Source organism: Amycolatopsis sp. NPDC049688, from assembly GCF_040674975.1.
Classification (GTDB): Bacteria; Actinomycetota; Actinomycetes; order Mycobacteriales; family Pseudonocardiaceae; genus Amycolatopsis.
The window spans coordinates 1-57,671 of the sequence record NZ_JBFANY010000014.1 but is presented as its reverse complement, the minus strand read 5'-3'; the positions used below and the strand labels follow the sequence as shown (position 1 = coordinate 57,671).

43 protein-coding genes, 2 tRNA genes and 2 pseudogenes (1 of these 47 running past the window's edge) are annotated in these 57,671 nt (G+C 70.8%); 26 read left to right on the top strand and 21 right to left on the bottom strand.

Features of this window, described 5'->3' with window-relative positions:
- Window positions 1–186, top strand: the 3' end of a protein-coding gene (locus AB0J55_RS33830; protein WP_364257871.1) for a trypsin-like peptidase domain-containing protein. Its footprint begins 834 nt before the window's first position; the window shows 186 of its 1,020 coding nt (coding positions 835–1,020); the start codon falls outside the window, past its left edge; the stop codon is at window positions 184–186.
- A gap of 113 nt (window positions 187–299) precedes the next feature.
- On the opposite strand, the gene AB0J55_RS33825 is transcribed toward AB0J55_RS33830, so the two are convergent.
- Together AB0J55_RS33825 and AB0J55_RS33820 are read right to left on the bottom strand one after the other, a co-directional pair.
- Window positions 300–677, bottom strand: a complete 378-nt coding sequence (locus tag AB0J55_RS33825; RefSeq protein WP_364257868.1) for a DUF3224 domain-containing protein — start codon at window positions 675–677, stop codon at window positions 300–302.
- A gap of 65 nt (window positions 678–742) precedes the next feature.
- A complete protein-coding gene (locus AB0J55_RS33820) occupies window positions 743–2,257 on the bottom strand; it encodes a helicase HerA-like domain-containing protein (protein ID WP_364257865.1) in 1,515 nt (504 codons plus the stop codon).
- 102 nt (window positions 2,258–2,359) lie between these two features.
- Between AB0J55_RS33820 and orn the strand changes: the two genes are divergently transcribed.
- From orn to proP, 3 genes are all read left to right on the top strand, one after another.
- A complete protein-coding gene (orn, locus tag AB0J55_RS33815; protein WP_003060996.1) occupies window positions 2,360–2,968 on the top strand; it encodes an oligoribonuclease in 609 nt (202 codons plus the stop codon).
- A gap of 77 nt (window positions 2,969–3,045) precedes the next feature.
- A tRNA-His gene (locus AB0J55_RS33810) sits at window positions 3,046–3,121 on the top strand.
- 108 nt (window positions 3,122–3,229) lie between these two features.
- A complete protein-coding gene (gene proP / locus AB0J55_RS33805) occupies window positions 3,230–4,657 on the top strand; it encodes a glycine betaine/L-proline transporter ProP (RefSeq protein WP_364258362.1) in 1,428 nt (475 codons plus the stop codon).
- Here proP and AB0J55_RS33800 read toward each other — a convergent pair.
- A pseudogene (locus AB0J55_RS33800) lies at window positions 4,654–5,850 on the bottom strand (Ig-like domain-containing protein). The gene proP and the pseudogene AB0J55_RS33800 overlap by 4 nt on opposite strands.
- 167 nt (window positions 5,851–6,017) lie before the next feature.
- On the opposite strand from AB0J55_RS33800, the gene AB0J55_RS33795 reads away from it, so the two are divergent.
- Both AB0J55_RS33795 and AB0J55_RS33790 read left to right on the top strand, forming a co-directional pair.
- Window positions 6,018–6,090, top strand: a tRNA-Lys gene (locus AB0J55_RS33795).
- A 139-nt stretch (window positions 6,091–6,229) separates the two neighbouring features.
- Window positions 6,230–7,294, top strand: coding sequence for a phosphotransferase (locus tag AB0J55_RS33790; protein WP_364257862.1), 1,065 nt, complete (start codon window positions 6,230–6,232; stop codon window positions 7,292–7,294).
- Here the strand turns inward: AB0J55_RS33790 and AB0J55_RS33785 are convergent.
- Genes AB0J55_RS33785 through AB0J55_RS33775 form a run of 3 tightly spaced genes read right to left on the bottom strand, consistent with a single transcriptional unit; the run spans window position 7,224 to window position 9,251 of the window.
- Entirely contained in the window at window positions 7,224–7,655 is a 432-nt protein-coding gene (locus tag AB0J55_RS33785; RefSeq protein ID WP_364257859.1) for a hypothetical protein, read from the bottom strand. The genes AB0J55_RS33790 and AB0J55_RS33785 overlap by 71 nt on opposite strands.
- A 7-nt stretch (window positions 7,656–7,662) precedes the next feature.
- Window positions 7,663–8,925 carry a putative T7SS-secreted protein gene (locus AB0J55_RS33780; RefSeq protein WP_364257856.1) on the bottom strand — a complete coding sequence of 421 codons (1,263 nt, stop codon included), beginning with the start codon at window positions 8,923–8,925 and terminating at the stop codon, window positions 7,663–7,665.
- Window positions 8,925–9,251, bottom strand: coding sequence for a hypothetical protein (locus tag AB0J55_RS33775; RefSeq protein ID WP_364257853.1), 327 nt, complete (start codon window positions 9,249–9,251; stop codon window positions 8,925–8,927). The genes AB0J55_RS33780 and AB0J55_RS33775 overlap by 1 nt, the downstream gene beginning before the upstream one ends.
- Window positions 9,252–9,390: 139 nt before the next feature.
- On the opposite strand from AB0J55_RS33775, the gene AB0J55_RS33770 reads away from it, so the two are divergent.
- The 4 genes from AB0J55_RS33770 (at window position 9,391) to AB0J55_RS33755 (ending at window position 13,418) form a co-directional block, all read left to right on the top strand.
- The gene (locus AB0J55_RS33770) at window positions 9,391–10,053 is read left to right on the top strand and encodes a helix-turn-helix transcriptional regulator (RefSeq protein ID WP_364257850.1); all 663 of its coding nucleotides are present in this window, start codon (window positions 9,391–9,393) and stop codon (window positions 10,051–10,053) included.
- A 7-nt stretch (window positions 10,054–10,060) separates the two neighbouring features.
- Window positions 10,061–10,675 carry a hypothetical protein gene (locus AB0J55_RS33765; RefSeq protein ID WP_364257847.1) on the top strand — a complete coding sequence of 205 codons (615 nt, stop codon included), beginning with the start codon at window positions 10,061–10,063 and terminating at the stop codon, window positions 10,673–10,675.
- Window positions 10,668–11,813, top strand: coding sequence for an MAB_1171c family putative transporter (locus AB0J55_RS33760; RefSeq protein ID WP_364257844.1), 1,146 nt, complete (start codon window positions 10,668–10,670; stop codon window positions 11,811–11,813). The genes AB0J55_RS33765 and AB0J55_RS33760 overlap by 8 nt, the downstream gene beginning before the upstream one ends.
- A gap of 417 nt (window positions 11,814–12,230) precedes the next feature.
- Window positions 12,231–13,418 (top strand): cytochrome P450, encoded by a 1,188-nt coding sequence (locus AB0J55_RS33755; protein ID WP_364258359.1) that lies wholly within the window; start codon window positions 12,231–12,233, stop codon window positions 13,416–13,418.
- A gap of 72 nt (window positions 13,419–13,490) precedes the next feature.
- On the opposite strand, the gene AB0J55_RS33750 is transcribed toward AB0J55_RS33755, so the two are convergent.
- Together AB0J55_RS33750 and AB0J55_RS33745 are read right to left on the bottom strand one after the other, a co-directional pair.
- Complete coding sequence (locus AB0J55_RS33750; protein WP_364257841.1) at window positions 13,491–14,624, bottom strand: epoxide hydrolase family protein; 1,134 nt, start codon at window positions 14,622–14,624, stop codon at window positions 13,491–13,493.
- A 16-nt stretch (window positions 14,625–14,640) separates the two neighbouring features.
- Window positions 14,641–15,204 (bottom strand): CGNR zinc finger domain-containing protein, encoded by a 564-nt coding sequence (locus tag AB0J55_RS33745; protein WP_364257838.1) that lies wholly within the window; start codon window positions 15,202–15,204, stop codon window positions 14,641–14,643.
- A gap of 75 nt (window positions 15,205–15,279) precedes the next feature.
- Here AB0J55_RS33745 and AB0J55_RS33740 point away from each other — a divergent pair, with 75 nt between their 5' ends.
- Window positions 15,280–16,401 carry an epoxide hydrolase family protein gene (locus tag AB0J55_RS33740; protein WP_364257835.1) on the top strand — a complete coding sequence of 374 codons (1,122 nt, stop codon included), beginning with the start codon at window positions 15,280–15,282 and terminating at the stop codon, window positions 16,399–16,401.
- Window positions 16,402–16,464: 63 nt separating this feature from the next.
- A complete protein-coding gene (locus AB0J55_RS33735; RefSeq protein ID WP_364258356.1) occupies window positions 16,465–17,286 on the top strand; it encodes a DUF72 domain-containing protein in 822 nt (273 codons plus the stop codon).
- A 156-nt stretch (window positions 17,287–17,442) separates the two neighbouring features.
- Here the strand turns inward: AB0J55_RS33735 and AB0J55_RS33730 are convergent, their stop codons facing one another.
- From AB0J55_RS33730 to AB0J55_RS33715, 4 genes are all read right to left on the bottom strand, one after another.
- Window positions 17,443–18,348: a hypothetical protein gene (locus AB0J55_RS33730; RefSeq protein ID WP_364257832.1), complete on the bottom strand. Its 906-nt coding sequence runs from the start codon at window positions 18,346–18,348 to the stop codon at window positions 17,443–17,445.
- A gap of 19 nt (window positions 18,349–18,367) precedes the next feature.
- A complete protein-coding gene (locus tag AB0J55_RS33725; RefSeq protein WP_364257829.1) occupies window positions 18,368–19,828 on the bottom strand; it encodes a glucosaminidase domain-containing protein in 1,461 nt (486 codons plus the stop codon).
- A 17-nt stretch (window positions 19,829–19,845) separates the two neighbouring features.
- Window positions 19,846–21,282, bottom strand: a complete 1,437-nt coding sequence (locus AB0J55_RS33720) for a hypothetical protein (RefSeq protein ID WP_364257826.1) — start codon at window positions 21,280–21,282, stop codon at window positions 19,846–19,848.
- A 129-nt stretch (window positions 21,283–21,411) separates the two neighbouring features.
- On the bottom strand, window positions 21,412–24,381 hold the full coding sequence (locus AB0J55_RS33715) for a BTAD domain-containing putative transcriptional regulator (protein WP_364257823.1): 2,970 nt from the start codon (window positions 24,379–24,381) through the stop codon (window positions 21,412–21,414).
- Between the two features lie 213 nt (window positions 24,382–24,594).
- Between AB0J55_RS33715 and AB0J55_RS33710 the strand changes: the two genes are divergently transcribed.
- The 6 genes and pseudogenes from AB0J55_RS33710 to AB0J55_RS33685 all read left to right on the top strand — a co-directional run bounded on the left by AB0J55_RS33710 (window position 24,595) and on the right by AB0J55_RS33685 (window position 31,282).
- Window positions 24,595–25,038 carry a helix-turn-helix domain-containing protein gene (locus AB0J55_RS33710; RefSeq protein ID WP_364257820.1) on the top strand — a complete coding sequence of 148 codons (444 nt, stop codon included), beginning with the start codon at window positions 24,595–24,597 and terminating at the stop codon, window positions 25,036–25,038.
- Window positions 25,031–25,549: a hypothetical protein gene (locus tag AB0J55_RS33705; RefSeq protein ID WP_364257817.1), complete on the top strand. Its 519-nt coding sequence runs from the start codon at window positions 25,031–25,033 to the stop codon at window positions 25,547–25,549. The genes AB0J55_RS33710 and AB0J55_RS33705 overlap by 8 nt, the downstream gene beginning before the upstream one ends.
- 1 nt (window position 25,550) lies before the next feature.
- Window positions 25,551–26,732: an MAB_1171c family putative transporter gene (locus AB0J55_RS33700; RefSeq protein ID WP_364257814.1), complete on the top strand. Its 1,182-nt coding sequence runs from the start codon at window positions 25,551–25,553 to the stop codon at window positions 26,730–26,732.
- Between the two features lie 271 nt (window positions 26,733–27,003).
- A pseudogene (locus AB0J55_RS33695) lies at window positions 27,004–27,373 on the top strand (hypothetical protein); the annotation flags it as partial.
- Window positions 27,374–27,478: 105 nt separating this feature from the next.
- Complete coding sequence (locus AB0J55_RS33690; protein ID WP_364257811.1) at window positions 27,479–28,432, top strand: hypothetical protein; 954 nt, start codon at window positions 27,479–27,481, stop codon at window positions 28,430–28,432.
- A gap of 63 nt (window positions 28,433–28,495) precedes the next feature.
- A complete protein-coding gene (locus AB0J55_RS33685; RefSeq protein ID WP_364257808.1) occupies window positions 28,496–31,282 on the top strand; it encodes a hypothetical protein in 2,787 nt (928 codons plus the stop codon).
- 7 nt (window positions 31,283–31,289) lie between these two features.
- On the opposite strand, the gene AB0J55_RS33680 is transcribed toward AB0J55_RS33685, so the two are convergent.
- The 9 genes from AB0J55_RS33680 to AB0J55_RS33640 all read right to left on the bottom strand — a co-directional run bounded on the left by AB0J55_RS33680 (window position 31,290) and on the right by AB0J55_RS33640 (window position 45,223).
- Window positions 31,290–33,509 carry a signal transduction protein gene (locus tag AB0J55_RS33680; protein WP_364257805.1) on the bottom strand — a complete coding sequence of 740 codons (2,220 nt, stop codon included), beginning with the start codon at window positions 33,507–33,509 and terminating at the stop codon, window positions 31,290–31,292.
- A 33-nt stretch (window positions 33,510–33,542) separates the two neighbouring features.
- Window positions 33,543–34,991: an arabinofuranosidase catalytic domain-containing protein gene (locus AB0J55_RS33675; protein ID WP_364257802.1), complete on the bottom strand. Its 1,449-nt coding sequence runs from the start codon at window positions 34,989–34,991 to the stop codon at window positions 33,543–33,545.
- A 25-nt stretch (window positions 34,992–35,016) separates the two neighbouring features.
- The gene (locus AB0J55_RS33670) at window positions 35,017–37,407 is read right to left on the bottom strand and encodes a ricin-type beta-trefoil lectin domain protein (protein ID WP_364257799.1); all 2,391 of its coding nucleotides are present in this window, start codon (window positions 37,405–37,407) and stop codon (window positions 35,017–35,019) included.
- A 36-nt stretch (window positions 37,408–37,443) separates the two neighbouring features.
- On the bottom strand, window positions 37,444–38,877 hold the full coding sequence (locus AB0J55_RS33665) for an arabinofuranosidase catalytic domain-containing protein (RefSeq protein WP_364258353.1): 1,434 nt from the start codon (window positions 38,875–38,877) through the stop codon (window positions 37,444–37,446).
- Window positions 38,878–38,920: 43 nt separating this feature from the next.
- Window positions 38,921–39,949 (bottom strand): LacI family DNA-binding transcriptional regulator, encoded by a 1,029-nt coding sequence (locus AB0J55_RS33660; RefSeq protein WP_364257796.1) that lies wholly within the window; start codon window positions 39,947–39,949, stop codon window positions 38,921–38,923.
- A 111-nt stretch (window positions 39,950–40,060) separates the two neighbouring features.
- A complete protein-coding gene (locus AB0J55_RS33655; RefSeq protein ID WP_364257793.1) occupies window positions 40,061–41,428 on the bottom strand; it encodes an RICIN domain-containing protein in 1,368 nt (455 codons plus the stop codon).
- A gap of 58 nt (window positions 41,429–41,486) precedes the next feature.
- A complete protein-coding gene (locus AB0J55_RS33650) occupies window positions 41,487–42,755 on the bottom strand; it encodes an RICIN domain-containing protein (protein WP_364257790.1) in 1,269 nt (422 codons plus the stop codon).
- Between the two features lie 29 nt (window positions 42,756–42,784).
- Window positions 42,785–44,128: a PHB depolymerase family esterase gene (locus AB0J55_RS33645; protein ID WP_364257787.1), complete on the bottom strand. Its 1,344-nt coding sequence runs from the start codon at window positions 44,126–44,128 to the stop codon at window positions 42,785–42,787.
- Window positions 44,129–44,479: 351 nt separating this feature from the next.
- A complete protein-coding gene (locus tag AB0J55_RS33640; protein ID WP_364257784.1) occupies window positions 44,480–45,223 on the bottom strand; it encodes an FCD domain-containing protein in 744 nt (247 codons plus the stop codon).
- A gap of 307 nt (window positions 45,224–45,530) precedes the next feature.
- Here AB0J55_RS33640 and AB0J55_RS33635 point away from each other — a divergent pair, with 307 nt between their 5' ends.
- The 8 genes from AB0J55_RS33635 to AB0J55_RS33600 are packed head-to-tail and all read left to right on the top strand — an operon-like array spanning window position 45,531 to window position 57,535.
- The gene (locus AB0J55_RS33635; protein WP_364257782.1) at window positions 45,531–46,856 is read left to right on the top strand and encodes an extracellular solute-binding protein; all 1,326 of its coding nucleotides are present in this window, start codon (window positions 45,531–45,533) and stop codon (window positions 46,854–46,856) included.
- Entirely contained in the window at window positions 46,853–47,725 is an 873-nt protein-coding gene (locus AB0J55_RS33630) for a sugar ABC transporter permease (protein WP_364257779.1), read from the top strand. Before AB0J55_RS33635 ends, AB0J55_RS33630 begins: the two co-directional genes overlap by 4 nt.
- The gene (locus AB0J55_RS33625) at window positions 47,715–48,635 is read left to right on the top strand and encodes a carbohydrate ABC transporter permease (RefSeq protein WP_364257776.1); all 921 of its coding nucleotides are present in this window, start codon (window positions 47,715–47,717) and stop codon (window positions 48,633–48,635) included. Before AB0J55_RS33630 ends, AB0J55_RS33625 begins: the two co-directional genes overlap by 11 nt.
- Window positions 48,636–48,663: 28 nt before the next feature.
- Window positions 48,664–50,577, top strand: coding sequence for a hypothetical protein (locus AB0J55_RS33620; RefSeq protein WP_364257773.1), 1,914 nt, complete (start codon window positions 48,664–48,666; stop codon window positions 50,575–50,577).
- A 23-nt stretch (window positions 50,578–50,600) separates the two neighbouring features.
- Window positions 50,601–52,970 carry an RICIN domain-containing protein gene (locus tag AB0J55_RS33615; protein ID WP_364257770.1) on the top strand — a complete coding sequence of 790 codons (2,370 nt, stop codon included), beginning with the start codon at window positions 50,601–50,603 and terminating at the stop codon, window positions 52,968–52,970.
- Between the two features lie 25 nt (window positions 52,971–52,995).
- Entirely contained in the window at window positions 52,996–54,453 is a 1,458-nt protein-coding gene (locus AB0J55_RS33610) for an arabinofuranosidase catalytic domain-containing protein (RefSeq protein ID WP_364257767.1), read from the top strand.
- 11 nt (window positions 54,454–54,464) lie between these two features.
- On the top strand, window positions 54,465–56,438 hold the full coding sequence (locus AB0J55_RS33605; RefSeq protein WP_364257764.1) for an alpha-L-fucosidase: 1,974 nt from the start codon (window positions 54,465–54,467) through the stop codon (window positions 56,436–56,438).
- Between the two features lie 11 nt (window positions 56,439–56,449).
- Window positions 56,450–57,535: a ricin-type beta-trefoil lectin domain protein gene (locus AB0J55_RS33600; protein ID WP_364257761.1), complete on the top strand. Its 1,086-nt coding sequence runs from the start codon at window positions 56,450–56,452 to the stop codon at window positions 57,533–57,535.
- The last annotated feature ends 136 nt before the right edge of the window (window positions 57,536–57,671 follow it).

Sequence of the window (57,671 nt, the reverse complement as noted above, 5' to 3'; positions counted from 1 at the left end):
GCGGCGATCAACCAGGGCAACTCCGGCGGCGCGCTGGTCGACGCCCAGGGCAACGTGATCGGCATCAACTCGGCGCTGTACAGCCCGAGCGCGTCGGCCAACGGCGCGGCGGGCAGCGTCGGGATCGGCTTCGCCATCCCGATCAACGACGCCAAGAAGATCGTCGACCAGATCGTGAACAACTAGGACGCGGACGGGCCGTGGTCGGGGCGGCCCGTCCCCCGCTTCGGGGAGCGGGAGAACACGCGAAGGCCGTTTCGAGAGTCGATCGGGGGCTCTCGAAACGGCCTTCGCGCTGCTCAGAGGCTGTAGGTCAGGGTCAAGCGGTGGTCTTCGCCGTCGATTTCGATGTCCGCCTTCCCGGCGATGCCGGTCAGCTCGCCGGTCCCGGAACCGGGGAGGATCGTCACCGTCATGCCGGACTCCTCGCCGGCGGTGTGGTGCAGGACGAAGCTGCCCTTCCGGCCGTCGACCGCGACCTCGAGCCGCTCGAAACCGACGTACGCGCGCGAAGTCGCGTTGTTCGCCGTCAGGAGTTCGACCTGGCTGGTCCCCTCGACCGCCCCGGTGAACGTCTTGGCGATCGCCACCCGGGCGAGCTCGGTGCCGGCGAACTCGTCGGTCGCCTGGGGCTCCCACTTGTCGACGGTGAACGACGCGGTGGCGGTGCTGGTCATGGTGTTCCCTTCCTCGGTGTGGACACAGCTTCCCAGCCATACCTGACAGGTTGCGTCAGGTTTTGTCAGCGCTTCCGGTTGCCGAACAGCCCGCGCGTGATCTCCCGGCCGAGCGCGCTCGCCGCGGACCGCATGAACGACTTCACCGCCGGGTTCTTCATGGCGGACTCGAGGAACCCCGGCTCGTCCTTCGCCGGGGGCGGCTCCGGAGCAGCCTCGGGCGCAGGAGCGGCCACCTTCGCCGCCAGCTTTTCGTAGGCCGACTCCCGGTCGATCGTCTGGCCGTACTTCGCGTGCAAATCGGACGACGCGACCGCGGCGGCGACGGCCTCGGCACCGATCGAACCCATCTTCGACCGCGGCGCGCGCAGCCGCGTCCACGCCACCGGCGTCGGCGCACCCCGTTCCGACAGCACCGTCACGACGGCCTCGCCGATGCCCAGCGACGTCAACGCGGTGTCGAGCTCGTAGAACTTCGTCTTCGGGTAGGTCTTCACCGTCTTGGCCAGCGCCGCCTGGTCGTCCGGGGTGAACGCGCGCAGGGCGTGCTGGATCCGCGCGCCGAGCTGCGAGAGCACGGCGTTCGGGATGTCGGTGGGCAGCTGCGTGCAGAAGAACACGCCCACACCCTTCGACCGGATCAGCTTCACGGTCTGCTCGATGCGCTCGAGGAACGCCTTCGACGCGTCGGCGAACAGCAGGTGGGCTTCGTCGAAGAAGAACACGAGCTTCGGCTGGTCGAGGTCGCCCTCCTCGGGGAGCTCCTCGAACAGCTCGGCCAGCAGCCACATCAGGAACGTCGAGAACAACGCGAGCTTCGCCTGGAGGTTGTCCAGTTCCAGCAGCGTGACGACGCCCTTGCCATCGCGAGCGCGCATCAGATCGTGCACGTCCAGCTCGGGTTCGCCGAAGAAGTCCTCGCCGCCGTGCGCCTCCAGGTTGGACAGAGCACGGAGGATCACGCCCGCCGTCGCCGCCGACACGCCGCCGATGCCCTTGAGGTCTTCCTTGCCCTCGTCGCCGGTCAGGTGCGTGATCACCGAGCGGAGGTCCTTGGTGTCCAGCAACGCGAGGCCGCGCTGGTCGGCCCAGTGGAAGATCAGCCCGAGCGTCGACTCCTGCGTCTCGTTCAGCCCCAGCACCTTGGACAGCAGGACGGGCCCGAAGCTGGTGATCGTCGCCCGGATCGGCGAGCCCTTCCCGCCGGTGCCCAGAGACAGGAACTGCACCGGGAACGCCGTGCCCGCCCAGTCGTCACCGAGCTCCTGCGCACGCTTCGTGACCTTGCCGGTCGCCTCCCCGGCCGCGGCCAGCCCGGACAGGTCGCCCTTCACGTCCGCGAGCACCACCGGCACCCCGGCCGCCGACAGCTGCTCCGAGATCAGCTGCAGCGTCTTCGTCTTGCCCGTCCCGGTCGCTCCCGCCACCAGCCCGTGCCGGTTCAGCGTCGCCAACGGCAGCCGCACGGCCGCCGCCGCGTCCACCTGTCCGTCGATCACCACCGCACCGAGCTCCAGCGCGGCACCCTCACTCGCATAACCAGCGGCGATCTCACTCGCCGGCGACGCCTGCTCGGTCACTCGCGGCTCCCCGATCGTGTGTCCTGGACCACATCGCGAGCGTAACGCGCCGTACGCGCAGGTAACGCCCTTCACATCCCCGTGTCGGGTTAGGGTCACCAGGTGACCGACCGCCTAGTCTGGATCGACTGCGAAATGACGGGGCTCGACCTCGGCAAGGAAGCGTTGATCGAAATCGCCGCCCTCGTCACCGACGCGGAACTGAACGTGCTCGGCGAAGGAGTCGACATCGTCATCCACGCCGACGAGGAAAAACTCGCCGGGATGCCCGAAGTCGTCCGCGAGATGCACGCCCACTCCGGCCTCACCGAAGAGGTCCGCCGCTCCACCGTGACCCTCGAAGAAGCCGAACGCCGCGTCCTCGACTACATCCGCGAGCACGTCCCCGAGTCGGGCACCGCCCCCCTCGCCGGCAACTCCATCGCCACCGACCGCGGCTTCATCGCCCGCGACATGCCGGCCCTCGACGCCCACCTGCACTACCGCATGGTCGACGTGTCCTCGGTCAAGGAACTCGTCCGGCGCTGGTACCCGCGCATCTACTACGCCAAGCCGGAGAAGGGCCTCGCCCACCGCGCGCTCGCCGACATCCGCGAGTCCATCGGCGAACTCGACTACTACCGGCGCGTCGCCTTCGTCCCCCAGCCCGGGCCGACCAGCGAGGAAGCCAAGGCCGCAGCCGCTGAAGTGCAGGAACACCACCAGAGGTGACCCCCTGAAAAGCGGTCGAGGACACCCGCTACGATTACTGGCAGCGAGGTGATCGCAAGCGGATCCCCTCGGCGATGGTGGGCGTAGCTCAGCTGGTAGAGCACCTGGTTGTGGTCCAGGAGGTCGCGGGTTCGAAACCCGTCGCTCACCCCATCACCCCGGTTTGGTCAGGCCGTTCGCGGCGGGACCCGGCCGGGGTTTTTGCGTTGTGCCGTTCGTGGTAACCCTCACGACCGGATGGCTCAGCGTGCGAGCCGCCGGATGCCGGTGCACGGTGTTCTGGTGGCACGTTCAGCACCGAAGATCCGGGGTCGTAAGAAGAAGCTGCGGTACGAGGACATCACCGTCGTCGACCGGTCGTTGCTCAAGCGCGCGGTGGGGGCCGCCGCGCTCGGCAATGCCATGGAGTGGTTCGACTTCGGGGTCTACGCCTACATCGCCGACACCATTGCCGAGGTGTTCTTCCCGGCCAGCGTGTCCCCCGGGGTGCGGCTGATCGGGACCTTCGGGGCCTTCACCGCCGCCTTCCTCATGCGTCCCCTCGGCGGGCTCGTCTTCGGGCCGCTGGGAGATCGGATCGGACGGCAGAAGGTCCTCGCCGTCACGATGATCATGATGGCCATCGGGACGCTGTGCATCGGGTTGATCCCGTCGTACAGCTCGATCGGGGTCTGGTCGCCCATCCTGCTCGTGCTCGCGCGGATGGTGCAGGGGTTCTCCACCGGCGGCGAGTACGGAGGCGCCACCACCTTCATCGCCGAGTACTCGCCCGACAAACGGCGGGGCTTCATGGGGTCCTGGCTCGAGTTCGGGACGCTGTCCGGGTACGTGCTCGGGGCCTCCGTCGTCACCGGGATGAAGGCCTGGGTGCCGCACGAGACGTTGCTCGACTGGGGCTGGCGGGTGCCGTTCCTGGTCGCCGGGCCGCTCGGCGTGATCGGGCTCTACATGCGACTCAAGCTGGAGGAGACGCCCGCGTTCCAGAAGCACGCCGAGGAGGCCGAGAAGCGGGGGCGGTCCGGGGAACCCTTCTGGAAGATGTTCACCGAGTACTGGCCCGCGCTGCTCATCTGCGTCGGCCTGGTGCTCGTCTTCAACGTCACCGACTACATGCTGCTGTCCTACATGCCGACGTACCTGTCCGAGCAGCTGCACCTCGACGCCACCCACGGGCTGCTGCTGATCATCGTCGTCATGGTCGTGATGATGCTCATCATCATGGTCGGCGGCCGCATCACCGACCACGTCGGGCGCAAGCCGGTGATGATGGCCGGCTGCCTGGGGTTCCTCGTGCTGTCGTGGCCGCTGATGCTGCTCGTGCACGACGGCGGGCTCGTGCTCACCTTCCTGGGCCTGATGGGGCTCGGGTTGCTGCTGCTCTGCTTCGAGGTTTCGATGCCGGCGGCGCTGCCCGCCCTCTTCCCGACCGCGATCCGGTACGGGGCACTGTCCATCGCGTTCAACATCTCGGTGTCGCTCTTCGGCGGCACCACGCCGCTGGTCATGCAGTCGCTGATCTCCGCCACCGGCCACGACTTCTGGCCGGCCTGGTACCTGATGGCCGCCGGGGCGATCGGGGCCGTCGCGGTGTTCTTCAGCCGGGAAACCGCGAACAAGCCGCTGTGGGGTTCGGGGCCCGCGGTGTCCACCGAGGCCGAAGCCCGGGAGCTGGTCCGCGACTCGGGCTAGTTCGGCGCCGTCCGCCACTCGTCCCAGGACAGCTGCCAGACGCTCCAGCCGTCGGTCGGCTCCAGCTTCGGGCCGCCGCTGTTGCGCACCGTGACCAGGTCGCCCTTCTTGGCCGTGTCCATCAGCCACTTCGTGTTCTAGGTGGACAGGTTCAGGCAGCCGTGACTGACGTTGCTGTGGCCCTGCTGCCGCACCGACCACGGCGCGGAGTGGAAGAAGATGCCGCTCCAGGACAGGCGGACGGCGTACTGGACGAAGGTGCTGTAGCCGCCGGGAGCGTCCTCGGGCACGCCGTAGGTCGCGGAGTTCATCGTGTAGCCGGTGTGCTCGCTCATCACGGTGTAGGTGCCCTGCGGCGTGTTGTGCCCCGGCTTGCCCATGGAGGTCGGCATGGTCCTGACCTCCTTGTCGTTGATGGTCACCGTCATCTGGTGGGTCTGGCCGTCCGCGACGGCGACGAGCTTGTCGCCGACGGTGCCGCTGACCCTCTTGTCCTCCCGGCCGTAGCTGCCGTTGCCCAGCGGCTTCCCGTAGACGGCGGCGTCGACCTCGATCTTGGTGCCGCTCTTCCAGTAGTCCTTCGGCCGCCAGGTCACCTGCTTGTCGCCGGACCACCGGAAGGCACCCTCGGTGGCCGGTTCGGCGGTGACCTTCAGCGCCTTCTCGGCGGCGGCCTTGTCGGCGACGTTGCCGGTGAAGGTGAAGATCAGCGGCATCCCGACCCCGACCGTCTCGCCGTCGACGAGGTTCACCGAGACACCGAGCTGGCGCGCGGGCTTGGCGGTGCTGAAGGTCGACTCCGAGCTGACCGGCTTGCCGTCGGAGCCGGTCGCGGTGGCGGTCAGCTTGTAGGTCTTGTGGTAGCCGAGCGGCTCGGCGGAGTCCCACCCGGAGCCGTCGGCCCGCGCCTTCCCGGCCACGGCCTTGCCATCGGCCCCGGTCAGGCTGACCGTCCCGAGCTTCCCGTCCGTGACGGTGACGCTGACCGGCTCACCGGGCGCAACGTCCTTGGCATCCTTGCCGGGCACGAAGGCGAGCACGGCGGGCTTCGGCGCGGGCTTGGCGACACTGCTGGAGGGAGCGGTTTCCCGGGGAGGTTCACCCGAAGGGCTACTACTGCAGCCGGCCACCGTGAGCCCGATCACCACAGCGGCCCCCAGCAGCCGCGCCCCCACGCCGGTCGAACCCCGCATGCCCACCCGCCTGTTTCGTCGTCGATGTCCGGCTACAGTGTGCCCGACCAGCCCGGACACCGGGGCGGCAACGCCGGAACCCGGTCAAGGGGACCCCCCTGGAACGGGCCTCAAGACGGGGTGCTAATGTTTTCCACGTCGCCGAGGGAAACCTCCGGCAGACACCGGCGCCATTAGCTCAATTGGCAGAGCAGCTGGCTCTTAACCAGCGGGTTCGGGGTTCGAGTCCCTGATGGCGCACCCCCACTCCCCAGGTCTGATTCTCTTCGCCTGGGGATTTGTGGTATCCGGAGCCATTTCTTCCCCCCTCACCACAGCACCCGGCGCCGGCCTGACCTGGCCGGCCCCGCGCCGGCGTCAGCTTCGGTAGGTTGGGGAGATGCGGCAATTTGCCGACGTCGGAGACCTGTCCGGGCTCGTCCGTGACGCACTGGGTGCGGGATGCCGGATCACCGCGGTGGACCGGTTGCGCGGCGGGAGCAAGAAAGGCGTGTACCGGGTCCGGCTCGACGGCACCCACCCGGCCTCCGTGATCCTCTACAGCTGGGCCGAGGCCGAGAACTTCTGGCCCGGCGCACGGGAAACCGATCCGGCTGATCCGTTCGCGCCCGCCTCCGGCCTGGTCCCGTTCTTGGCCGCGCAGCGTAGCTTGACCGGGCTCGGGGTCCGGGTTCCGCGGATACACCTGGTGGATGACAGCCGACGCCGCTGTCCGGCGGACGTCGCCGTGGTCGAGGACGTCTCCGGGGGCACGCTCGAAGCACTTTTCGAAGCCGATCGCACGCGTGCCGGGGAAGTCCTGGCCGAACTCGCCGGGACGCTCCAGGTGATGCACCGGCACCGCGGACCGCACTACGGCCGGGTCGATCGGCCGGCGCGGGCCGGCTCGGCGCCCGAGGTTCCGTGCGAGCAGCGGGTTCTCGACCGCGCGCTGCGGGACCTCGAGGAGGCGGCGGAGCGCGACGAACGCATCGCGGCAGCCGGCCCGGCGTTGCGCGACCGTCTGCAGGAACTGGCCGGCCGGGTGCGCCCTCGCGCGGAGTACGGGCTGATCCACGGAGAGCTCGGACCCGACCACGTCCTGGTCGACGCCGACGGGTACCCGGTGCTGATCGACATCGAGGGCCTGATGTACTTCGACGTCGAGTGGGAGCACGTCTTCCTCCAGCTCCGCTTCGGCAAGCACTACGCCACGCTGGCCCGCCCCGGCCTCGATCCGCGGCGGCTCGACCTCTACCTGCTCGCGATGCGGCTGTCGCTGGTGGCCGGCCCACTGCGGCTCCTCGACGGGGATTTCCCCGATCGTGCGCTCATGCGCGGAATCGCCGAGCACAATGCGAACGGGGCGCTGGCCCTCCTCCCTCCGGTGGTTACTACGGGAGCCGGACCACGTGGCACTCGTCGAAGTTGGCGTAGACGGCGACGAAAGCTCCGTCGACGTTGACCACGCAGCCGATGACTTTGTCGGACAGAGCCATCATCGGCGCGAGATCGACCACCTTCGTGCCGATCAGCGACGCGAACGGCTCCTTGCCGGACACGTCGAACGCGGTGAGCTTGCCGGACCGCCTGACGAACTCGGCGTTCTCCGGGGTCATGTTGCCCTCGAAAGGGTCCACCCAGGCCGCGGCCGACATCCGGATCGACTCGCCGTCCGGGCCGGAGTCCATGAACAGCACCCGGCCGGACTCGAACCGGAACTCCACGGCGCCGACCGACCACTCCACGGTGTCGCCGACAGCGTGGTGGATCCGGCGCACGCCGGCCAGAGCGTCGCCGAGGTAGGCGCGGAAATCGATGGTCATCGTGTCCTCACTTCACCGGAGTGGCGCCGTTGAACCAGCCGTTGGACTGGCCACCCTTGAGAATGGTGACGAACGTTCCATCACTCTTCGTGACCACCACGTCTTCGCCCTTCCGGAGGAAATAGTAGTCGCCGCCCCCGCCGCCCTGCGGGTTCCAGGGGCCCTGGCGAACTTCGTTGGGCGTGCGGGAGATGTCGTCGACGTGCTGCCGGACCCACGCCCGGGACTCGGCATCGGCCGGGTTCAGCCCGTAGTCCTGGGCGTGTTTGCCCACTTTGGTGCCGAACTGCTTGCCGTCGACCTTCACCTCGGGGACGCTGTCCGGCCGGTTGACCTCCCGCGGCGCAAGCCCGTCGCCACCGGACGATCCGGTGTGGTCGGTGCGCATCGGTGACACACTGTCATCGCTCGCGGCGTGCATCAGGAGATCTCCGCCGGCGACCGCGGCGGTGGTGGCGCCCAGCCCGATGAGCGCGGTGGAGCCCACGTTGACCGCCACTCCCGCGGGTGCCAGCACGACGGTCGCGTCCAGCAGGCCGCCGAGGGCCTCCCCGCCCGCGCCCGCCGCCATCGTCAACCCACCCAGGGCCGCCAGGGCGACGTCCCCGGGATGGTGAATCATCGCGTTGCCGACCGACGCCACGGTGTTGACCACCGCGCCGGCGACGTTCTCCAGGGTGGCGCCCACGTCCGAGGCGATGTCCGTGACGCCGTCCCACAGCTTCGACCAGAACCCGGGCTTCTCCGGGGCCTTGTCCCGCGCGGCACCGACCGTCCGGTCGGCGGTGTCGCCCGCGCTCTTGAGCTGACCACGAGCCCTGGCCAGGATGCCGCGCGCGGCGGCTCGCTTGCCCTCGCCGACGGAGTCGTCGAACGGGAGGCGGTGGCCGGCCTTTTGCTCGTCCTGCTGGTGTTCGGCCTTGGCGCGGCCGGTCGCGGCCTCGCCGTCGTTCCACTGCCGGATCGCCTCGGCCGCCTGGCCCTGCGCCCAGGTCAGCGTCGAGGCGTACGCCTCCAGCGCGGTGGCGGCCTGGTGGAAGCAGTCGCCCGCCTCCAGCCATTTGCCGGGCTGGCCGTCGAACGCGGCGCGGAAGGCGTCGCCCGCCGGGCCCGTCCATCCCTCGGAGGTGTCGATTTTCCGGAGACCCTCACCGGCTTCGTGCAACGCGTCGCCGTACGCCCGCATGGCGTTGAGCGTGCTGGTCACCGCACCGGCGTCACCAGGAACCAGCTCCTCGGGGTCGGACGTCTCCCCCAGCTCCCCGGCCATCAGTGCACCCCCGGATCATCGCCGCCGGACCGTTGCAGGACGCCGTCGAGATGCCCTTTCGCCGTGCTGTCGACCTTCAGGTACGCGGTGACGCTCCGCGTGAGCCTGTCCGAAATCTCCTGCCCGTCCTTGGCCAGGTGTTCGACGCCGATTTCCCACCGTTCACAGAAATCGGCGACGGTGTCCGCGAGGTCGTCGTGCCCGAAAGCGCCCTTGTCCGCATCGATATCCTTGACCTTCTTGGCCGCCAGCTCGTCCAGGGTGTTGTTCACCCCCTCGGCTGCCTTCTCCAACGCACCGAGATCGACCGAAAACCCCTCTGCCACCGACACGCACCTCCCGGCTCGATCGCGACTCGGACGCACTCCGGGCGCGCACGGTTCCCGCGGCCCTCGAACGCGGCTACACCTGGAATCGCTCGATATCCCGCCCCTGCTACACCACCACCGCGCCGACCGTGGCGAAATGGGGTCAAGATTGCCGGGAAACGACCTGTGGTTCCCTTTCGAGGGCGCGGCCGTGGTGACGGCCGGGGCGGCGTTGTTCGCCGGTTCCGTCGGTCGCGGCGCCGGCGCCGGCGGAAAGCGGTCAGGTTGTAAACTGAATGTGACACCGGCGACATCGTGTGCACTTCGGGTGATGCACGGCCTCGCCGGGAGCTTCGGGAAGGGCAGCGCGATGACCACACCACAGGGCCACGACCCGGGCTCCACCCTTCCCGAACGCCTGAACTACGCGATTCGCGCCAGCGGCCTCACCGACCAGCAGATTCTCGATCGCATCGAGGCGGAGGGCGGCCATCTGAGCCGCAACGCGCTGTACCAGCTCAAGACGGGGAAGAGCCAGAACCCCACGCTGGAGACCATCGGCTCGCTGGCCAAGGTCCTCAACGTCGCCGTGGCCTTCCTCACCGACTTCGGGCCCAGGTCCGAGGCTGCGGCCGCGGTCGAGGACGCCGAGACGAGGGCGGCGTTGAAACTGCTCCGCGAGGACGCCGGCGTCAAGGAAGTTCTCTTCCGCATGGGGCAGATGGATCCCGACGCCCGGAGCGTCCTCGCCAGCATGAGCGAACAGCTCGTCGCGCTGAACCGGAAACACAAGGCACGCGAAAAGCCCGAACAGGAATAGCCGCACCATGTCCAATGACGACAGCCCGGTTTCCGGCGCCCCGGGCCGGCGACCGGAACTGCTCGGAGGCGCCGAGTACCGGCGGCTTCGCCGCCGCATCAACAAGCTGCTGAACGAGGTCGGCGTTCCCGATCCGTGGGACATCCGTGAGTTCATCCAGCGGCTGGCTGCCTACCGCGGCCGGCCGATCGAGCTGCTGGTCGCCGAGATTCCGCCCGGCGGGCCGGACGCGATCTGGGTGCCCACCGAGAACGTCGACGTCATCCTCTACGACTCCGCCCTCCGCGAGGGCGACCTGCACTGGGAGCAAGTCTTGGCGCACGAGGCCGCCCACATCCTGCTCTGCCACCGCGGCGACGAAGACGCCGTGCTCGCCCGCGGCCCGCTCGACGAGCAGCTGCGCGAGGTGATCATCCGGTACGCCGGTGAAGGCGCAGCCGGGGACCGCGTGCTGCACCGGGAAACGTACTCGTCCCACCAGGAAACCGAAGCCGAGGTCGGAGCATCCCTCATCTGGAAGGCCGCCGGCCGTCGCCTCGTCGAACCGGAGCGCCACCTCCACGGCGAGGACCTCGCCAGCATCGACGCCCTCGCCGAGATCATGGGACGCACCCGTGCGTGAAGCCATCCAGACCGCGCTCCAGTACGTCATGGTCCTCGCCGGGGTCGCGGTCACGAGCTACCGGCTCGTCGACCTGATCCGCTCGCCGCGCCGGCCCGCGATGTGGGCGATGTGGTCCGGCCTGCTCCTGCTCACCGCGGCCGTCGCGGCCGGGATCTTCCTCACGTTCTCCGCGTCGCGGTTCCTCATCCAGCACCTGTGCACGCTCGGCTCCCTCATCGCCTTCGAGTGGTTCTACCTGCTGTCGATCTACGGGCAGCGGAAACGCCCCACGGAGATCGCCTGGTACCAGGCCGCCATGCTGCTGTTCTCCGCCGGGATGGTCGCCGCCTGGGCGACCAGCCTCGCGGTCGAATCGCCCGACTACCGGGACCTGGACTACCACGCGTACCCGCTCGCCCTGGTGATGGTGCTTTGCTACACGGCGGCGGTCGGCGCATCGTCGCTGACCCTCAGCCGCCTGTCGTGGAAGTGGTCCCGGATCGCCGACCGCACGTGGGTGCGCCGCGGCCTGGTCGCCATGACCGTCGGCACCAGCCTCGGCCTGTTCTACACCGTGCACCACCTGGTGTTCACGTTGCTGTTCACGTTCGGCATCACCCCGCCTTACCCGCAGGGCCTCGAGGTGCCGGTGATCGCTGTCGGAATCCTGTTCTGGCTCGTCGGCCTTTCGATGCCGGCTTTGGGACCGCGGGCGACATCCATCCGGCTGTTCTTCACGTACCGGCGGTCCTACCGGGAGCTGGAGCCGTTGTGGGAGGCGTTCACGACCGCGCTGCCCTCGATCACGCTGAACACGCGCCCGCCGGCCTGGGATTCGGAGTTCGCGCTGTACCGGCGAGCCATCGAGATCATGGACGGCCGAAGCCGCCTGCGCGGATACCTCGACGAGGACGTTGCCCGCGCCGCCGAGCAGGCCGCGAAAGCCCGCGGGCTCGCCGGGGCCGAGCTCTTGGCCGCGGTCGAAGCCGCGCTGTGGCGGGACGCCCTGGCCGCCCACGCAGCTCAGTCCCGCGAGCCGAGCACGAAGATCGTGCAGGAGCCGGCCACCGGCAACAACCTCGCGGCGATCGTGGAGTTCCTGCGCCTCGTGGCGCAGGAGTGGCAGCGCCCATCGCTCACCGCAGCCCGCGGTTGATCCGGCGCCGCCCGGCGGCACACCCGGACGGCGCAACTTGATATTACGCGGATCATGCCGGGTACTTTTTAGTTGACACTCGTCCTCGTGGCCGGATAACTTGGGGTTCCTCGCCGGATGGATCACCACCTCGGGCGGGACAGAGGGGGGAAATCCTGCTGGCGACACGATTTCTGTGTCGCCAGCAGGCACCACCCCCACCCAGATCCGTTCGCCGCATCGGACACGTGGCCCGCACCCCCGAACCCGGGCCACGGTGGCGAACGACAAGCGCCCCGGCATCTCCCCCCAGAGTGCTGGGGCGCTTCTTCGCGCACGGCTTCAGCTGTCCAGGGCTGCTTCGTACGCCTTCGCCGGCGCAGGAATCGCGGCGACCCACCGGGCTGGGATGCGACGTGAGAAGGTGCCGTGGTGAACATGCTCGGCGAGCTCCTGACCCCGCAGAACCGTCTCGACCCCTATCCCTGGTACGCGCAGTGGCGGGAGAAGGCGCCGGCGGTCCGGGCCGGTGGCCCGCTCGTCGCCGTGCTGGGCCACGCGGAGGCGGAACAGGTGCTGCGCGGTACGCAGTTCGGACACCCCGAGCCGGAGGTCGTCGACGGCGGCGACCCGGACCTCCCCGTCGACGCGCAGGGCCGCGTGGTGCGCGCGTTCGCGTTCCTCAACCCGCCGGACCACACCCGGCTGCGCCGCCTGGTGGCGAAGGCGTTCACCCCGCGGGTGATCGAAACCTTGCAACCGCGGATCGAAGCACTGGCCACCGAGGCGATCGACCGGATCCTCGACGGCGGCGAGGTGGACTTCATGGAGACGCTGGCCGCGCCGCTGCCGGTCACGGTGATCGCGGAACTGCTGGGCGTTCCGGCCGGGGACCGGGAACGGTTCGGCGCCTGGTCGGCCGCGATGGCGCGGGCGTCGGACCCGGGATTCCTGCTGCCGCCGGGCGTCGCCGAGCAGGCAGCGACAGCGCGGCGGGAGTTCATCGCCTACTTCCGCGACCTGGCTGCCGAGCGCCGCCGTGCCCCGGGAGAAGACCTGCTGTCCGCGCTCGTTGCGGTCACGGACCAGGGCCAGGTGCTCAGCGAAGGCGAACTGCTGGTCACGCTCACCCTGCTGCTGGTGGCCGGCCACGAGACCACCACGAACCTCCTCGGCAACGGTGTCCTCGCCCTGCTGCGCAACCCCGGGCAGTACGCCGCGCTGACCGGCGACGGCGCACTCGCGGAAGCCGCGGTCGAAGAAATCCTGCGCTACGACTCGCCGGTCCAGCTCACGATGCGCACCGCGACGGCCGGCACCACCCTCGGCGACGTCCGGCTGGCCGCCGGCGACCAGGCCCTGGTGTTCATCGGCGCCGCGAACCGGGACCCGCGCGTGCACCAGGCGCCCGACACCTTCGACATCACGCGGCCGCCGGAGCGGCATCTGGCGTTCGGGCACGGGATCCACTTCTGCCTCGGCGCGCCGCTGGCCCGGCTGGAAGGCCGGACGGTGCTGCGGGAGCTCGCCCGCCGCGCCCCGGGCCTCCAGCTGGCCGGGGATCCGGAGTGGGCGGCCACAGTGACGTTGCGCGGGCTCAGCTCGCTGCCGGTCACCGCGGCCTGATACCGGAACGCCGGCTCGCCGCGTTCGCGAAACTGCCTTCCAGGATTACCGGAGGGGTGGTGCGGCCGGCTTTCACCGCAGCGGGCGGAAGAACTCGGTGACATCCCGGGCGAGCAGCTCGGGTTCCTCGTGGGCGGCGAAGTGACCGCCGCGCGGCATGGTCGTGTACCTGGTCACGTTGTACGTGCGCTCCGCCCAGCTGCGCGGCGGCTGGGTGAGGTCGGCCGGGAACAGCGCGACGGCGGTCGGCACGTCGACCCGCTCGACCCTGCGGGTCAGCTGCTCGCCGTACTCGTAGTACGGGCGGAACGAGGTCGAAATGGTGTTGGTGAACCAGTAGAGCGACGCCTGCGTCAGCAGGAAGTCGTCGCTGAACCGCGACGACAGATCGCCCCCGCAGTCGCTCCACGCGCGGTACTTCTCGACCATCCAGGCGAGCAGCCCGGCCGGCGAGTCGGCCAGCCCGTAGGCCAGGGTGACCGGACGGGTGCTCTGCTGGTGCTGGTAGGCCCCTTCCTTCGCCGACCAGGTCGCCACCGAGCCGAGGTGGGCCCGCTCCGGCGGGGTGAGGCTCTCCTCGTCGTAGCCGGCCGGAGCGGCGACGGCCATCAGGTGGATGCCCACCAAGGCGTCCGGATGGGCTTCGGCCAGCCGGGACGTGATGCCCGCCCCCAGGTCCCCGCCGTGCGCCGCGTACCGGGCGAAGCCGAGCTCTTCGTGCATCAGCAGGTGCCACAAGTCGTGCGTCTGCAGCGGATCGGTGAGCGAAGGACGTTGCGGGGAGAAGGCGAAGCCGGGCAACGACGGGACGATGACGGTGAACGCGTCCGCCGCGGAACCACCGTGCTCCGACGGCGTGGCCAGCCGCCGGGCGAACCCTGTCAGCTCCAGGAACGAGCTGGGCCACCCGTTGGTCAGGACGATCGGCAGGGCGTCCGGGGTCTCGCCGTCGAACCGCAGGTAGTGCACCGGCGTCCCGCCGATGTCCGCGAAGTGGTGCGGCAGGGCATTGATGGCGGCTTCGTGCGCCCGCCAGTCGTAGCCGGACGCCCAGTAGGCGGCCAGCCGCCGCAGCTCGCCGGGCTCGGTTCCCGCCGACCAGCCGGTCACCGGCCACGGAGCCGGCCACCGCGTGCCGGCCAGGCGGGTTCGCAGCTCGCCGAGCTCGGCATCGGTGATCGTGAGCACGGGTCCGTCGGACACCATCGTTTCTCCTTGCGTTTCAGGACAAGCGCGCGCTTTGCCGGCTCCGGTAGGCCGCGACGCTGGCCCGGTGCGCGCAGGCCCGGGTGCAGTACTGCTTCGAGCCGTTGCGCGAGAGATCCACGAACGTGCCCCGGCAGGCCGGCCCGGCACACACGCCGAGGCGCGCCGGACCGTGCGTGGCGATCACGGAAGCCAGTGCGCTGAGCGTGGTCGCGGCGAGGTGCGCCGCGCAGCGGCCGGAGCCGGCGACGACTTCGGTCCACCAGCGGTCGCGGTCGTGGCGGAGCACCGGGGTGGCGCCGCTGCGGCGCAGGCCGTCGTTGATCAGGGCGGCGGCTCCGGCCGCGTCGATGCTCGCCCGTTCGAGCACCGCACGCACCGTCTCGCGCAGCTCGCGGACCTCGGCCAGGTCGGTGCGGGTGAGACGCCGAGGACCGGCCGGCTCCGGGGAATGCCCGTCGAGGAAGTCCTGGAGCTGTTCCACGGTCTCGAGCAGGTCCTCTCCCTTGACCGGCCTCACCGTGTTGGCCAGGTCGACGGCCGTCCGGACCGCCGACGAGATGTTACACGCGTCCAGCATTTGACGTGTCTCCTCGCCGCCTTGTAGCGTGACACTCATAGTAGCTGTCACGTGTCACCAGCAGGGAGATTCGCCGTGCCTGCCGTGCCGTTCGAGGTCAGCGTCACCGAAGCCGAGATCGCGGATCTGCGTGACCGGCTGCGGCGGACGCGGTGGCCCGAGCCGGAGCCGGTGGACGACTGGTCGCAGGGCGTGCCGCTGGCCTACGCGCAGGAGCTCTGCCGCAGCTGGGCCGAGGACTACGACTTCGGGTTCGCTCGGCGGCTGAACGCCTTCCCGCAGTACCGCGACACCGTCGACGGGCTGGGCATCCACTTCCTGCACGTCCGCTCGCCGGAACCGGACGCGTTCCCGCTGGTCCTCACGCACGGGTGGCCGGGTTCGGTGCTCGAATTCCTCGACGTCCTCGGCCCGCTGACCGACCCGCGCGCGCACGGCGGGGACCCGGCGGACGCGTTCCACGTGGTCGCGCCGTCGTTGCCCGGGTACGGCTGGAGCGACAAGCCGTCGACGACCGGGTGGGGCGTCACCCGCATCGCGCGCGCCTGGGACGCGTTGATGGTGTCGCTGGGCTACCAGCGGTACGGCGCGCAGGGCGGTGACTGGGGTTCGGCGGTGTCCGGCGCCCTGGGCGAGGTGACGCCCGGACGGGTCGCCGGCGTGCACCTGAACCTGGGGTCCGTCGCGGCCGGCACGTTCGCCGACCCGACCCCCGCGGAGCTGGCGAACCTCGAGGCCGAGAAGGAGTTCCAGCGCACCGGCCGGGGGTACTCGGCGATCCAGTCGACCCGGCCGCAGACGCTCGGCTACGGCCTCACCGACTCCCCGGCGGGCCAGGCCGCCTGGATCGCCGAAAAGTTCCGGACCTGGACCGACAACGACGGCCACGCCGAGGACGCGGTGCCGCGGCAGAAGATCCTCGACGAGATTTCGGTCTACTGGTTCACCGCGTCGGCCACGTCGTCGGCGCGCCTGTACTGGGAGAGCTTCGCCCGCTTCCGGGACAAGGTCACCGCGCCGTCCGGGCTGTCGGTCTACCCGCGCGACATCACCCGCCCGTCGCGGCGGGAGGCCGAGCTGCGGTTCACCGACCTGCGCTGGTTCGAGGAACTGCCGCGAGGCGGCCACTTCGCCGCGCTGGAGCAGCCGGAGTCGCTGGTCGAGCAGGTGCGCGGGTTCTTCCGCCTCGTCCGCTGACCGGTAGGTTGTCCGGCGAGCGAGGGGAGCTGACCAGTGGCGAGTCTGCACGTCGGGTGCGCGATGTGGACCCACAAGGCGTGGCCCGGCCGCTTCCTGCCGCCGTCGCTGCCCGCCAAGGAACGGCTGCGGGCCTACGCCGGCTGGTGCAACGCCGTCGAGGGCAACACCACCTTCTACGCCACGCCCACCCGGGACACCGTGGCGAGCTGGGCGCAGCAGATCGATGACGACTTCCGGTTCGTGGTCAAGGTGCCCAAGGTCGTCACGCACGAGCGGCGGTTCGCCGGGGTCGAGCGCGAGATGCGGGCGTTCCTCGACGCCCTCGAACCCCTCGGGGAGCGGGCCGTGCTGTGGACCCAGCTGCCCGGCTCCTTCGGGCCTTCGGACGTCGACGCGCTCGGCCGGTTCCTGCGGCGGCTGCCCGCGGGGCTGCGGCGAGCCGTGGAGGTGCGGCATCCCGGGTTCTTCACCGATGCCGGCTCGGCGTTGCTGGAGGGCATCCTCGGCGCCGCCGACGCCGAGTGGGTGCCGTTCGACACCACCGTCTTCTTCGGGCGGCCGCCGTCCAGTGCGATCGAGGAGGAAACCTGGGGCAAGAAACCGCGGCTGCCACGGCGGATGCGGGCGCTGACCGACCGGCCCGTCGTGCGCTACCTGGGCCGGGACTCCGTCGAGGAAACCGTTGCGGGGTGGGAACCGTGGACCACCGTTGTCGCCGGCTGGCTGCGGGAGGGCCGGTCGCCGACGGTTTTCGTGCACACCCCCGACAACGACGAGGCCCCGGCGCTGGCCCGCCGGTTCCACGACGACGTGCGCGCGCTCGTCCCCGGCCTCGACGCCCTGCCCGAGCCGGAGCCCGTCGAGCCCGCGACCCTGTTCTGAGCGATCCCGGCGGGCACCCGGCGCTGACCGTGACCGCGTTCGTCTTCGGCCAGTCTGCCGAAGGGGTCCGGTCCGGCGAACGAACTGCTGTACACCGTGCCGGTCCGACGCCGCGGGTCCCGCCGCCACGACCGGCGGCGGGACCCGGGCGGGCCGTCACGGCAGGCCGGTCTCCGCCGTCCAGCCGTAGCGGCCGACCTCCTTCTTCGCCAGCACCGTGCCGGTGTTGTCCAGGATCAGCTGGACGTCACCGTTGGTGGCGATCTTCCTGACCACCGGGTCGGTCTCCGCGGTCCAGCCCTCGCGGCCGATCCCGGTGCGGGCCGACACCGTGCCCGTGTTGTCCAGGACCAGCTGGAGCCCGTCGGCGCCGGCCGCGATGTCGGTGTTGCCCGGACCGGACTCGACCGTCCAGCCGTAGCGGCCGATCTCCTTCTTCGCCGACACCACACGGGTGTTGTCGAGGATCAGCTGCGTCCCGTCGGCGCCGACGGCGATCTTGCTGACCACCGCGTCCGTCTCGACCGTCCAGTCGTCCCGGCCGATCGTGTTCCGCGCCGACACCGTTCCGTACGCGTCGCGGACCAGCTGGACGCCGCCGTTCGTGGCGATGCGGGTCATCCCCGGTCCCGTCTCGGCGGTCCAGCCGTAGAGCCCGATGCCCTGCTTCGCCAGGACCGTCCCGGTAACGTCGAGGATCATCTGGGTGCCGTCGGAACCGACCGCGATGTCCGTGATCCCGGGGGCGGATTCGACCGTCCAGCCGTACAACCCGATAGTGCTCTTCGCCAGCACGGTCCCGGTGTTGTCCAGGATCAGCTGCACACCACCGTTCGTCGCGATCTTCCTGACCACCGCGTCGGTCTCGACGGTCCAGCCTCCCGGTCCGATCCCCGTCTTGGCCGACACCACGCCGGCGCCGTCGAGGATCATCTGGGTGCCGTCGGAACCGACCGCGATCTGCGACGGCAGCGAGGCAGCGGCGGCCACGGCCTGGCCGGCCAGCGGCGTGAGTGCGGCCGCGGCCAGGACGGCGGCGACGCCTTTCCTGGTGCGTGTCATGGTTTCCTCCCTCGGCGGGTCAGGCGATGGGGTCGGATTCGAGCGTCCAGCCGTACAGGCCGATGCTGTCCTTGGCCAGGACTCTCCCGGTGTTGTCCAGGATCAGCTGCACACCACCGTTGGTCGCGATCTGCTTCACCACCGCGTCGGTCTCGACGGTCCAGCCGTACAGTCCGATCGCGTTCTTCGCCAGCACCGTGCCGGTGCGGTCCAGGATCAGCTGCGTCCCGTCGGAACCGGCCGCGATGTCGCTGACGACGGCGTCGGTCTCGGCGGTCCAGCCGTAGAGCCCGATGTCCTTCTTCGCCAGCACGACGCCGGTGTTGTCGAGGATCAGCTGCGTCCCGTCGGAACCGACGGCGATCTTGCCGACCACGGCGTCGGTCTCGGCGGTCCAGCCGTACAGGCCGATGCTGTTCTTCGCCAGCACAGTCCCGGTGTTGTCCAGGATCAGCTGCACACCACCGTTGGTCGCGATCTGCTTCACCACCGCGTCGGTCTCGACGGTCCAGCCGTAGAGCCCGATGCCCTTCTTCGCGAGCACGACGCCGGTGTTGTCCAGGATCATCTGCGTGCCATCGGATCCCACGGCGATGTCCTTGACGACGGCGTCCGTTTCCACCGTCCACTCGTACAGGCCGATGGTGTCCTTGGCCAGCACCGTGCCGTCCTTCGTCAGGATCAGCTGCACCCCACCGTTGGTCGCCACCTTCTTGACCACCGCGTCGGTCTCCAGGGTCCAGCCGTAGAGCCCGAGCCCCTTCTTGGCCAGGGCCGTCCCGTTGTCCTTGCTGCTCAGGATCAGCTGCGTGCCGTCGGAACCCACGGAGATCCCGGCGGCGAGCGGCGGCGGCGCGGGCGTGTTGAACCGGTACAGGTCGTAGGTCCCCATCAGGCCGATGACCTTGCCGGCGTAGTTCGGATCGGTCGCGTACCCGGCTTTCGCCACTTCTCGGATGAACTGGTCCGGGTTGTCCGGGTAGTCGAACGCCGGGTCGTAGCGGTGGTTCGAACGGAGGAAGAGGCCGTGGTCGCGGAACGAGTCCGTCATCGAGGCGTAGACGCGGAACGACGCGATCACCGTGTGGCAGCCCGGGTCGCACTCCTGCGTGGGCAGGTCCTGGCAGCCGATCGCGATCGGGCCCCGGCCGCCGCTGCCGCACTTGATGCCGAAGTAGTTGTTCCCCGGCGCGCTCCGGCCCCAGTTGGACTCGAGGATCGCCTGCGCGACGGTGACCGACGCCGGCACCCCGAACTCGGCCTGGCCCGGTTGCGCGGCCGGGCCCGCGACGGCGATGAAATCGGTGTTGCCGGCCAGGGTATCCGGCTGGACGGCGCCGTCGCGCACGGCGTCGGCGATGACGACCCGGTCGTCGGGCGGGCCGGCCGGGACGGCGAGCGCCTGGCCGGTGGCCGTGAGGGAAAGCGCGATCGCGGTGAGCAGGAGCAGCGCGCCGCGGTACCAGGTTTTCTCGGTCATTTCGGGTTCCCGCGCTTTCAGACGATCGAGTCGGATTCGAGGGTCCAGCCGTAGAGGCCGATCCCGTTCTTGGCGAGCACGGTGCCGTTGCGGTCGAGGATCAGCTGGACGCCGCCGTTGGTGGCGATCCGGTCGACGACGGCGTCGGTCTCGACGGTCCAGCCGTACAGCCCGATGGTGTCCTTCGCCAGCACCGTGCCGGTGCGGTCCAGGATCATCTGGGTCCCGTCGGAACCGGCCGCGATGTCGCTGACGACGGCGTCGGTCTCGACGGTCCAGCCGTAGAGCCCGATGGTGTCCTTTGCGGACACCGTGCCGGTGTTGTCCAGGATCAGCTGCGTCCCGTCGGAACCGACGGCGATCTTGCCGACCACGGCGTCGGTCTCGGCGGTCCAGCCGTACAGGCCGATGCTGTTCTTCGCCAGCACAGTCCCGGTGTTGTCCAGGATCTGCTGGACACCGCCGTTGGTCGCGATCTGCTTCACCACCGCGTCGGTCTCGACGGTCCAGCCGTAGAGGCCGATGCCCTTCTTGGCGAGCACGGTGCCGGTGTTGTCCAGGATCATCTGCGTGCCATCGGATCCGACCGCGATGTCCTTGACGACGGCGTCCGTTTCGACGGTCCACTCGTACAGGCCGATGGTGTCCTTGGCCAGCACCGTGCCGTCCTTCGTCAGGATCAGCTGCACCCCGCCGTTGGTCGCCACCTTCTTCACGACGGGGTCGGTTTCGACCGTCCAGCCGTATAGACCGATGCCCTTCTTCGCCAGCGCGGTGCCGTTGCCCTTGCGGTTGAGGATCAGCTGCGTGCCGTCGGAACCCACGGAGATCCCGGCGTCCGGCGGCGGGGGCGCGTCCTCGACGATGTTCCGGTACCGCTTGGCGGTGAACGTCGCGGCGTAGCTCGCGCTCCAGACGCGCTGCTCGGCGAAGTGCCCGTAGTCGTATTCCTCCCAGACGACCGGGCGCGTCCTGGCTTCGTCGTTCCAGCCGACGAACAGGGCGATGTGGCCGGTGCGCCACAACGCGTCGCCGAACCGGAGGTCCGACCGGTCGATGTCGGTCATCAGCGGCAGCAGGGACTGGGTGTTCTCGGACCGCTCCAGGCTCCAGGCCATGGAGACGAACCCGGAGCAGTCCTGCCGGTAGCTGCCGTACTGGTTGCTGTGGTAGGCCGACTGGCTGTACGGCACGTGGTCGTCGAGCCAGCTCTGCCCACGTTCGCGGACTTCGGAACGGGAGATCGGTCTGTTCGCCATCGCAGTGAACGCCGGCTTCAGGTCGGTCGGCTCGGGCCTGGCCGCCGGTCCGGCGGTGACCTCCGGGCCGGCCGGGGAGACGACGGGCGACGCCGCGGCGGTGGCGGCCGGGAGCCCCAGCGCGGTGATCGCCGCCAGCGCGACGACCGAGGCCAGCCTGCGGGATTTCCAGCCCCGCTTGGATTCTTGGTGCACGATCGGGTCCTCCGAATTCGCTTGCCGGGTGGGACACCGGACACCGTCTCCCGCGGCGCTTCAAGCGAACTGGACGAACCCTTCACGGGAAGTACCGGAATATTCGGAGGTTTCCCGGAGGCAGGCGGCTCAGAGTCGGGGCATGACAGGGCCCGGCACCGGTTCGGCCGCCTCGCGGCACCCGTACTGCTCGAAGACCGCCAGTGCGGTGGCCCGCAGTTCGCCGGCCCGCCGGTCGTCGCCGAGGAGGGCGGCGGCGACCGCCAGGTCGCGGCCGGTCCGCGCCTGCCACACCGGCAGGTCGAGCGCCTGCCACCACTCGAGCGACCGGGTGAGGTACCGCGTCGCCGTGCCGAGGTCGCCGCCGGCGAGTTCGAGCTCGCCGAGCGTCCGCAGCAGCAAACCCTGGCCGAACCCGTCGTCCAGCTCGTTGCAGGTCGCCAGGCCGTCGTCGAGCACCCGCCGGACCTCGTGGCCCCGGCCCTGCCGGATGCGTACCTTGGCCAGCGCCTGCTCGGCGTACACGGTCATCAGCCGGGCGTCGGCGAGCCGGAGCTCGGTGACGGCCCGGGCGCAGCAGTCCGCGGCCTCGTCCAGCCGGCCGGCCGCGCGGTGCACGATGCCCAGCGACCGCTGCGCCAGCGCCGCCGCGCGCCGGTTGCCGGCCGACCGCCAGGCCGCCATCGCCGCGCCGGTCAGCTCCGCCGCCTCGGCCAGCCGGCCCTGTTCGCACCGGAGCATGCCCAGGTTGTGGTCGGCCGACGCCAGCTCGTCGGCCGTGCCGGTCGACCGGAGCACCGGCATCGCCTGCGTCAGCGCCGCCTCGGCGTCGGCGTACCGGCCGCGTTCGCGGTGGACGAAACTGAGTTCCAGCCGGGTTTTCGCCGCCGCGCCGACGTCCCCCAGCTCCTGGTACGCCGTGAGCGCCTGGCCGAGGTGGGCCACGGCCTCGTCGAAGCGGTCCTGTTCGGCGTAGAGCCGCCCGATGCCCACGAGGAGCCGCGATTCGTTGACGCGGTCGCCGGCCCGCCGCACCGCCGCGAGCGCCGCGGTGTGGCTGCGCCGCCACGGGCCGAACCGGTTGTGGACGGCGTAGGACGAGGTGGCCAGCTCGACGGCCAACGCGGCGGCGATCGCCGTCAGGTCGAGCTCACCGGCCAGTTCCACGAGGTTCACGAGCAACGTGTGCTCGTGCTCGACACCCCCGCCGGGCTCGGCCGGCAGCTCGTCCCCGGTCGCCGCGGCGCCCCGGCGGAGCAGCTCCAGCACGGCCCGGCAGACCCGTTCGAGTGCCGCGCGGGTCCCCGCTCGGTCGGGGTCCGCCTCGCCGAGTTCCCGCGCGAACGCCCGAGTCAGGTCGTGGAACCGGTAGCGGGCCGGGCCCGTCTCCGCCGCGTCCAGCAGCTGCGCGTCGACGAGCCGTTCGACGACGGCGTCGGCGACCGGCAGCGGCACGTCCAGCAGCGGAGCCGCCAGCCAGCTCGTGAACTCCGGGACCCCGAGCAGCGCGAGCCGGCGCAACGCGGTCCGCTCGGGACCGGCCAGCGCGTCGTAGCTCACCGCGAGGCTGCGCCGGACCTCGAGGTCGCCGATGACCAGCTCGTCGAGCAGGTGGTCCGGCCGGCTCAGCCGCCGCACCAGCCGCCCGGGTGTCCAATGTGGACGCGCAGCCAGCCGGGCGCCCGCGATGCGCACGGCCAGCGGCAGGTGGCCGCACAGCCGCACGATCTCCCGCGCGGCTTCCGGGTCGTCCCCCAGCCGCGGGTCCGGGACGAGCGAGGCCAGCAGGGCCAGTGCTTCCGGCTCGGGCAGCTCCCGCAGGTCCAGCAGCCGGGCGCCGGCCAGCGTGGCCAGCCGGGCCCGGCTGGTCACCACCACCGCGCAGCCGGCCCCGGCCGGCACGAGCGGCCGGACCTGCCGCTCGTCGAAGGCGTTGTCGAGGACCACCAGCACCCGCCGTTCGGCCAGCAACGACCGGTAGAGATCGGCGCGTTCCCCGGCCGCCGCGGGGATCGACGCGCCGGCGACGCCGAGGGTGCGCAGGAACCGGACGATCACCTCGGCCGGGTCGACCGGTCGCCGGTCCGGGCCGCCGAGGTCGGCGTAGAGCTGGCCGTCCGGGTAGTCCCGGCGGACCCGGTGCGCCGCGTGCACGGCGAGCGCGGTCTTGCCGGAACCGGGTTTTCCCGAGATGGCGCAGATCCGGGTGGCGGCCGGGCCGGCCGGCCGCAGCGTGTCGACCAGCCGGCGGAGTTCGTCCTGCCGCCCGGTGAAACCGGCGATCGCCGGCGGGAGCTGGCGCGGCACGGCGACCACCGCCGGTGTGCGCGCACCGGGTGAGCCCGCCGCCGCGGCGGCGGGCTCACCCAGCACGGTCCGGAACGCGGCCTGGAGTTCCGGCCCGGGCGCCACGCCCAGTTCGTCGTCGAGCAGGCGCCGGGCCTGGTGGAACGTCTCCAGCGCGTCGGCCTGCCGTCCCGCGTCGTGCAGGGCCAGCACGAGCAGGGCCCGCAATGGCTCGCGCAGGGGGTGCTCCCCGACCAGCGCGGTCAGCTCGCCGACCAGCGTCCGGCCGCGGCCCGCCCGGAGGTCGGCAGTCAGGCGGCCCTCCAGCGCGTCGAACCGGGCCTCCGCGAGCTTGACGCGCGCCCGCTCCGCCCATTCGCCCCGGACACCGCCCAGCGGCTCGCCGGTCCACCACGCCAGCGCGCCGGCGAAGGCGGCCGACGCCTGGTCCGGATCGCCGCCGGCCAGCGCCTGCCGTCCGGCCAGCACGGCCCGTTCGAACCGGGTGAGGTCGATCGACTGCGGGTCGGCCCGCAGCAGGTAGCCGGGGGCCTGGCGGACCAGGAGTCCCCCGTTCGCCGACCCGCTCCCGGCGAGCGTCCGCCGGAGCGTCGACACGTACGTGTGCAGCATGGCCCGGGCGCTGGCCGGTGCGTCCTCCCCCCACAACGCCGCGACCAGCGCCTCGCCGGCCATCACCCGGCCGGCGTTGAGCACCAGCATCGCGAGCAGGGTCCGGGGTTTCGGGCCGCCCAGCGGGAGCGGTACCCCGTCCACCACCACGGCGAGCGGTCCGAGCAACCGGAAATCCACGTGTCCTCCCCCAAGAACCCGGCACCGCCCGGTGGGGTGGCCCCCGCCACCCGCGTCCCCCCGGCTCAGCCGTGCGTAGTTTATGGATTCCGATTTCCATAAACTGAAGTTTATGGAAGCCATCGTGGCCGACCGTTACCCTGCTTGTCAACGACCGCTGATGGCTGCCGTCCCGTCGTCAACCGGCTTCGACAGGTAATGGGGGTGAGGGCCATGGCCACCGCGCCGGACCCACCGGCGTCGCTCGCGGCGCGCCTCGACCGGCTGTTCCAGGTCGTGCGGCCGGCGGGCCGGGGCGAGTACAGCTACGAGGAAGTGGCCTCGGCCATCCGCGCGCAGGGGGTGTCCATCTCCCACACCTACGTCTGGCAGCTGCGCAAGGGCCTGCGGGACAACCCGACGATCAAGCACCTGGAAGGGCTGGCGAAGTTCTTCGGGGTGCGGCCCTCGTACTTCCTCGACGAGGACACCACCGAGATCGACGCCCAGCTGGAACTGCTCGCCACCCTGCGGGACCGTTCGGTGCGGGCACTGGCCCTGCGCGCCAACGGCCTGTCCGCGGCCGGGCTGCAGGCCGTCGCGGGCATGATCGAACACGCGCGGACGGTCGAGGGGCTGCCGCCCGCCGACGAAGAACGGTACCCGCTGGGTGACTAGGGAGCCGCCCGCGCGGAGCAACCGGAGCCTGTGGCGGGCGTGCCGGGTGCGGCTGCAGGACTTCCCCGTGCCCCGGCCGTTTTCCCTGCCGGCCCTGCTCGAACAGGTGTCCCGGAGCCGGGGGCGCGACCTGCACCTGCACGAGCTGCCGTTCCCGCCGGGGCCGGACGTGCCGTGCGGGATGTGGATCGCCACCGCGCAGGCCGACCACGTGTACCACGCCACCGGCGTCAGCGCCCTGCACCGGCAGAACATCGTCCTGCACGAACTCGGGCACATGGTGTGCGACCACCGGGTGGCCGAGCCGGACGCCGTCGCCGCGCTGCTGCCCGGCCTCGACCCGGCGATGGTGCAGCGCGTCCTGATGCGGACCCGGTACTCGACGCTCCAGGAGCGGGAGGCGGAGATGATCGCGGCGCTGATCCTGGAGAAGGCCGGCTGGCCGTCGCCGCGGCCGGCGGCCCCGGGCGGCCCGCTCGACGAGGTGTTCGGCTTCCCGGAGGGGCACTGACGTGTCACCCGAGCTGCCCGTGTTCACCGTGCCGGTGGTGTCGGCGGCCGCGCTGGCGGTGCTGTGGCTGGTCGTCATGACGGGCCTGCCGCGGCTGCTGCGGTCGGTTCCGCAACGGGCCGTGACCGCCTTCTTCGCGTTCCTGCTGCTGTCCGCACCGACGTCGCTGCCCGGGGTGCGCCGCGCGGTCGACTCGGTCACCGGCGTCCCGGACCTGACCATCCTGCTGGGGCACTTGGGCACGCTCCTGGCGTTCATCGCCATCCTGGAGCTGGCGGCCGGCGTCGAGGCCGGGCGGCGGGTCCTGCTGCGGCGCGGGCAGCTGGCGTTCACCCTGGTGATGACCGGCCTGGTGACGCTCTTCGTGTTCATCCCCCGCCGGCTCGACCAGCCCGACTTCGGGTTGTGGCAGGTCCGCCACCCGCTGGTGGTGACCTATCAGGTGCTGTTCCAGACGTGCCTGGGCCTCGGCCTGTCCCTCGCCGTGGCGTTCCTGGTCCCGTACTGGCGGAAGGCGCGGCGAGGGCCGTTGCGGAAGGCGTTGCTCCTGCTGTGGCTGAGCGCGGCCGTCGGCCTGCTCTACGTGGCGAGCCGGATGTGGTACGTCGTGGGCCACGGGTTCGGTTTCCTCCACCAAGTCGCGCGGCCGGTCTACGGGACGGTCACCTTCCTGCTCCTCTGGACGGCGGTGGCGCTGGCCGGATCGGCCGCGCTGGTCCGCGTCGGGTACGCGGTGACCCGGCACGTCCGTCACCGGATCGCCTACCACCGGCTGGGCGGCCTGTGGCGGACGCTCACCGAGGCCGTTCCGGGCACCGTGCTCGATCCCCGGTCCGGCCCGTTCCCGGCCCGCGCGTTCCGGCGGCGGCTGTACCGCCGGATCATCGAAATCCGCGACGCCCAGATGGAATTGACCGGCTACGTCGCTCCCGAGGAGCACCAGGCAGCCGAAGCGGCGTTGCGCGGCCGCGAAGCGGCGGTTCTGGACGCCTGCGTGCTCCGGCTGGGGCTGCGGTCGAAGGACGAAGGCGGCGCGGGTCCGCACGAGTCCCGTGCCGGATCCCGGACCACCGACGGAACGGTCGACGACGAACTGGCCGATCTGCTGCGCTTGCGGCTGGCGATGGATGATCCGGAGGTCGTCCGGACGGTGGCCGGGATTCCGGCGCCGCGGCCGAGCTGACAGCGGCGCAATGGTGGGGGCCCGTTCCGGAATCGCTGCGGAATTCCGGTCGCTGGGGGACAAGGATCGCGCGCGCAGACACAAGCCGCAGGGCGCGGGGCGTCCCACACTTCGCGTTCAGTCCGGGGGTGGTGGTCCGGTGGAGCGAGGAGCAGCCATGAGCCGAACCAGTCCCGCGCCGGACCGCACCGCCCTGGCCGAGAACGTTCTGGGGGTGCCCGGCATCGTCTTTCTCGTGCTGGCCGCGGTCGCTCCGCTGACCGGGATGGTCGTGATCGCGGCCATCGGGATCGCAGGACGTCGCCACCGCGCACCTGTCCACCGGGGACCTCGTGTTCTCCGTGTCGCAGGAGTACCTCGGCGGCGCGCTGACGAAGGTGATGATGCTGCTCGTGGTCAGCCTGTTCGCCGCGCTGCTGGCCCTGCACAACTCGGCCACGCGCTACCTCGTGACACTGGCGATCCTCGGCTTCCCGACCCTGGCCGGCTCGAGCAACGGCGTCGTCCCGCAGCTGCCGTGGCTGCGCACCCGCCAGCCGGCCGTGTACCACGCGCTGGACGCCGATCTGGAGGCCGCGACGGGGAAGGTGGACACCACACCCGTCAGGCGCCTAACGTCAACACGCGGACGCTCAACGTGACCAGAGGTGCCAGTGGACCGCTACCAGGAGTCCCTGCCGGCGTCGGTGCGGCGAGCGCGCTCCGCGGCACCGGAGGGCCGACCGGGCCTGCCGCCCATCGGCCGCATGCCCGGCGCCGAAGTGCTTCGCGCGCTGGTGCAGCGCGGGGCACCCAACAGCGCCGTGGCGAGCGTGCTCGTGCAGCGGATGAGCGAGTCGGACCTCGAGACGTTGAACGGCGATTTCGGCCCCGCACGGGTGCGGGAGGCGTTGGAGAGCCTCGACAAGAGCGCGGAGGACGCGCAGGCGGCGGAGGTGCGCGCGGCCTGCGAAGCCGATCCGTTCGGAAGTGCGAAGGATGCCGCTCGGCCGCCCGAGACCAAGTTCGAGTGGACCTCATCCGGCGACCCGGACTGGGGGAAGTACCTGCGTGACGAGGTGGCCGAGCCGGCCACCATGAACTGCTGGGAGTACCTGCTGTTCGTCGCCGTCAGGACCGGGCAGCTGTCGAAAGCGGAAGTGGTGCGGCTCTACACGGACGAAGACGGTTTCGTGCGCGCGAAAATGAACAACGCCGCCGAGATCTTCGCCGTCGGCCCCGCGGACCTGCTCGGCGGCAACACGTTGTCCATCGGCGACGCGATCGTGTTCGACATCGCCGAGCGGCACGTCGCCCTGTCGCTCGGCGGCTCACGCGTCGCCGACCTGGGCGGCCGCTACGAGGAGGTCACCGAGCCGCAGTTCGGCGAACTCGTCACCCACCAGAACACCAGGATGACGGTCGGGGGCCTGTTCGGGCACCTGTCGCTGCTCATGGACCGGATGGAAAAGCACCACAACTATCTCTACGATTTCCGGGAATACCTCACCGAAACCCTCGGCTTGAAGGAAGATCAGCGGCTACCGAGCCCGTTCGTGGACTATCTCGACGAATTCGCCCTGAAGCGGAGGTGGCCGGCGGACGTCGTGCAAGCCGTGCGGCCGGTCGTTCTCCGGGTCTCTTCCCCGCCGGTGTACCGGATCCCCAAGGCGGTCTGGATCGGGCGGGTCAAGAGCCACGTCCCGCCGGAGCGTGACTGACCGGCTGCCGCTGTCGGTAGTTTTGCGGAACCGGTTCCACCGCAAATGTGCGAAACTGTGCCGATGGGGAGAACGGGACCGCTCGGCTTTCTCGGCGCCGACGTGCTGGTGAAACTGATCGGGGCCCTGTGCCTGCGCCCGCGGTTCGGGGACCGGCCGCGGAAACTCGACGAACAGTGCCACTGGACCGATTACCAGGACGAACGGTCCGAACGGCGCGGACTGCCCATGGTGTGCCTCGTCCGGCCCGCCGAAAGCGGCGAGGTGCTCGCCGCCGTCGCGGAGCGGCTCCGGAACGCCAAACCGCAGGGCAGCATCCGGTACGCGCGGCCGGAACTCGCCGTGCACGAAGGGCAGGACAAGGCCGGCCCCGCGACCACCCGCTCCGTCACCGTCGTCCGGGACATCCTGCGGGAAGCGCGGAAGGCACTCGGGGACAGCGCGTCCGCGCACACCAGCCGGCTGCCGTTCCCGCTCTTCGACCTCGTCTACTGGCTCATGCTGCAGGACTACGACGGCCGGGACGACCCCGACGGGGTGCTGCGGCGGGCCATCCGGCGGATCAGCCTCGCCGAGCGGTTCAGCTCGTCGGCCGAGGACGCCGTCAAGCAGCTGCCGGAGAACCAGGGCATCTGGAAGGTCTTCTCCCTGCTCGTGCGCGGGCTGACGCTGCTGACCTTCCGGATCGCCGTCACCGGGCGGGTGCCCGTGCTGTCCGGGCGCTACCGGTGGTTCCTGCGGCAACCGCACCTCGCGCCGGAGATGTCGGGCAGCTTCGTCCGGTTCGCCCGGCGGCTCACCCGAGGGCAGTGGCAGGAGGAGGCCCCCGAGTACGTCTGCCGCCTGCTGCTCAACGCCTTCCTCGAAGACCTGCGGCGCGCCTACCGGCTGCGGCCGTGGCGGGTGTGGCGGCGGCGCCGGATGACCTACCCGGTCCTGCTGCTGGACGAGGTGAGCGTCGGCAACGGCGGGTACCGGCTGCTGGAGCTGGTCAACTCCGTCCGCAACCAGGTCGGGCGGTTCGACCCGCTGCTCGTGGTCAGCGCCAGCCCGGCGCCGCCGCCGGACGCGGTGCCCACCCCGCACCGCCCGCAGTTCCAGGCCGCGCAGGCGCGGGCCGCGTACGTGGCCTGGCAGAACCAGCTCGAACGCGACCGGCGGGAGCGGCGGCCGACCGCCTGGTACCTGCCGATCGGCGTCCGGCCGCCCTCGGACGCCGACGAGCCGAAGGTCCGGCAGATGCTGCAGACCCTCGGCAGCGACTACCGGTTCCGCCGTCAGGTCCGGCCGCCGTGGTGGGCCAGCCGGTGGACGCGGATCGGGGTGCCGGTCGTGGTCGTGGCGCTGGCCGCCGCGTTCGTCGCCTACCGCTCCCACGACACCTACGCCGAGCACTGCGGCTCGGACAACCCCTGGCTGACCTGGACCGGCAGCGAGTGCGTCGGCACCACGGACGGCACCCAGGACGTGTTCCAGCCGTCGGACGCGACGATCCGGCAGGTCGAAGCGGTCGTGCTGGACCAGAACCACCGGGCGGAGCAGCTGCACCAGGCCCATCCGGAACGGCCGTACATCACCCTCGTCGCGCTGGAGGCCCTGACTTCGTCGAACAACCTCGCGGAGGGCCTGACCAGCGAGCGGGAATCGCTGGAGGGATTTGCGGTCGCCCAGCTGCGGCAGCTGAACGCGCCGGGCTCGGCCGACCCGATCGTCCGGCTGCTCATCGCCAACGGCGGGCGCAACATGCGCGAAGGCGAGCGGGTGGCGAAGGAGCTGAAGCTGCAGGCCGAGCAGGACAAGAGCATCGTCGGGGTGGTCGGGCTGGACCTGAGCAGCACGCCGACGCAGAAGACCATCGCCGCGCTGACCAACGCGGGCCTGCCGATGGTCGCCTCGACGCTGTCCGCGGACCCGCTGGCCGACCTCAACCCGATGTACTTCCAGGTGACGCCGCAGAACCGGCGGGAGGCGGCGGTGGCGGCCGGGTTCGCCGAGCAGCTGCCGGGCCCGCGCGCGGTGCGCGTCTACTATTCCGACGACGGCGCCGACGTGTACAGCACCAACCTGCGCGACGACGTCCTGCAAGCCTTCCGGCAGAAGCACTTCCAGGCCGAGGCGCGGGCGTTCACCCCGGACGGCGGCCTCGCCGGGGCGGCTTCGCACGTGGGCTACGGGGAGACGCTGCTGGGCAACGCGGGCGCGGCGGGCCGGGACACCTGTTCCTTCGACGGTCTCGTGTTCTTCGCCGGCCGGGGCGTCCCCGACTTCGGGCAGTTCCTCAGCAGCGCGGCCCAGTGCGGCAGCCGGGCCACCTTCATCGGCGACGACGACGTCACGCGGTTCGTCGCCGACCAGGGCGAACGCCAGCGCAACCGCGCGCTGCCCTACTACTACCTGTCGTTCGCCACCTCACCGGTCACCGAGCCGAGCGGCGCGGCCCTCGACTTCTACACGACGCTGGACCAGACCCTGTTCCCGTTCGAGCAGACCCCGGAGGGCCGCTCGTACGACGGCCACGCGGCCCTGGCCTACGACGCCGCCCAGGTGATGATCGTCGCGGCGGCGTACCTGCGCGAGACGGCGGCCGAGATCCCGGTGACGCCCGGCGCGATCTGGCGCGAGATCACCGCCATCCACACCTCGCGCCCGGGCGCGAAGCAGGTCAACAAGTACCTCGAAGGCGTCACGGGCACCATCGACTACGGCGGCGACATCGGGCGGAACGTGCCGCAGAACAAGCCGGTGGCGGTGATGGGCGTGTCCGGCGGCGAAGTCGACAAGTCGGTACACGGTTTCTGCGGCGCGGCTGATGGTCCCACGTCGGACACCTGGTGCCCGCCCGATCCGTGAGGCACCCTCAGTCCAGGCCGGCGACGGCTTGAGCGGCTCGGCGCCGGTACCGCTCGTCCAGCCCCGGGTCCTCCGCCAGGGCGCGGAACGCGTCGCCCGCGGTGTCGTCGTCGAGCGCGGCCAGCTCGTCGGCGGCGTCCCAGCGCAGGTCCGCGGCCAGCTCCGGGTCGCCCACCATCCGCCACAGCACGGAATACGCCTCCGGGACGCCGCGGGCGGCTTCCTCGCCCAGCGCCGAACCCAGGCGGCGGAACCGCTGGGCCAGGAGCTTCCGGTAGGCCGCTTCGCCGTCGAGCACCACCGCGACGCTTCCCGCGTGCAGCCGCACCCCTTCCGGCAGGTGCCGGTTGCCGAGCACCAGGTCCAAACCCTCGGACAACCCCTCGTCTTCGCCCGCCGGCATCGCCTCGGCCGCGTCGACCACGCTGTGCGGGTACTCCCAGTCAGGGAACTCCCGGCTTCGCCCCAGGAACCTGACGGCCGCCGAAGCTGCGGCGCCCGAGCGGCCGCACTCCCGCATCGCCCGGATCCGTTCGAAGTCCGGCAGATCGGCGTCGACCACCATCGCCAGCAGCCGGGCGATCCCTTCCGGGTGCCCGAGATCCCGCAGGGTGATCGCCGCGCCCCAGTGGTCCTCTTCGGACAGCGACGCGTTGCCGGTGATCTCGGCCAGCGCGGCGACCGGTCCCCTTCCGGCCGGCAGTCCGGCCGCCGCCAGCCGGCGCACCAGCCACCAGCTGCTGCCCGGCGAATACCGCACGAGGTGCTCGAGGAGGACGTCGGTGTCCTTCGTTCTCGCCGACCAGATGTCGGCCAGGAAGACGGGCACCTGGGAGAAGCGGAAGACCTGCGAGACATCGCTTTCGCCGAATTCCGTGCCGTACTGGGCGGCGAGGGCTTCGAAGACCCGGTCCAGCGTGCGCCACCGGTCCACGCCCGGGTGACGGACGAGGCGGTCGGCGACGCGCCGGGCCGCCAGGTACTCCTCGAAGGTCGTGTGCGCGAACTCCACGTCCCCCGCGGCCGAGACGACCAGGCCGGTCCGGCACAGAACGTCGTGCAGTTCACGGGCGCGCACGCCGGGGTCGGCCGCGGCCGGTTCGAGCGGCGTGCCGCGGGCGAACCCGGTGGCCGCGGCGAGTACCGGCAGGTCCGGGCTCCGGAACAGCCGCTCGCTCGCGACCTTTTCCAGCAGCTGGACGACGTCGCGATGGGTCCGTCGTTCGGCGTTCGTGTACGCCCGGCCGGTGAAGAGCTTCCGCACGTACTGTTCGTAGAGATCGGACAACCGCTCGGGCGGCCGTCGGCCCGGATCCTGCAGCAGCAGGCCGCAGAGCATCGTGGCGGCCAGCGGTTCGAGCAGCCAGTCCATGAAGCGGTTGCGGCGGACGTGGGCGACCACGCCGTCGCTCACCTCGGACGAGTCCGCGACGCCGCGGAGTTCGAGCCAGTGGCGGACGAACCGGCCGAGCACGGGCAGGTCGAAGGGCTTGAGCTCGTACGCCGGGAATCGGTTGCCGGCCGCCCGCAGGTCGGCCTCCGGCACCGGCCTGCTCGCCACGACGAAGCGGAGGAACGGGTGCCGCGCGCCTTCCGTGATCGTTTCGAGGGCCACCCGGGCCTCGTCGATCCCGGTTACCTCGTCCAGCCCGTCGACCAGCACCAGCCAGGACCCGCCGCCCGGCGGGGCCGCGGCGAACGTGTCCACCGGGAGGCCGGTCAGCAGGAACGACCCGAGCTCGGCGACCACGCCGTCGCGGATCGCCTGGGCCAGCGGGATCCCGGCCCGGAACCGGCGTGCGTGCACCGGAACCGGCAGGCAGGGTGCTGAGGCGTCCTCGGCCAGGGTGGCGGCGATCCGCCGGAGCAAGCTCGACTTGCCGCCACCCGGGCCACCGAAGGCGACCAGGTGGTCGTTCGCGGCGAGCGCCTGGCGCCAGGTGCCGGGCCGTCCGGAGGACCGGTCGACCAGGTCCTGGTCGACGTACACCGCGCTGAGCGGCACGGTGTCCGCCGACAGCCCTTCACGGTTGACCACCGGGTGGCCCTCCGCCGCCCGGCGGACCGCGCGCAGGTAGTCGACGGCGTCGAAAGCGGCGCGTTCACCAAGGTTGACCACGCCGATGTGGCGGGCCTGCACCACGTGGCCCGCCACCGTCCCGCTGACGTGGTTGTGCACGCCGTCGTCCGCCACGGCCACGCCCTCCTCCGCACCGCTGCCCCTCATGGATATCACGAGACGGCGCGTCGGAGGGCCACGCTAGCCGAACGTCCACTGCTGGTTGCTGCCGCCGTTGCAGGTCCACAGCTCCACCGGGGCGCCGTCCGCCGTGGACGCGCCCGTCACGTCCAGGCACAGTCCTGATTGGACACCGATCACCGTGCCGTTGGAGTTCACCGTCCATTGCTGGTTGGCCTGGCCGTTGCAGGGCCACGTCACCACCTTCGTGCCCGCGCTCGTTCCCTGGCCCGATGCGTCCAGGCACATCGTCGTGCCGCCGAGGGTGGCCGTCAGCCTGCCGTCCGTCGTGCGGGTCCACGTCTGGCCCGCCTGGCTCGCGCAGCCGGCGATCTGCAGCTGCGTGCCCTGCGTCGAGTTCGGTGCCGACAGGCACTTGCCCGCGCCGACCGCGTGCACCGGGCCCGTCCCGGTGCCCACGCCGCCGGTGCCGTAGGCCGCCGCGACGATGTTCGCCTGGACCGCGTTCTCCGTGGCGTCCGACGGGTAGCCCGACGTCATCACGCCTTCGTAGAACGTGCCTGCCGATCCGATGCTGTTGTCGCCGCCCGTGCCGAGGATGATCGCGCCTTCCTTGCGCATCGGGTTGTAGCCCGAGACGTTGGGGCGCACGCCGTCGTAGAACGTCGACACACCGCCGGATTGGGCGTTGCCGCCGCGGATGGCCCAGTGGTTGGGGCCGCCCTTGATGATCGCCGTCAGGTAGCGGTGGCTGATGCTGGGGTCATTGGCGTTGTAGTGCTGGTTGACGCCGGAGAACAGGCCGTTCTCCAGGTCGGCCATGATCCACGGGCCGTTGCCGGCGCCGTAGCCCCACACCTTGATGTTGCCGAAGTAGATCGCTTCCATGGTGCCGTTGCCGTTGTCACGGCTGTTGCGCTCGGCGTTGCCGTAGTCGAAGCAGCAGCCGCCGTTGTAGTGCGTGCCGTCGAAGATCGCGTACATGCCCTCCGGCTGGTCACCGGTCGCGACGCCGTTGGTGTTGTTGTTGCGGTACCCCGTGCCGGGGGCCACGTAGACGCCGTAGGCCTTCTGGCCGCCGACCGTGGTCGGTGCGGCGGCCGCGTTCGCCAGGTTGTCGTACCCGCCGGGGGCCGGGCCGGAGAACCCGCCCGGCGGCGCCTGGGTGAGGTGATTGTTCCGACCCGACTGGTCGTAGATGACCGTGATCAAACACGTGGTCCCGGCGCAGAAGCTGTCCTGGGCCGCCGCGTTCGCCACGCCGCCGGCGCTCAGCACGCCGATGTCCCGCGTCGCATTGTCCGACGCGCGCCGGACCTGGTAGAGCGAGCCGTTGTAGGCGCCGTACAGCGCCCGGGTCGTCGAATGCGCGGCGACACAGGGTGTGCCGCCCGCCGCGTAGATGTCGCACGGGCCTTCGGTGGCGGCCTGCGACGTCGTCGCCGTGCCGGCCACCGCACCGGCGGCGATCACCACAGCCGGCCACAGTCTTCTCCAGCGTGCCTTCATCGTCGAACTCCTTCGTCCGCCACGGCTAGCTCCGGGTCCACTTCTGCGCGTTGCTGCCGGTGCAGGTCTGCAGGGTCACCGGCGTGCTGTTTCCGGTGCCGTTCCCGCTCGGGGTGAGGCACAGTCCCGATTGGACACCCGTGATCGTCCCGTCCGCGGCCGCGTTCCACTGCTGGTTGGTGCCGCTCGTGCAGTCCCAGATGATCGCCCGGGTGCCGGCCGTGGTCCCGGCGCCCTCGGCGTCGAGGCACTTGCTGCCGTACACCTGGATCTGCTTGCCGGAGGTCACGGTCCACTGCTGGTTGCTGCCGCCGTTGCAGTCCCAGAGCGTCACCTGGGTGCCGTTGGTCTGGGACACGTTCGGGACGTCGAGGCAGCGGCCGGCGGCGGTGTTGCGCAGCACCGACGTCGACCCGCCGCCCGAGCCGGCGACCGAGAGGTTGTCGAACTGCGCGGTCTCCCCCTGGGCCGTGCCGATCCCGACCTGGCCGGCCGGGAAGGTGCCGTCGGTGACCGTGCCGATCACCGTGCCGTCGACCGACGCCGTGATGGTGCTGCCGGCGAAGCCCAGTGACAGCTTGTGCCAGCTGTTGGTGCCGAGCGCGGTCGTCGTGCCGGTGCGCAGGGTCGTGTTCTGCTGGCTGGTGTTGTTGCGCCGCAGCGACCAGGCCCCGGTGTCACTGACCCGCAGGTAGTAGGCGTTCAGCGCGCCCTGGTTGCCGGTGTCCTGGTTGCCGGCGTGGCCCAGCAGCTCGACGTACCCGGGCTTTTCGAGCAGCACGTCCGTGCTGAGCGTGTAGCTGCTCCAGGCCACGTTGCCCAGCAACGCGTACGGATCGGTCGTCTTCTTCCACGGGATCGCCTTCTGCGGGGACGCCTGGCGCACGCACGTCCCGGCCCGGCCGGCGCCGCACGCCGACGTCTCGAAGGCCCCTTCCATGTCCATCAGGTACTTGGCTTCCTTGCCCTTGGCGTACCCGTCGAAGTCGTCGCTGTAGGGCAGGTTCAGCGAACCCTGCGGCGGGCTCGTCGCCGTGCCCTTGCCCTGCCCGGTGGTGGTCGTGACGGTGTACAGGTAGCCGGGCTGGACGGTCAGGGAGAACGCCCCGCCGGACGGGGTGATGTCGGTGCTGTGCACGAAGTGGTCGCCCGGGTTGCTCGAGTTGAGGTTGGTCGCCCAAACGTGCACCTGGCCGGTGGACAGGCCGCCGGTCGTCGTGAAGTTCAGCGTCTGGGCGGAGGTCGCGTCCATGGTCTCGATGACCGTGCTGTGGTCACCGGTGGTCGGCGCCTTCAACGTGACGTAACTGCCGTTGGCGCGGTTGCCGCCGAGGTAGCCGCTCGAGGCGTCGAGGTACTTCCAGCCGGGTGCGGTGAACTGGGTGGTGTGCGCCAGCGCCCACGCGTCCTTGCCGACCGAGTAGTAGCCCGACCACGGCTGGTTGGCCAGGATCAGGCCGACGGTCGGCCACGGGATGTTCGGGGTGACGGCGGCGATCAGGTCCCAGTTGAGGTAGGCGGTCATCTTGCCGTCGAGGTAGACGCGGTTGATGCCGCGGGCCAGCGGCTTGGCGCCGTCGTTGTAGTCCTGGGAGCCGTTTTCGCTGGACCACAGCGTCTTGCCGGTGGCCGTGACGTTCGACGGGACACTGCAGGACGTCTGCGCGCTGAGGTAGCCGCAGGTGTAGTGGGCGCTCAGGACGTCGGTCGCGTTGCGGTAGGCCGTGTTCGTCGAGATCGCGCTCGCCGGGCCCCAGTCCCCCGGCCACGAATCACCGGAGATGATCTTGACGGCGCTGTACCCGTTGGCGTTGAGGGCATTGCGCAGGGTCACGGTCCAGTCGGCGCTCCACTGCTTCTCGTTCTGGACGCTCGTGAGGTAGTCAATGGTCAGCCCGTGCTGCTTCGCACAGCCCAGCCACGACAGGTAGTAGTCGGTGAGGTCGTTCGAGAAGAACGTGCCGTTACCGATCCAGCCGGGCGCGCCCCACGGCAGGCCGACGAGCTTGATCCCCGGGTTGCGGGCTTTGGCCTGTTCCATCAGCCACCACTCGTACCCGCGGTTGCAGTCGAGGTCGCCGCGGAAGTGGGCGTGGCTGGGTTCGGCGCCGCTGGTGGAGTTCGTGTCCCCGCCCATTTCCACCTTGAGGATCTGCAGGGCGGCGCCGTAGCCCGGTTTGAAGAGGTAGTCGAGGATCTGGCCGCGCTGCGGCTCCGGGTAGTCGATCAGCAGGCGGGTGTTGCCACCACCGCCGCTGACCGCGCCGACGCCGTCGAAGGTGCGGCCCGCCGAGCCGCCGTCGAGGGTGATGGAGGTGGCCGCCTGGGCGGGTGCGGCGGCGGCCACGACGCCGGCGGCGACGACCACCGCGGCGACGGCTGCCGTGCGGAGTCTCCGGAGCAGGGTTCCGGGCATGGGGGTTCTCTCTTCCGACGGAGGGGGATCAGGGGTTCAGCGGTAGCCGGCCGCGACGATGTTCGCCTGCACCGCGGCTTCGGTCGCATCCGAGGGATAACCGGCGACCATCGCGCCTTCGTAGAACGTGCCCGCGCTCAGGTTCGCCCCGCCGCCGGGCTTGCAGCAGTCACCGCCGCTGCCCAGGATGATCGCGCCCTGCTTCTTCATCGGGCTGTACCCGCTCGGCAGGCCGCCGTCCCACATCGTGGTGAGGCTGCCGGACTGGGCGTTGCTGCCCTTGAGCGCGAACCGGGACGTGCCGTTGTTCTTCAGCATCGCCGTGACGAACTTGCTCGGCAGGGCCCGCTGGTTCGGGTTCCACTGCTGGCTGCCGCCCGGGTAGAGGCCCCACTCGAGGTCGGCCTGCACCCACGGGCCGCCGCCGCTGCAGCCGCCGAACCAGCACTCGGTGCCGAAGTTGATCGCGTCCATCGCGCCGGCCGCGTCGGCCTTCCGGGTCGTTTCGCTGTTGCCGTAGTCGAAGCAGCAGCCGCTGTTGACGTGCGTGCCGCTGGTCACCATGTACATGCCCTCGGGGGCGCTGCCGGTCGGGACGCCGGTGAGGTGGCCGTCGCGCCAGTAGCTGTTGCCGGGGTTGATGTACAGCGAATACGCCTTGGTGCCGCCGACCGTGAGCGACTCCGACGTCGCCTTCGCCGGGCTGCTCTGGCTGGACCCCGGGACGACGCTGGAGCCCTGGTACCACAGGTCGTTCCCGCGGCCGGACTGGTCGTAGACCACCGTGACGACGCAGGTGCTGCCCGCGCAGAAGGAATCCTGGGCCGCGGCGTCGGCGTTGCCGCCCGCCGCCAGGACCCCGATGTTCCTCGTCGTGTTGTCGGAGGATCGCCGGACCTGGTAGAGGTTGCCCGCGTAGGCCCCGTACAGCGCCCGGACGGTGCTGTGCGCGGCGACGCACGGCGTCCCGCCCGACGCGTAGATGTCGCACGGCGCGGTGCCGGACGGGGGCGGCGGCGTCGTCCCGCCGGTCCACTGCTGGTTGGCCCCGCCGTGGCAGGTCCACAGGATGACCGCGGTGCCGTTGGCCGTGCCGGCGCCGTTGACGTCCAGGCACAGTCCCGACTGGACACCGGTGATCGTCCCGTCGGAGTTGCGCCGCCACTGCTGGTTCGCCGCGCCGGAGCACGACCAGCTGATCACCGCGGTGCCGGGGGCGGTCCGGTTGCCGTAGGCGTCGACGCACCGGGTGCCGTTCAGGGTCCGCAGCTCACCGGCGGTGGTGAACTCGAACGCCTGCCCGGCCTGGCCGGCGCAGTCCTGGATCTCCAGCACCGCCCCCGGGGTGTCGGTGTTGCCCCGGACGGTCAGGCACCGCCCCGACGCCGAGCCCACCAGCGACGCCGGGGCCGCCGACGCCGGCGTCACCCCGGCCAAGGCCGTCAGCAGCAGCGCGGCCAAGAACACCATCACGCGCACGATTCCTCCACTTCGGACGTCCACAAAAGACTGTTCAGGCCGATTCGCGCAGCACGAGCCGGGTGTCGAGCACCGTGCGCTGCCGCGGGGCGGCGCCGGCGATCATGGCCAGCAGCTCGGCGGTCATCCGGGCCCCCATCTCCTCCACCGGCTGGCGCACGGTGGTGAGCGGCGGGTCCGTCCGCCGGCTGATCGGCAGGTCGTCGAAGCCGATGACGGCGACGTCCCCCGGCACGTCCCGCCCGGCCCGGCGAAGGGCGCGCATCGCCCCGACGGCCATCATGTCCGAGGCGGCGAAGATGGCGTCGACGTCCGGACGGCGGTCCAGCAGCCGGGCCGTGGCGTGCTCGCCGGACGCCTGCCCGAAGTCGCCGAACACCACGAGCCCGAGGTCGTGCCGGCCGCCGCCCACCATCGCCTGGCGGTAGCCGTTGAGCCGGTCCACGCCCGCGGTCATGTCCTGCGGCCCGGCGATGGTCGCGACGGTCCGGCGCCCCGCGCCGAGCAGGTGCTGGGTGGCCAGCCGCGCGCCGCCCTGGTTGTCGACGTCGACGTACGACAGCCGGCCCGATTCCGCCTGCCGGACCGGGCGGCCGCCGAACACCACCGGGATGTCGACCCAGTCCAGGTCGAGCGGGCGGCGGCCGTGCATGCCGACGACGAGGGCCCCGTCGACGTGCCCGCCGTCGAGGTACCGCAGCACCGGGCCCTGGTAGTTCTCCGTCGCCGGCACGGTGAGCAGCACGAGCTGCATCCCGACCGCGGACAGTTCCCGGTCGGCGCCGGCGGCGATCCGCGGGAAGTAGGGATCGGTGAACAACCGCAGGGCTTCCTCGCACACCACCAGCGCGATCGACCCCGTCTGCGGCGGGGGCGCGGCCCGCGCCGCGCGCTGCCGGGCGTACCCCAGCTGCAGCATCGCGGACTCGACCTGTTTGCGCCGTTCCGGGCTCACCCGCGGGAAACCGTTGAGCACGCGGGACGCGGTGGCGGTCGACACCCCCGCCGCCCGCGCGACGTCGGCCAGGGTGGGGCGGAGATCGGATGACTCGGCAGCGGACACGATGGCACCTCCCAAGACGACTCTGTCCGGTGGGCACTTCCCAGGATATCGCTTCACAGCAAGGGAAAGGAGGGTCCGCCGGGAGCTTTTCCCGGCGGACACCCCCTTTTCTCAGGCGCGCTGGAGCTGGAACCGCTGGTTGGGGTTGCCGGTGAACGTCCACTGGGAAATCCGGGCGCCGTCGGCGGTCGAGACTCCCCACACGTCCAGAGCCAAGCCGCTTAACCGGTTCACCAGGCTCACCGCGCCGCTGCCCTGGTCGACCACCCGCCACTGCTCGGCGGTCGAGTTGGTGTCGGCCTGCTGGCTGATGTCGGCGCCGCTGTTGGCGTTCGCGGCCTGGAGCACCAGCCCGCTGTTGCGCGCCCGGACGCGGTAGTAGCCGTCGCCGGAATCCACGAAGTCGAACTGCTGGCTCAGGCCGCCGTTGGCCGATTCCTGCTCGATGAGCGCCCCGGCCGCCGTCGACGCGCCGGTGATCCCCACCAGCTTGCTGCTGTGCTGGGCCACCAGCTTGTAGTTGACGCCGGTCTGGACCGGCGGGTTCGGCGGCTGGGTGTTCGAGTCGAACTGGGTGATGAACTTCCACACCTCGCCGGAGGTCCAGGTCTGCCAGCCGCTGCCGCCGCCGTCCTTCGGGCCCGGGTCGTGCCCGCCGTCGAAGGCGGCCCAGACGACCGGGTACCCGGCCCGGCAGCCGGAGTAGGCGGTGACGATGTGGGTCCGGCTGCCGCTCGCGGGTTCCGGCGGGTTCTGCGGGGTGCAGCCGTTGTTCCGGACGAACTGGTCGCGCAGCGCGCGCCCGGACGCGATCGGCAGGACGTTGTCGGCGATGCCGTGCATCCCGATGTAGGCGACCGGCTGCGTGCCGCCGCTGCAGCCGCTGAGGTTCGCTCCGGAGTAGACCGCGACCGCGCGGAACACGGTCGGCCGGGCGCAGGCGAGGGCGTAGCTCATGGCGGCGCCGTAGCTGAAGCCGCCGGCGAAGACCTGCGAGGTGTCGACGCACAGGGCGGACTCGAGCTGGCGCAGCAGGTCGTCGATGAACGTGACGTCCTGGCCGCCGGGGTTGGCCCAGCCGTTGCCGTTGCCCTGGGGCGCCACGAATATCGTGCCGTTACCCGCGTTGTCGGCCAGCCGCCGCAGCCCGTAGTAGGACCAGTTGTAGCCGTCGGTCCCGCCCGAGTCGACGTCGTTGGCCGTCCCGCCGCGCCAGTGCAGCCCGACGAAGAGCCGGTAGTTGTGGTTCTGGTCGTAGTTGTTCGGCACCCGCAGGATGTAGCTGCGGTTCTGGCCGCCGCTGGAGATCGTGTGGCTGCCGCTCGCCAGCCCGGGTGCCTTCCCGCAGCCCGCGGTGCCCGCGGCCGCGGTCGCCGGCGTCGCTGCCGCGGGCGCCGCGGCCTGCGCGGGGGCCTGGCCGGCCAGCGCGAGCAGGGCGCCCGCCGCGAAGGCCGCGAACAGGGCCTTATACCTCACCATCACGTGGCTCCCTCTGCTCCTCGAACATCGTCGTTCTCCAGGGGTTTGGGTGGGTGAATCAGGTGTGGTTCCACTGCTGGTTGGCCCCGTGGTTGCAGGTCCACAGGATCACCTTGGTGCCGTTGGCGGTCCCGGCACCGGAGGCGTCGAGACACAGTCCGCTTTGGACGTTCGTGAGCGTGCCGTCGGTGCCGGCGGTCCACTGCTGCGCCGGCCCGGTGCCGCAGTCGCCGATGACCGCCCGGGCGCCGGCCGAGGTGCCGTCGGCGGCCAGGCACTTGCTGCCGTACACCTGCAGCTGCTTGCCGTCGGTGGTCGTCCACTGCTGGTTGGCGCCGCTGTTGCAGTCCCACAGCGCCACCTGGGTGCCGTTGGCCTGGGACAGGTTCGGGACGTCCAGGCACCGGCCGGCGTTCGCGTTGACCAGCCGGGACGTCGGCGGCGGCGGGGTCGTCCCGCCGGGCCCGAGCGGACAGCTCGCCTGGTACTTCGAGATGCCGCCGGTGTTCGACAGCGACGGGCACAGGAACGACGAATAGCGCGTATCGGCGTCGACGAACACCTTGAGCCAGACCATCATCACCCGGGCGAAGGCACCCGAGTTCCCGCCGCCGCCCCCGGCCGCGAAGCCGTGGCCCTCACCGGCGATTTCGGGGTAGGCGCGCGGGACCGTGGCCGGGATGGTGGCGTACGCGCTCGCCAGGTACGCCGGGGTGACCGTGGTGTCGGTCTGCCCGCCGAACAGGATCGTGGGGACGCTGGTGCTACGCAGGATCCCGTCCGGCACGTACGGCGCCATGCCGACGGCGGTCCGCAGCGACGGCCGCCGGTTCGCCGCGACGAGGGCACCTCCACCGCCCATCGAGTGGCCGCCGACGGCGAGCCGCGTCCGGTCGACGCGGTCGCGCACCGGGCTGCTCGTCACCAGCCAGTCCAGCGCGGCGAGCAGCTGGTCGGCGCGGGCGTCGGCGTAGTCGCTGAGGCTGTTCGTCTCGATGCCGACCACGACGAACCCGAAGGAGGCCAGCCGCGGGCCGAGCCACCCGTACCAGCGCCACTCGGTCCCGTAGCCGGGCGCGATGGCGATGGCGCCGAACGTCCCCTGGCTGGTGTCCGTCGGGTAGTACACGATCCCGCCGCCGAGCCCGTTGCCCTTCGGGATGGTCGTCTGCGCGGTGGAGAACGTCCCGTGATCGGCGGCGATGCTCGCCGGCGTGGGGTCCGGGCCGCGCTGGTAAGGGTTGTCGGCCGCCGAAGCCGACGGTACGGCCACCAGTCCCAGCACGACCCCGAGGGCGGCCAGCGTGCCGCGGAAACGTCGCCACATCTCGATGTCCTTCCTCGCGCGGGGGCCGCTCAGGCGGCGGCCGGGGTGGTCCACTTCTGGTTCTGGCCGCCGGTGCAGGTGCCCAGCCGCACCGCCGTGCCGTTGCCGGTCGAGCCGGCCGGGAGTTCCAGGCAGAGCCCCGACTGCGTGGCGGTGACGGTGCCGTCGGCGTTGGTTCGCCACTTCTGGTTGGCCCCGCCGTGGCAGGCCCAGACGATCACCGCGGTGCCCGGGCTCGTCGCGCCGCCTTCGGCGTCCAGGCAGCGGCGCGAGTCACCGGTGTAGACGGTGAACTCCCCGGCCGTGGTGGCGGTCCACACCTGGTTGGTCCCGCCGTGGCAGTCCCAGACCTGCAGCCGCGTGCCCTGGGTCGTCGACTGGCCCGGGACGTCCAGGCACCGCCCGGCGGCCACCGAGCGCACCGGACCGCCGGTCGGCGTGGGGTTCCCGCCGCTGTCGTCGAGGCCGAGGAACGAGATGGCGTAGGCGAGCATCCCGGCCTGCGGCAGGGTGTGCCCGGTGCCGGCGATGGTGATGCCTTCCACCGTGGCATGGGTGCCGGTGTCGCCGTAGCGGTTGCGCGTCCAGGAAGACTGCGGGTGGTCGGTGAAGGACGGCGTCTGCGTCAGGCCGTGCAGGGCGGTCCACTGCTTGATCTCTTCGCCGTAGTTGGGGTACGCCAGCGTGGTGTCGGTGTTCCCGTGCCACAGCTGCATCCGCGGGTAGGCGCCGGAGTACCCCGGGTACATCGCGTGCGCCTGGTCGGCCCACTGCTGCGCGGATTTGATGACGTTGCCGCCCGCGCACTGGCTGTTCCAGAGCGAGCCGTCCGTCGTCGCGAAACACCCGGCCGGTACGCCGGAGAACGCCGAGGCGGCGGAGAAGACGTCCGGGTACTCGGCGGCCAGGACGTTGGTCATCATGGCGCCCGAGGAGAAGCCGCTGACCACGATCCGCGCCGGGTCCACCGGGTAGTGCTGGCGGGTCCAGGCGACCATCGCCATGATCCCGGTGGAGTCGCTGCCGCCGTCGCGGGTCAGCCCCGCCTTCGTCGAGACGTCGAAGCAGTGGCCGTCGCGGGTGGCTTCCGGCACCACGACGATGAACCCGTACCGGTCGGCCGCCGTCGCGTAGTCGTGCCCGTTGCCGTTGAAGATCGCGGACGCCGAGCCGCTGCAGTAGTGCACCAGCACGAGCAGGGCGGGCTTGGCGGCGAGCTTGTCCGGGACGTACACGTACATGCCGAGGTTGGTCGGGTTGTTCCCGAAGCCGGTCACCCGGGTCAGCGTGGCGGCCGCGGCCGGCCCGGCGGTCAGCACCGCCAACGGCAGCATCAGCAGCACCGCGAGGAGGGCGCGGGCGAGGCGGCTCATCGGGGGCTCCGGCGCCGGCGGGGACTGTTAGCGCTCACATTTCACTGCTTTCAGGAGGACGGGTGTACGCGGTGAATTCGTCCGGTTACCGAACCGAACGGACCCAGTCAAGATAGGAGCGACCGGCAGCGGTGGTCAATGCACAGTTTTCGCCCGGACACTGGGATTCCGGTCCGAAACTTGGCGAAAGTCCTGGCTGGACAGGGAAAACAGGCGCCGGGATCAACTGACGGACAACTCGGCCGGAAGGTGAAACTTACCCACCTGCAACGGATCCGGCCTTCGGGTCCACATTGGAATGCGCGCAGCACGCAGTCCCGGAGCCGGGCTCCGGGACTCTCGCTCCCGCGCTCACTGGCCGAAGAGCCGCCGCTGGATCTCCCGCCGGTAGTCCTCCAGGGTGTTGTCGAGGTGGGTGGCGGCCGCCCGGGCCGCCGCCTCCGGGTCGCCGTCGCGGATCGCCCGGTAGATCGCGGTGTGCTCCTCGATCGCGCCCGCCGCGTGCCCGCCGATCGAGCCGGACATCCCGATGATGTTCGACTGGCGTTGCAGGCGGCGCGCTTCGCGCACGGCGGCGACGAGGAACTGGTTGTGCGATGCAGCGGCGATCCCGAGGTGGAACTCGTCGTCGCCGCGGTCGAACAGCGTGGACTCGCCGCTCACGTGCCCGTGCCGGCAGGTCTCGGCGGCGGCCTCGATCGCGCGCAGCTCGGCCGGGGTGGCGTTGGCCGCGGCCAGCCGGCTCGCGGCGGTTTCCTGGATCCGGCGGAACTCGAAGAGCTTGTAGACGTGGTCGAGGTCGGCGGGCAGGAAGAAGGCGCCCCACGGCGAGGCACCGAGCATGCCTTCGTCGTCGGACACATACAGCCCACGCCCCTTGTGCGCTCGCACCCGGCCGAGCGCGGAGAGGATCTTGACGGCCTCCCGCACCACGGTCCGGCTGGTCCCCATCCGCGCCGCCAGCTCGTGCTCCGTCGGCATCCGGTCGCCGGGCCGCAGGGCCAGTTCGGCGATCAGCTGCAGGATCTGCTCGGCCACCACTTCGTAGCCGGGCCGGTACGGGACAGGCGGTGCGACTTGCTCGTCACGGGTCACCGGATGAGTATGACTCAATGTTCACCGGCTGAGCACCCTACCTCGCGGCCCCGGCCGTCGGTCAAGGCTTGCCGCCGCGGTGTGAAAGTTACATCCACCGGGCGGCAAGCGGGGCAATGAGCAGGCACATCCTTGACGGCGGGGAACCCTGCTGTTCTCATGGATCACCGAGCCAGGACCGGAAAACCGCCGCGCAGCAGTGAAACAGTCGAAACGCGGTCAGGCAGGCAGCGCTCGAATGAGTCGTACTCATCCTTCACCGGAATCGCCTGCCCCTGGCGGGTGCCACGACGAAGTGGGGTAGCTGATGAGGGGCAGGAACCGGGCGGCCGTCCTCGCCGGGGCGCTCGCCGTGACCATCGCCGCGGGGTGCAGCAGCGGGGGCGGTGTTTCCCCGGCGCAGAACGGCTTCACGCCGGCGCCGCAGGCCGACGGCCCGCTGACGGTGTGGGTCGATTCCACCCGGATGGCCGCCGCCCAGCTGTACCAGAAGCAGCATCCCGAGGCGAAGCTGGACATCGTCAGCTACGACGGGGACGCCAACGGCTCCAACTACCTGCAGACCAAGGTCGGCCTGTTCAACCGCACCGGCAACGGCTGGCCGGACGTGGTGTTCAGCTCGCAGAACAACGAGGTGTCCTGGGCCCGGCAGGCCGGTTTCACCGCGCCGCTGGACAAGGACCTGATCCCGAAGTCCGCTTTGGACCAGTGGGCGCCCGGCGCGAACGACCCGTGCACGGTGGACGGAACGCTCTACTGCCTGCGCAACGACCTTTCCCAGACCGTGCTCTGGTACAACGCGACGCTGCTGAAGCAGTGGAACTACCAGGTTCCCCGGACGTGGCCGGAGTACGAGGCGCTGGGCCGCAGGGTCGCCACCGAGCACCCGGGGTACCTGGTGGGCGCGGCGGGCGACACGTTCACGCCGGAGATCTACCTGTGGGCGAGCAAGTGCGGCGCCAACCGGATCACCGGCCCGAAGGCCGTCACGGTGACCGCCACCGAGCCGAACTGCACCCGGATGGCGCAGCTGCTCGACTCCCTCGTCCAGGCCGGCAGCATGTCCACCAGCAGCGTGTTCAGCTCCGACTTCGACAAGAACTCCGCGGACAAGATCCTGCTCATGCCCGGCCCGTCGTGGTACGGCGGCGCGTTGTTCCAGGGAACTTTCAAGACGCCGAAGGGCCAGATCGCCGTGGCGCCGATGCCGCAGTGGCCCGGCGATCCGCAGCCGTCGGTGGGCAACGTCGGCGGCGGGACGTGGCTGCTTTCCGCGCACAGCCGGCACCTCAAGGCCGCCACGGACTTCCTGGTCTGGGTGACCACCTCGGACGACTACCAGGGCAAGCTCGCCCCGGGCTACCCGGCGCACCAGGGCGCCGCCAAGACGTGGCTGGCGAACCAGGCGTCCTCCGGCTACTACGCCGGCGACATCGCCGGACCGTTGCAGGCCGCGGCCGGCCAGGTCTGGCCGGGCTGGGGCTACGGGCAGTTCAGCCAGGAGGCGATCTGGGCGGCCACGGTCACCCCGGGCCTGACGGCGGGCAAGAGCATCGCGTCGCTGCTCCCCGCGTGGCAGGACGCGATCGTGAACCACGCCCGGTCCAACGGGTACCAGGTCACGCAGCAATGAGCGCACCGGTCGCCCGGCACCGGGCGGGCTACGGCTTCGTCGCCGCCTACGTCGTGCTGCTGGTCGCGTTCGGCGTCGTGCCCACGGTCTACGCGATTTCCTTCGCCGTCTCCGACGCGGGCGGCCGCTTCACCGGGCTCACGAACTTCGTCACCGCCGCCCAGGACTTCCGGTTCGGTGCCGCCGTCGGGCACGTCGCGGTGTACCTGCTGCTCTGGCTGACGACGCTGGTCGTGTTCGTGGTCGGGCTGGCCCTGCTGCTGCACCGCCTCGGCACCCGCACGACCGGTAAGACCCTGCGGTTCCTGTACTACCTGCCGGGCGCGCTGGCCGGCGCGGCGAGCGTGCTGGTGTGGCTGTTCATGCTCGACCCCGCCGTCAGCCCGGCCGGGTTCCTGCTGCGGGGCCTGGGTTTCGAAACTTTCGGCGAGGTCGTCGCACTGGACCACCTGCCGGTGCTGTTCACCCTGATCGCCTTCTGGACCGGGGCGGGCGGCTGGATCGTCGTCATGTACGGGGCGCTCAACACGATCTCGCCGGACGTGCTCGAGGCGGCCCGGATCGACGGCGCCGGCGCGTGGCAGACCGCGTGGCGGATCCAGGTTCCGCTGCTGCGCAAGTGGATCGTCTACATGGTGATCCTCGCCTTCGCCGGTGGCACCCAGCTGTTCGTCGAGCCGCAGCTGCTGTCGCAGGCCAGCGTCGGCGTGGCCGGCCGGGACTATTCGCCCAACCAGCTGTCCTACGACTTCGCCTTCCAGAACAACGACGTCGGCACCGCCGCCGCGGTCTCGGTCGAGCTGCTGGTGGTCAGCCTCGTCGTCGCGGCCGTGTTCGTCACCAGGTCGAGGTTCTTCGATGCGGACTGACGTCGAACGGCCGCCCGTGGCGGTCCGCGTGCCGGCCCCGGCGAGGCCGCGGCGCCGGCTGCCCAACCCGGTGCCCGGTGCCGTGCTCGCCCTGTTCTTCCTGTTCTTCGTGCTCCCGGTGCTGTGGCTGGTGCTGGCGGCCACGAAGACCGACGACCAGCTCGTGCACGGCCATCCGCTGTCCGTGGGCTCGTGGCGGGCGTTGGCCGCGAACTGGGACGCGCTCACCGCCTACCAGGGCAACGCGATCTTCCGGTGGCTCGGCAATTCGGCGCTGTACTCCTTCTTCGCGCTGGCCATCACGCTGTGCGTGGCGATCCCGGCCGGGTACGCGCTGGCCAAGACCGCGTTCCGCGGCCGGCGCGTCCTGCTCGTCACCACCCTGGTCGTCATGCTGATGCCGAACGCGACCCTCGTGGTGCCGCTGTTCCTGGAGCTCAACACGGCCCACCTGATCGGCACGATGTGGTCGATCGTGCTGCCGTACGCGTTCTACCCGTTCGGCGTCTACCTCGCCTACATCTACTTCACCACGGCGGTGCCCGACGAGCTGCTGGACGCCGCGCGGCTCGACGGCTGCACGGAGTTCGGCGCCTTCCGCCGGGTCGCGCTGCCGCTGGCGATGCCGGTGGTCGCCCTGGTCGGCTTCTTCAGCTTCGTGGCCAACTGGACCAACTACTTCCTGCCGTACGTGATGCTGCCGGAGAGCGACCAGTTCCCGGTCCAGGTCGGCCTCGGGACGCTGCTGAACGACGTCCCGCAGTTCAACCCGACGGCCGGTGGGCTGGCGGTCGAACGCCCGGTGCTGGCGCTGGCCACGCTCGTGGCGATCGCGCCCGTGCTCGCCGTTTTCCTGTTCTCCCAGCGTTTCCTGGTCACCGGAATGCTCGCCGGAGCCACCAAGAACTGACCCGCACCGCGATCGGAGGACGCCCGGGATGGACCCCGTGATCACGGCTTCGGTGCCGCTGCTCGAACCCCCCGGCTGGGCCGTAGCCCAGCGCGGCCTGTTCGACCTGCTCGACCGGGCCTGGCGCGCGTTCGAGGGCGACTTCACCGGGCCCGACGGCCGGCTGGCCTACGGCGGCAGGCTCACCACCCGCGACGGGGTGGACGACTTCTACGAAACTTTCTTCAACTGGCCGCAACTCTACCTGCTCGGCGGCGCCGACGACCTGCTCCCGGCGGCCGAACGGCACTGGGAAGGCGTCACCCGCCAGCTGGCCGAGCTCGGCATGCTGCACGAGGAGTACGAACGCGGGTACGACTGGTTCCACCAGGGCGAAAGCCTGCTGCTGTTCTACTTCCTGTGCCTGGCCGCCCCCGGCCGCTGGACCGAGCGGGCCCGGCGGTTCGCCGACCTCTACGTCGACCCCGCGCACGGCAACTACGACCCGGTGCACCGGATCATCCGGCGGCCGCACAACGGCAGCGACCGGCACCGGGAGGGCCTGTTCGACGGCCGGTCCTACCCGTGGCTGCCCGAAGAGGCCCGGATGTACGGCTTCCCGCTGGACTGGGTCCTGCCGCCCGGGGCCGGGGAGCCGCCGCGCGAGGAGGATCCCCGCCTCGGCGAGCAGCTGCACCGGCGGGCGGGCGTCGGCGACACCGCGGTCAACCTGGCCGCGGCCGGGCTCGTGCTGAACGCGCTGATCCTCACCGGCGAGCCGCGGTACCGGGACTGGATCGCCGAGTACGTCGGGGCGTGGTGCGCCCGCGCGAGCGCCAACGGCGGGATCGTGCCGGACAACGTCGCCCCGGACGGCACGGTCGGCGGGCTCTTCGAAGGCCGCTGGTACGGCGGGCACTACGGCTGGTCGTGGCCGCACGGCTGGTACAGCGTCGGGCAGGCCGCCACGGTGGCCGCCCTCGCCGCGGCCGCGGCGACCGGCGACGAGTCCTTTCTCGACCTGGTCCGCCCGGCGCTGGACGAGGTGATCGCCCAGGGCAAGGTGATGGCGTTCACCGAAGCGGACTCCAGCCTGCAGTCCCGCTGGACCGCCCAGCTCGGCCCGGACACCGGCACGCCGACGCTGCACGTCCCCTTCCGGTACGCCGACCGGGGCTGGTTCGACTACAACCCGATGCTGCTGGCCGTGCCGATGGCGCTGTGGCACCACTCCGCCGCGCCCGCCGACCGGCAGCGGATCGAGCGGCTGCGGGCGGCGGCGGGGCACGACTGGCGGACCGTGCGGCCGTTCCGGAGCAAGGAGGAGGCCGGGCACGAAGAGCCGTGGTTCGCCTTCCTGGCCGGCGACGACCCGACGTATCCCGAGCGCATCCTCGCCGCCGCGCAGGCGCAGGTCCGCCACCGCCTGGCCCGGATGGAACACCACCGCGGCCGGGACGTGGCCGAGGCCGACATCCACGTGTGGCAGCAGGCCAACCCGGTGGTCACCGAGGCACTGGTCCAGCTGACCTGGGGTGGCCCGCAGGTCCTCTACAACGGCGGCCTGCAGCAGGCCCGCGTGCGCTACTACGACGCCGACGCGGGGCGTCCCGGCCTGCCGCCTTCGGTGGCCGCGCTGGTCTCCCGGATCGAGCCCGAGGCCACCGTCGTCGACCTGGTCAACCTCGATCCGCGCGCGGATCGCACGGTGGTCGTGCAGGCCGGCGCGTTCGGCGAAGACACCATCCGCACGGTGCACCACACCGTCTGCGAAGACCCGTCCTGGATCGGCGGGCTCTACGACTACGGGCACTCCGAGCCCCGGGTGACGTCGGCCGAGACCCGCGTCGACGGGCCGTGGCTGTGCGTGCGCCTGCCCCGGTCCACCACCGTCCGGCTCACCCTGCACCTCGAGCTGCGCACCCGCCCGCCCTCGTACCGCACCCCCTTCGACGCACCGTAACCCGTCCCCGAGAGGTCCCCGCCATGCCGCCGAACCGCAGATCCGTGGTCGCCGCGATCGCCACCGCCCTCGCGGTGTCCGCGTTCGCCGCGCCGCCCGCGCACGCCGCGACCGTCACCATCGCCGTCGCCCCGAACGGCAACGACAGCAACCCCGGCACCCCCGACCAGCCGGTCGCCACCCCGGCCCGGGCCCAGCAGCTCGCGCGGGCCCAATCCGCGGCCGGCGACGTCGTCGTGGAGCTCGCCGGGGGCACCTACCGGCTGGCCGCGCCGCTGGCGTTGACCAGCGCCGACTCGGGCCAGAACGGTCACACCGTGACCTGGCAGGCCGCCTCCGGCCAGACGCCGGTGCTCTCCGGCGGCAGCCAGGTCACCGGGTGGTCGGTGCAGGACTCCGGCCAGAACATCTGGGTGGCGTCCGTGCCGCAGAACGCCGATTCGCGGCAGCTCTTCGTCGACGGCTCGCTGGCTCCGCGGGCGGCGATCCCGTTGTCGCGCAACGACGTCCAGTTCACCACCAGCGGGATGACGATCACCAACTCCGCGCTCAACTACCTCGCCACGCTGCCGCAGCAGAACCGGATCGAGGTGGAGAGCCAGAACTCCTTCACCGACCGGTACTCCCCCGTCGACCACGTCAGCGGCAGCTCGATCGTCATGCAGCAACCCGCGTGGAACAACAACAACTGGGGTTACGACACGCTCGCCAAGCCGTTCGGCGGCGGCCAGCTGTTCCTCGAGAACTCCTACTCCTTCCTCAAGACCACCGGCCAGTGGTATCTGGACCCGGCGGCCGGGAAGCTGTACTACAAGGCCCCTGCGGGCTGGGTGCCGGGGAGCCACGACGTCGAGCTGCCGCGGCTGACGTCGCTGCTGCAGATCAGCGGCAGCTACGACAACCCGGTGCGCAACATCGCGTTCAAGGGCCTGCACTTCGAGCACACGACCTGGCTGACGCCGAGCACGTCGGTCGGCTACGCCAACCAGCAGACCGGCACGTTCCTCCCGGCCGCGGCCCCGATGCCGGGCGACTTCCTGACCTCCTGCCAGTCGGGCTGCCGCCAGTTCGAAGGCGCACGCGGCAGCTGGGCCCAGGCCCCGGCCGCCGTCCAGGTCTCGGCCGCGACCGGGATCTCGTTCAGCGACAACACCTTCACCCACCTCGGCCAGGTCGCGCTGGGGATCGGCAACGACGCGAACGCCCACGCCTCGGGCATCGGGCTGGGGGCGTCGTCGATCACCGTCGACCACAACACGTTCACCGAGGACTCGGGCGGCGGGGTGATCGTCGGCGGCGTGCGCACCGACGCCCACCACCCGTCCAACGCGGCGATGACGAACCGGGACATCACCATCTCGAACAACACGGTGACCCGGGTCGCCCTGGACTACCGGGAGATGGCCGGCATCCTGTCGACCTACGCCACGCACACCGTCATCACGCACAACGAGGTCGCCAACCTCACCTACGACGGCATCGACGTCGGCTGGGGCTGGGGCGCCAACGACGCCGGCGGCAGCCAGGACTACCGCAACCGCGGCCTCTACGACTACCAGCCCGTGTACACGACGCCGACCACGCTGCGGGACACCGTCGTCAGCTACAACCGGGTGCACGGCACGAAGAAGCTGATGCACGACGGCGGCAGCATCTACAACCTCTCGGCCAACCCCGGCAGCTCGATCGACCACAACTACATCTACGACAACAACCGCACGGTCGGGCTGTACCTGGACGAAGGCTCGCGGTACGTGACGCTCTCGGCCAACGTGATCCAGGACTCCGGGGTGTGGGCGTTCACCAACGCCAACGGCAGCAACAACACCAACGACAGCACGTTCAGCGGCAACTGGTACAACGGCGGCGCGACGCAGGTGGCCACCGGGTCGCCGCACAACAACGTGCTGACCGGCAACGTCCAGGTGAGCGGCACGAACTGGCCGTCGGGCGCCCAGGCCGTCATCGCGGCCGCCGGCCCGGGCGGCGGCGGTCCCGGCCCGGCCGCGGGCCCGGTGCGCGCGACCGGCGCGGGCCGGTGCCTGGACGTCAGCGGCGTCAGCACCACCCCCGGGGCCACGGTTCAGATCTGGGACTGCAACGGCGGCACCAACCAGTCCTGGACCCGCAGCAGCGCCCGGGAACTGACCGTCTACAACGGAACGCGGTGCCTCGACGCCAGCGGCCAGGGCACCACCCCGGGCACCAAGATCGTGATCTGGAACTGCAACGGCCAGGCCAACCAGCAGTGGACCGTCAACAGCAACGGGACCATCTCCGGTGTCCAATCCGGACTGTGCCTGGACGTCACCGGCTCCGCCACCACCAACGGCACGCCGATCCAGCTCGCCACCTGCACCGGCGCGAACAACCAGAAATGGACCTTCGGCTGACCGCGAAGCAGAAAGAGGTTCTGCCATGACTCCCACGCTGAAAAGAAGACTGCTGACCGCGCTCGCGGCGATCCCGCTCGTCGCCGGCACGCTGCTCGGGCTCGGCCCGGCCGCCCAGGCCGCCGCGCAGCAGGCGTGCGACATCTACGCCGCCGGCGGCACGCCGTGCGTCACCGCGCACAGCACCACCCGCGCGCTCTTCGGTGCCTACGCCGGCCCGCTGTACCAGATCCAGCGGGCGTCCGACCAGCACTTCCTCGACATCGGGCTGCTCGAGGCCGGCGGGGTCGCCGACTCCGCCCCGCAGGTGTCGTTCTGCGCCGGTACGAAGTGCACGGTCACGAAGATCTACGACCAGACCGCCAACCACAACGACCTGCCGATCTCGTGGGGCGGGTTCTGGAAGGGCCCCGGCCCGAACGGGTCCGACATCGGCGCGGACGCGATGGCGCTGCCGGTGACCGTCGGCGGGCACCCCGCGTACGGGATCAAGGTCACCCAGGGTGTCGGCTACCGGGTCGACAACGCCAAGAACGTCCCGGTCGGTGCGCAGCCGGAGGGGATCTACATGATCACCTCGTCGAACTACGTCAACCAGTGGTGCTGCTTCGACTACGGCAGCGGCGAGATCTCCCACAACGACACCGGCAACGCCACCATGAACGCCATCTACTGGGGCACCGCGTGCTGGTTCAACGGCTGCACCGGCACCGGGCCGTGGGTGGAGGCCGACCTGGAGAACGGGATGTACCACACCGGCACCGGGTCCAACAAGGACCCGAACAACCCCGGGGTGCACCACCCGTTCGTCAGCGCCTGGCTGAAGAACAACGGCACCAGCAACTTCACCCTCAAGTACGGCGACGCCACCACCGGCGGGCTCACCACCCCGTACTCCGGCGGGCTGCCGCGCGGCTACTCGCCGATGAAGCTGGAGCCGTCGATCCTGCTGGGCACCGGCGGCGACAACAGCGTCTCCGGGGTCGGCGAGTTCTTCGAAGGCGCGGTGACCAGCGGCTTCCCGACCGACGCCACGGAAAACGCGGTGCAGGCCAGCCTGGCCGCCGCCGGGTACGGCTCCGGCGGCCCGTCGAACACCGGCCCGGTGCACGCCGTGGGCGCGAACAAGTGCCTCGACGTCAGCGGCGTCAGCACCACCCCCGGCACCCAGGTCCAGGTCTGGGACTGCAACGGCGGCACCAACCAGACGTGGACCCGCTCCGGCGCCGGCGAGCTGACCGTCTACGACGGCACCCGGTGCCTCGACGCCAGCGGGCGCGGGACCACCCCCGGTACCAAGGTCATCATCTGGAACTGCAACGGCCAGAACAACCAGCAGTGGACGGTGAACAGCAACGGGACCGTCTCCGGTGTCCAATCCGGGCTCTGCCTGGACGTCACCGGGTCCGGGACCGCGAACGGCACCCTGATCCAGCTCGCCACCTGCACCGGCGCGAACAACCAGAAGTGGACCTTCGGCTGAGAGGTTTCGCCATGTCTTCGTTCGAGCTTTCCCGCCGCAAACTGCTCGCGGTGACCGGCGTCGCCGTCACCGCCAGTGTGTTCCGCGTCCGGACCGTGTGGGCCACCGAAGGGCCGTCCAGCTACAGCCCCAGCTGGTCGTCGGTCGACCAGCACCCGCCTGCGCCGGAGTGGTTCCAGGACGCCAAGTTCGGCATCTACTACCACTGGGGCGTGTTCAGCGTCCCCGCGTTCGGCAACGAGTGGTACCCGCGGAACATGTACGTCGGCGGGTCCAACGAGAACAACCACCACAAGGCGGTGTACGGCGATCCGTCGGCCTGGCCGTACCAGAACTTCATCAACGGCGCCCGCGACAAGGCGGGCAACTGGGTCCAGTTCGCGCCGAAGCTGAAGTCCGCGGGCGGGAACTTCGACCCGGCCGAGTGGGCGCAGCTGTTCGCCGACGCGGGCGCGAAATTCGCCGGGCCGGTCGCCGAGCACCACGACGGCTACTCGATGTGGAACAGCACCGCCAACGAGTGGAACTCGGTCCGCACCGGCCCGCAGCTGGACCTGCTGCGGCTGCACGCGGACGCGATCCGCGGCAAGGGCCTGAAGCTCGTCACCGCGCTGCACCACGCCTACCACTTCAACGGCTACTACGACCACGTGCCGAACCAGCCGACCGAGTCGCTGCGGCGGCTGTTCGGCCAGAACGGCCGGGCCGCGGAAAACCAGCTGTGGTACGACAAGCTCCGCGAAGTCGTCGACGGCTACCAGCCCGACCTCGTCTACCAGGACTTCGACCTGAACCTGGTGGACGAAAGCCAGCGGCTCAACTTCCTTTCGCACTACTACAACCAGGCCGTCGCCTGGAACAAGGACGTCGTCGCCTCCTACAAGGACGGGTTCAACACCCGCGGCGAGGTCTTCGACTTCGAACGCGGCGGCCCCGGGGACATCCTCAACCCGTACTGGCTGACCGACGACAGCATTTCCAGTTCCAGCTGGTGCTACACCGTGGGCATCGGCTACTACTCGGTGAAGGCCATGCTGCACTCGCTGATCGACCGGGTCAGCAAGAACGGCAACATGCTGCTGAACATCGCCCCGATGGCCGACGGCACCATCCCGTCGGGGCAGCGCTCGATCCTGCTGGGCATCGGCGACCACCTGAAGCGGTTCGGCGAATCGATCTACGCCACCCGCGCCTGGTCGGTGTACGGCGAGGGGCCGACGAAGATGGGCGGCGGCTCGTTCACCACCCCGGTCGAGGGCACCCGGACCGACATCCGGTTCACCCGCAGCAAGGACAACACCGTGCTGTACGCGACCGTGCTGGGCTGGCCGGGCAGCACCTTCACCATCACCACGCTCGGCTCGAACCGGATCAACCTGGCCACCCTGACGTCGGTCCAGCTGCTCGGCCCGGCCGCGGGCGGTGTCACGAACCTGCCCACCCGCTTTCAGGACGGCTCGGGCCTGCACATCACGATGCCGTCGTCGAACCCGCCGTTCGACGCGCTGGCGTACGTGGTGAAGCTGACGTTCTCGGGCCCGATCCCCACGCCGGGCACCGGTCCCCTGCCGACCGGCTGGGCGCGGATCGCCAACGTGAGTTCCGGCCTGGTGCTCGACGGCGGCGGGAGCGTCGCCTCCGGGTCGCACCTCAAGCAGTGGAACTGGGACGGCAGCACGAACCTCCAGTGGCAGCTGGCCGACGCGGGCGGCGGCTACTACCGGCTCGTGAACCGCACCAACGGGCTGGTCGCCGACAGCGGCGGCAACTCCGCGAACGGCGCCGCCTGCCTGGAGGCGACGTCGAACGGCAGTGTCAACCAGCAGTGGCGCCTGTCGAGCCTGGGCAACGGCCGGTACCAGATCGTCAACCGCGGCACCGGCACGGCGCTGGACGGCATGGGCCGCACGTCCGCCGGTTCGGAAGCGGGCCTGTGGGCACCCAACACCAGTACCAACAACCAGTGGACGATCACCGGCGTCTGAGGAGAACAGCGATGACATCACGACTGCGGTGGCTCGCCGCCGCGGCGGCCCTGGTCGCCGGGGCCCTCCTGCCGGGCACGGCGGCCGCGGAGTCCAACGGCGGGGTCCGGGTCATGCCGCTGGGCGACTCGATCACCGACGGCACCCAGGTGCCCGGCGGCTACCGGATCGGGCTGTGGCAGCGCGTCACGGCCGGCGGCTACCAGGTGGACTTCGTCGGGTCGCAGTACAACGGCCCGGCCACGCTCGGGGACCACGACCACGAGGGCCACCCGGGCTGGCGGATCGACCAGATCGACGCGAACATCGTCGCCTGGCTGCGCACCACCACCCCGCACACGGTGCTGCTGCACATCGGCACCAACGACATCCTGCAGAACTACAACGTGAGCGGGGCGCCCGGCCGCCTGTCGGCGCTGATCGACCACATCACCGCCACGGCACCGGACGCCGAGGTCTTCGTCGCGACGATCATCCCGATCGCCAACGCCGGGCAGGAGTCCGCGGCGCGGACGTTCAACGCCGCGGTGCCCGGGATCGTGCAGAGCAAGCAGAACGCCGGCAAGCACGTGCACCTGGTCGACCAGCACGCCGCCCTGACCACCGCCGACCTGATCGACGGCGTCCACCCGACGGCCACCGGCTACGACAAGATGGCCGCGACGTGGTACGCGGCGCTGCAGGCGGTTCCCGGCAGCATCGGCAGTCCCGGGACGTCGCAGGCCAAGCAGGTCGTGGGCACGCAGTCGGGCCGGTGTGCCGACGCCGGGAGCGCGGCCAACGGCACGCAGGTGCAGCTGCAGGACTGCGGTGGCGGTACCGGTCAGGCGTGGACGCGGACCGGTGCGCAGCTGTCGGTCGCCGGATCGAAGTGCCTGGACGCGTCCGGTGCGGGCACGGCGGCCGGTACGGCGGTGATCGTGTGGGACTGCCACGGCGGGACCAACCAGCAGTGGACGATCGGGGCGAACGGCGCGATCACCGGCGTGCAGTCCGGGCTGTGCGTGGACGCGACCGGGCAGGGCACGGCCAACGGCACCAAGCTGGTCCTGTGGACCTGCAACGGCCAGGCCAACCAGCAGTGGACGCTGCGCTGACCCGCCCGCCCGGGTCCACTTTGGACACATAGGTTGGTGCGGCTCGGGTTGTCGTGAGTGGTAAGGCGAGTGGGAACTCGCCTTTACAAACACCAACCCCGGCAGGATAGGTTGGGGGGGGGGCGGGGGTTGAAGG

What these genes read in the sequence shown, in the direction of transcription:
- AB0J55_RS33710 (WP_364257820.1), top strand. Translation starts at nt 24,595, where the DNA reads ATGGCCACCGCGCCGGACCCACCGGCGTCGCTCGCGGCGCGCCTCGAC.
- AB0J55_RS33780 (WP_364257856.1), bottom strand. Translation starts at nt 8,925, where the DNA reads ATGGCCGGGGAGCTGGGGGAGACGTCCGACCCCGAGGAGCTGGTTCCT.
- AB0J55_RS33690 (WP_364257811.1), top strand. Translation starts at nt 27,479, where the DNA reads ATGCCCGGCGCCGAAGTGCTTCGCGCGCTGGTGCAGCGCGGGGCACCC.
- AB0J55_RS33680 (WP_364257805.1), bottom strand. Translation starts at nt 33,509, where the DNA reads ATGAGGGGCAGCGGTGCGGAGGAGGGCGTGGCCGTGGCGGACGACGGC.
- AB0J55_RS33825 (WP_364257868.1), bottom strand. Translation starts at nt 677, where the DNA reads ATGACCAGCACCGCCACCGCGTCGTTCACCGTCGACAAGTGGGAGCCC.
- AB0J55_RS33785 (WP_364257859.1), bottom strand. Translation starts at nt 7,655, where the DNA reads ATGACCATCGATTTCCGCGCCTACCTCGGCGACGCTCTGGCCGGCGTG.
- AB0J55_RS33630 (WP_364257779.1), top strand. Translation starts at nt 46,853, where the DNA reads ATGAGCGCACCGGTCGCCCGGCACCGGGCGGGCTACGGCTTCGTCGCC.
- AB0J55_RS33610 (WP_364257767.1), top strand. Translation starts at nt 52,996, where the DNA reads ATGACTCCCACGCTGAAAAGAAGACTGCTGACCGCGCTCGCGGCGATC.
- AB0J55_RS33770 (WP_364257850.1), top strand. Translation starts at nt 9,391, where the DNA reads ATGGGGTCAAGATTGCCGGGAAACGACCTGTGGTTCCCTTTCGAGGGC.
- AB0J55_RS33635 (WP_364257782.1), top strand. Translation starts at nt 45,531, where the DNA reads ATGAGGGGCAGGAACCGGGCGGCCGTCCTCGCCGGGGCGCTCGCCGTG.
- AB0J55_RS33620 (WP_364257773.1), top strand. Translation starts at nt 48,664, where the DNA reads ATGGACCCCGTGATCACGGCTTCGGTGCCGCTGCTCGAACCCCCCGGC.
- AB0J55_RS33730 (WP_364257832.1), bottom strand. Translation starts at nt 18,348, where the DNA reads ATGACACGCACCAGGAAAGGCGTCGCCGCCGTCCTGGCCGCGGCCGCA.
- AB0J55_RS33745 (WP_364257838.1), bottom strand. Translation starts at nt 15,204, where the DNA reads ATGCTGGACGCGTGTAACATCTCGTCGGCGGTCCGGACGGCCGTCGAC.
- AB0J55_RS33685 (WP_364257808.1), top strand. Translation starts at nt 28,496, where the DNA reads ATGGGGAGAACGGGACCGCTCGGCTTTCTCGGCGCCGACGTGCTGGTG.
- AB0J55_RS33605 (WP_364257764.1), top strand. Translation starts at nt 54,465, where the DNA reads ATGTCTTCGTTCGAGCTTTCCCGCCGCAAACTGCTCGCGGTGACCGGC.
- AB0J55_RS33650 (WP_364257790.1), bottom strand. Translation starts at nt 42,755, where the DNA reads ATGTGGCGACGTTTCCGCGGCACGCTGGCCGCCCTCGGGGTCGTGCTG.
- AB0J55_RS33600 (WP_364257761.1), top strand. Translation starts at nt 56,450, where the DNA reads ATGACATCACGACTGCGGTGGCTCGCCGCCGCGGCGGCCCTGGTCGCC.
- AB0J55_RS33725 (WP_364257829.1), bottom strand. Translation starts at nt 19,828, where the DNA reads ATGACCGAGAAAACCTGGTACCGCGGCGCGCTGCTCCTGCTCACCGCG.
- AB0J55_RS33615 (WP_364257770.1), top strand. Translation starts at nt 50,601, where the DNA reads ATGCCGCCGAACCGCAGATCCGTGGTCGCCGCGATCGCCACCGCCCTC.
- AB0J55_RS33670 (WP_364257799.1), bottom strand. Translation starts at nt 37,407, where the DNA reads ATGCCCGGAACCCTGCTCCGGAGACTCCGCACGGCAGCCGTCGCCGCG.
- AB0J55_RS33665 (WP_364258353.1), bottom strand. Translation starts at nt 38,877, where the DNA reads ATGGTGTTCTTGGCCGCGCTGCTGCTGACGGCCTTGGCCGGGGTGACG.
- proP (WP_364258362.1), top strand. Translation starts at nt 3,230, where the DNA reads ATGCCGGTGCACGGTGTTCTGGTGGCACGTTCAGCACCGAAGATCCGG.
- AB0J55_RS33755 (WP_364258359.1), top strand. Translation starts at nt 12,231, where the DNA reads ATGCTCGGCGAGCTCCTGACCCCGCAGAACCGTCTCGACCCCTATCCC.
- AB0J55_RS33735 (WP_364258356.1), top strand. Translation starts at nt 16,465, where the DNA reads ATGTGGACCCACAAGGCGTGGCCCGGCCGCTTCCTGCCGCCGTCGCTG.
- AB0J55_RS33750 (WP_364257841.1), bottom strand. Translation starts at nt 14,624, where the DNA reads ATGGTGTCCGACGGACCCGTGCTCACGATCACCGATGCCGAGCTCGGC.
- AB0J55_RS33790 (WP_364257862.1), top strand. Translation starts at nt 6,230, where the DNA reads ATGCGGCAATTTGCCGACGTCGGAGACCTGTCCGGGCTCGTCCGTGAC.
- AB0J55_RS33645 (WP_364257787.1), bottom strand. Translation starts at nt 44,128, where the DNA reads ATGAGCCGCCTCGCCCGCGCCCTCCTCGCGGTGCTGCTGATGCTGCCG.
- AB0J55_RS33625 (WP_364257776.1), top strand. Translation starts at nt 47,715, where the DNA reads ATGCGGACTGACGTCGAACGGCCGCCCGTGGCGGTCCGCGTGCCGGCC.
- AB0J55_RS33655 (WP_364257793.1), bottom strand. Translation starts at nt 41,428, where the DNA reads ATGGTGAGGTATAAGGCCCTGTTCGCGGCCTTCGCGGCGGGCGCCCTG.
- AB0J55_RS33675 (WP_364257802.1), bottom strand. Translation starts at nt 34,991, where the DNA reads ATGAAGGCACGCTGGAGAAGACTGTGGCCGGCTGTGGTGATCGCCGCC.
- AB0J55_RS33765 (WP_364257847.1), top strand. Translation starts at nt 10,061, where the DNA reads ATGTCCAATGACGACAGCCCGGTTTCCGGCGCCCCGGGCCGGCGACCG.